The sequence below is a fragment of the Gimesia algae genome (assembly GCF_007746795.1).
In the GTDB taxonomy this organism is placed as follows: domain Bacteria; phylum Planctomycetota; class Planctomycetia; order Planctomycetales; family Planctomycetaceae; genus Gimesia; species Gimesia algae.
On sequence record NZ_CP036343.1, the window covers coordinates 1,289,216 to 1,346,886 of the forward strand.

General features: G+C 50.2%; 45 protein-coding genes (1 of these 45 cut by a window edge). 27 read left to right on the forward strand and 18 right to left on the reverse strand.

What is annotated here, in order from left to right:
- Positions 1 to 946: the final stretch of a hypothetical protein gene (locus Pan161_RS04815; protein WP_145224536.1), read on the forward strand. 2,609 nt of this gene lie to the left of the window's left edge; the window shows 946 of its 3,555 coding nt (coding positions 2,610-3,555); the start codon falls outside the window, past its left edge; it ends in the stop codon at positions 944 to 946.
- Between the two features lie 29 nt (positions 947 to 975).
- Here the strand turns inward: Pan161_RS04815 and Pan161_RS04820 are convergent, their stop codons facing one another.
- Complete coding sequence (locus Pan161_RS04820; protein ID WP_145224538.1) at positions 976 to 4,311, reverse strand: DEAD/DEAH box helicase; 3,336 nt, start codon at positions 4,309 to 4,311, stop codon at positions 976 to 978.
- Positions 4,312 to 4,796: 485 nt separating this feature from the next.
- On the opposite strand from Pan161_RS04820, the gene Pan161_RS04825 reads away from it, so the two are divergent.
- From Pan161_RS04825 to Pan161_RS04845, 5 genes are all read left to right on the forward strand, one after another.
- Positions 4,797 to 6,041 (forward strand): lactate racemase domain-containing protein, encoded by a 1,245-nt coding sequence (locus Pan161_RS04825; RefSeq protein WP_145224540.1) that lies wholly within the window; start codon positions 4,797 to 4,799, stop codon positions 6,039 to 6,041.
- Between the two features lie 75 nt (positions 6,042 to 6,116).
- Entirely contained in the window at positions 6,117 to 6,920 is an 804-nt protein-coding gene (locus Pan161_RS04830) for an inositol monophosphatase family protein (RefSeq protein ID WP_145224542.1), read from the forward strand.
- Between the two features lie 771 nt (positions 6,921 to 7,691).
- The gene (locus Pan161_RS04835; RefSeq protein ID WP_145224544.1) at positions 7,692 to 8,411 is read left to right on the forward strand and encodes a metal-dependent hydrolase; all 720 of its coding nucleotides are present in this window, start codon (positions 7,692 to 7,694) and stop codon (positions 8,409 to 8,411) included.
- A 296-nt stretch (positions 8,412 to 8,707) separates the two neighbouring features.
- Positions 8,708 to 9,556, forward strand: coding sequence for a carbon-nitrogen hydrolase family protein (locus tag Pan161_RS04840; protein WP_145224546.1), 849 nt, complete (start codon positions 8,708 to 8,710; stop codon positions 9,554 to 9,556).
- A gap of 292 nt (positions 9,557 to 9,848) precedes the next feature.
- Positions 9,849 to 12,278, forward strand: coding sequence for a YfhO family protein (locus Pan161_RS04845; RefSeq protein WP_145224548.1), 2,430 nt, complete (start codon positions 9,849 to 9,851; stop codon positions 12,276 to 12,278).
- 70 nt (positions 12,279 to 12,348) lie between these two features.
- Here Pan161_RS04845 and Pan161_RS04850 read toward each other — a convergent pair whose 3' ends face one another.
- Positions 12,349 to 14,070: a hypothetical protein gene (locus tag Pan161_RS04850; protein ID WP_145224550.1), complete on the reverse strand. Its 1,722-nt coding sequence runs from the start codon at positions 14,068 to 14,070 to the stop codon at positions 12,349 to 12,351.
- Positions 14,071 to 14,320: 250 nt separating this feature from the next.
- Here Pan161_RS04850 and Pan161_RS04855 point away from each other — a divergent pair, with 250 nt between their 5' ends.
- Positions 14,321 to 15,052 carry a class I SAM-dependent methyltransferase gene (locus tag Pan161_RS04855; RefSeq protein ID WP_197995697.1) on the forward strand — a complete coding sequence of 244 codons (732 nt, stop codon included), beginning with the start codon at positions 14,321 to 14,323 and terminating at the stop codon, positions 15,050 to 15,052.
- A complete protein-coding gene (locus tag Pan161_RS04860) occupies positions 15,049 to 16,119 on the forward strand; it encodes a glycosyltransferase family 2 protein (RefSeq protein WP_145224554.1) in 1,071 nt (356 codons plus the stop codon). Before Pan161_RS04855 ends, Pan161_RS04860 begins: the two co-directional genes overlap by 4 nt.
- 121 nt (positions 16,120 to 16,240) lie before the next feature.
- Here the strand turns inward: Pan161_RS04860 and Pan161_RS04865 are convergent, their stop codons facing one another.
- Positions 16,241 to 17,590, reverse strand: coding sequence for a hypothetical protein (locus Pan161_RS04865; protein WP_145224556.1), 1,350 nt, complete (start codon positions 17,588 to 17,590; stop codon positions 16,241 to 16,243).
- A gap of 445 nt (positions 17,591 to 18,035) precedes the next feature.
- Here Pan161_RS04865 and Pan161_RS04870 point away from each other — a divergent pair, with 445 nt between their 5' ends.
- The 3 genes from Pan161_RS04870 to Pan161_RS04880 all read left to right on the forward strand — a co-directional run bounded on the left by Pan161_RS04870 (position 18,036) and on the right by Pan161_RS04880 (position 22,293).
- On the forward strand, positions 18,036 to 21,059 hold the full coding sequence (locus Pan161_RS04870; protein WP_197995698.1) for a PQQ-binding-like beta-propeller repeat protein: 3,024 nt from the start codon (positions 18,036 to 18,038) through the stop codon (positions 21,057 to 21,059).
- A 178-nt stretch (positions 21,060 to 21,237) separates the two neighbouring features.
- The gene (locus Pan161_RS04875) at positions 21,238 to 21,771 is read left to right on the forward strand and encodes a hypothetical protein (protein ID WP_145224560.1); all 534 of its coding nucleotides are present in this window, start codon (positions 21,238 to 21,240) and stop codon (positions 21,769 to 21,771) included.
- Positions 21,772 to 21,882: 111 nt separating this feature from the next.
- Positions 21,883 to 22,293, forward strand: a complete 411-nt coding sequence (locus Pan161_RS04880) for a hypothetical protein (protein ID WP_145224562.1) — start codon at positions 21,883 to 21,885, stop codon at positions 22,291 to 22,293.
- Between the two features lie 146 nt (positions 22,294 to 22,439).
- On the opposite strand, the gene Pan161_RS04885 is transcribed toward Pan161_RS04880, so the two are convergent.
- Complete coding sequence (locus Pan161_RS04885; RefSeq protein ID WP_145224564.1) at positions 22,440 to 22,667, reverse strand: hypothetical protein; 228 nt, start codon at positions 22,665 to 22,667, stop codon at positions 22,440 to 22,442.
- An 81-nt stretch (positions 22,668 to 22,748) separates the two neighbouring features.
- Here Pan161_RS04885 and Pan161_RS04890 point away from each other — a divergent pair, with 81 nt between their 5' ends.
- Positions 22,749 to 22,955 carry a Sec-independent protein translocase subunit TatA/TatB gene (locus Pan161_RS04890; RefSeq protein WP_145224566.1) on the forward strand — a complete coding sequence of 69 codons (207 nt, stop codon included), beginning with the start codon at positions 22,749 to 22,751 and terminating at the stop codon, positions 22,953 to 22,955.
- 112 nt (positions 22,956 to 23,067) lie between these two features.
- Positions 23,068 to 23,394: a Sec-independent protein translocase subunit TatA/TatB gene (locus tag Pan161_RS04895; RefSeq protein WP_197995699.1), complete on the forward strand. Its 327-nt coding sequence runs from the start codon at positions 23,068 to 23,070 to the stop codon at positions 23,392 to 23,394.
- 34 nt (positions 23,395 to 23,428) lie between these two features.
- On the opposite strand, the gene Pan161_RS04900 is transcribed toward Pan161_RS04895, so the two are convergent.
- The 3 genes from Pan161_RS04900 to Pan161_RS04910 all read right to left on the reverse strand — a co-directional run bounded on the left by Pan161_RS04900 (position 23,429) and on the right by Pan161_RS04910 (position 26,678).
- The gene (locus Pan161_RS04900; protein ID WP_145224568.1) at positions 23,429 to 25,069 is read right to left on the reverse strand and encodes a hypothetical protein; all 1,641 of its coding nucleotides are present in this window, start codon (positions 25,067 to 25,069) and stop codon (positions 23,429 to 23,431) included.
- Positions 25,070 to 25,497: 428 nt separating this feature from the next.
- The gene (locus Pan161_RS04905) at positions 25,498 to 26,145 is read right to left on the reverse strand and encodes a bifunctional 4-hydroxy-2-oxoglutarate aldolase/2-dehydro-3-deoxy-phosphogluconate aldolase (protein ID WP_145224570.1); all 648 of its coding nucleotides are present in this window, start codon (positions 26,143 to 26,145) and stop codon (positions 25,498 to 25,500) included.
- Between the two features lie 47 nt (positions 26,146 to 26,192).
- Positions 26,193 to 26,678 (reverse strand): hypothetical protein, encoded by a 486-nt coding sequence (locus Pan161_RS04910; RefSeq protein ID WP_145224573.1) that lies wholly within the window; start codon positions 26,676 to 26,678, stop codon positions 26,193 to 26,195.
- An 800-nt stretch (positions 26,679 to 27,478) separates the two neighbouring features.
- On the opposite strand from Pan161_RS04910, the gene Pan161_RS04915 reads away from it, so the two are divergent.
- From Pan161_RS04915 to Pan161_RS04935, 5 genes are all read left to right on the forward strand, one after another.
- Positions 27,479 to 27,832 (forward strand): hypothetical protein, encoded by a 354-nt coding sequence (locus Pan161_RS04915; protein ID WP_145224574.1) that lies wholly within the window; start codon positions 27,479 to 27,481, stop codon positions 27,830 to 27,832.
- A gap of 200 nt (positions 27,833 to 28,032) precedes the next feature.
- Positions 28,033 to 29,319 carry an ATP-dependent Clp protease ATP-binding subunit ClpX gene (gene clpX, locus Pan161_RS04920; protein ID WP_145224576.1) on the forward strand — a complete coding sequence of 429 codons (1,287 nt, stop codon included), beginning with the start codon at positions 28,033 to 28,035 and terminating at the stop codon, positions 29,317 to 29,319.
- A 97-nt stretch (positions 29,320 to 29,416) separates the two neighbouring features.
- Positions 29,417 to 29,959, forward strand: coding sequence for an FHA domain-containing protein (locus Pan161_RS04925; protein ID WP_145224578.1), 543 nt, complete (start codon positions 29,417 to 29,419; stop codon positions 29,957 to 29,959).
- A 32-nt stretch (positions 29,960 to 29,991) separates the two neighbouring features.
- Positions 29,992 to 30,378: a DUF4440 domain-containing protein gene (locus Pan161_RS04930; RefSeq protein ID WP_145224580.1), complete on the forward strand. Its 387-nt coding sequence runs from the start codon at positions 29,992 to 29,994 to the stop codon at positions 30,376 to 30,378.
- A 19-nt stretch (positions 30,379 to 30,397) separates the two neighbouring features.
- Positions 30,398 to 30,772 carry a hypothetical protein gene (locus Pan161_RS04935; protein ID WP_145224581.1) on the forward strand — a complete coding sequence of 125 codons (375 nt, stop codon included), beginning with the start codon at positions 30,398 to 30,400 and terminating at the stop codon, positions 30,770 to 30,772.
- Between the two features lie 205 nt (positions 30,773 to 30,977).
- Here Pan161_RS04935 and Pan161_RS04940 read toward each other — a convergent pair whose 3' ends face one another.
- The 6 genes from Pan161_RS04940 to Pan161_RS04965 form a co-directional block, all read right to left on the reverse strand.
- Complete coding sequence (locus tag Pan161_RS04940) at positions 30,978 to 32,774, reverse strand: aspartate kinase (protein ID WP_145224583.1); 1,797 nt, start codon at positions 32,772 to 32,774, stop codon at positions 30,978 to 30,980.
- Between the two features lie 284 nt (positions 32,775 to 33,058).
- The gene (murG, locus tag Pan161_RS04945; protein ID WP_145224585.1) at positions 33,059 to 34,216 is read right to left on the reverse strand and encodes an undecaprenyldiphospho-muramoylpentapeptide beta-N-acetylglucosaminyltransferase; all 1,158 of its coding nucleotides are present in this window, start codon (positions 34,214 to 34,216) and stop codon (positions 33,059 to 33,061) included.
- A gap of 86 nt (positions 34,217 to 34,302) precedes the next feature.
- The gene (locus Pan161_RS04950) at positions 34,303 to 35,748 is read right to left on the reverse strand and encodes an FtsW/RodA/SpoVE family cell cycle protein (protein ID WP_145224587.1); all 1,446 of its coding nucleotides are present in this window, start codon (positions 35,746 to 35,748) and stop codon (positions 34,303 to 34,305) included.
- A 221-nt stretch (positions 35,749 to 35,969) separates the two neighbouring features.
- Positions 35,970 to 37,076, reverse strand: a complete 1,107-nt coding sequence (gene mraY, locus Pan161_RS04955) for a phospho-N-acetylmuramoyl-pentapeptide-transferase (RefSeq protein ID WP_197995700.1) — start codon at positions 37,074 to 37,076, stop codon at positions 35,970 to 35,972.
- A 371-nt stretch (positions 37,077 to 37,447) separates the two neighbouring features.
- Positions 37,448 to 38,860, reverse strand: a complete 1,413-nt coding sequence (locus tag Pan161_RS04960) for a UDP-N-acetylmuramoyl-tripeptide--D-alanyl-D-alanine ligase (protein WP_145224589.1) — start codon at positions 38,858 to 38,860, stop codon at positions 37,448 to 37,450.
- Between the two features lie 51 nt (positions 38,861 to 38,911).
- Positions 38,912 to 40,474, reverse strand: a complete 1,563-nt coding sequence (locus Pan161_RS04965; protein ID WP_145224591.1) for a UDP-N-acetylmuramoyl-L-alanyl-D-glutamate--2,6-diaminopimelate ligase — start codon at positions 40,472 to 40,474, stop codon at positions 38,912 to 38,914.
- Positions 40,475 to 41,168: 694 nt separating this feature from the next.
- Here Pan161_RS04965 and Pan161_RS04970 point away from each other — a divergent pair.
- From Pan161_RS04970 to Pan161_RS04995, 6 genes are all read left to right on the forward strand, one after another.
- Positions 41,169 to 42,158 carry a DUF1559 domain-containing protein gene (locus Pan161_RS04970; protein ID WP_145224593.1) on the forward strand — a complete coding sequence of 330 codons (990 nt, stop codon included), beginning with the start codon at positions 41,169 to 41,171 and terminating at the stop codon, positions 42,156 to 42,158.
- Positions 42,159 to 42,364: 206 nt separating this feature from the next.
- Entirely contained in the window at positions 42,365 to 42,805 is a 441-nt protein-coding gene (locus Pan161_RS04975) for a hypothetical protein (protein ID WP_145224595.1), read from the forward strand.
- Positions 42,806 to 42,854: 49 nt separating this feature from the next.
- A complete protein-coding gene (locus Pan161_RS04980) occupies positions 42,855 to 44,243 on the forward strand; it encodes a PhoPQ-activated pathogenicity-related family protein (RefSeq protein WP_145224597.1) in 1,389 nt (462 codons plus the stop codon).
- A gap of 171 nt (positions 44,244 to 44,414) precedes the next feature.
- Positions 44,415 to 44,729 carry a hypothetical protein gene (locus tag Pan161_RS04985; protein WP_145224599.1) on the forward strand — a complete coding sequence of 105 codons (315 nt, stop codon included), beginning with the start codon at positions 44,415 to 44,417 and terminating at the stop codon, positions 44,727 to 44,729.
- A gap of 351 nt (positions 44,730 to 45,080) precedes the next feature.
- On the forward strand, positions 45,081 to 45,632 hold the full coding sequence (rimI, locus tag Pan161_RS04990; RefSeq protein WP_145224601.1) for a ribosomal protein S18-alanine N-acetyltransferase: 552 nt from the start codon (positions 45,081 to 45,083) through the stop codon (positions 45,630 to 45,632).
- A gap of 12 nt (positions 45,633 to 45,644) precedes the next feature.
- Positions 45,645 to 48,263, forward strand: coding sequence for an excinuclease ABC subunit UvrA (locus tag Pan161_RS04995; protein ID WP_145224603.1), 2,619 nt, complete (start codon positions 45,645 to 45,647; stop codon positions 48,261 to 48,263).
- Between the two features lie 16 nt (positions 48,264 to 48,279).
- On the opposite strand, the gene uvrB is transcribed toward Pan161_RS04995, so the two are convergent.
- The 4 genes from uvrB to Pan161_RS05015 form a co-directional block, all read right to left on the reverse strand.
- Positions 48,280 to 50,325: an excinuclease ABC subunit UvrB gene (gene uvrB, locus Pan161_RS05000; RefSeq protein WP_145224605.1), complete on the reverse strand. Its 2,046-nt coding sequence runs from the start codon at positions 50,323 to 50,325 to the stop codon at positions 48,280 to 48,282.
- Positions 50,326 to 50,496: 171 nt separating this feature from the next.
- Positions 50,497 to 51,360, reverse strand: coding sequence for a segregation and condensation protein A (locus tag Pan161_RS05005; protein WP_145224607.1), 864 nt, complete (start codon positions 51,358 to 51,360; stop codon positions 50,497 to 50,499).
- A 325-nt stretch (positions 51,361 to 51,685) separates the two neighbouring features.
- Positions 51,686 to 52,450, reverse strand: coding sequence for a gamma-glutamyl-gamma-aminobutyrate hydrolase family protein (locus Pan161_RS05010; protein ID WP_232103626.1), 765 nt, complete (start codon positions 52,448 to 52,450; stop codon positions 51,686 to 51,688).
- A 530-nt stretch (positions 52,451 to 52,980) separates the two neighbouring features.
- The gene (locus tag Pan161_RS05015; RefSeq protein WP_145224611.1) at positions 52,981 to 54,303 is read right to left on the reverse strand and encodes an MFS transporter; all 1,323 of its coding nucleotides are present in this window, start codon (positions 54,301 to 54,303) and stop codon (positions 52,981 to 52,983) included.
- Positions 54,304 to 54,394: 91 nt separating this feature from the next.
- Between Pan161_RS05015 and tsaE the strand changes: the two genes are divergently transcribed.
- From tsaE to Pan161_RS05030, 3 genes are all read left to right on the forward strand, one after another.
- The gene (gene tsaE / locus Pan161_RS05020) at positions 54,395 to 54,877 is read left to right on the forward strand and encodes a tRNA (adenosine(37)-N6)-threonylcarbamoyltransferase complex ATPase subunit type 1 TsaE (RefSeq protein ID WP_145224613.1); all 483 of its coding nucleotides are present in this window, start codon (positions 54,395 to 54,397) and stop codon (positions 54,875 to 54,877) included.
- Positions 54,878 to 54,925: 48 nt separating this feature from the next.
- Positions 54,926 to 55,930 carry an NAD-dependent epimerase/dehydratase family protein gene (locus Pan161_RS05025; protein WP_145224615.1) on the forward strand — a complete coding sequence of 335 codons (1,005 nt, stop codon included), beginning with the start codon at positions 54,926 to 54,928 and terminating at the stop codon, positions 55,928 to 55,930.
- A gap of 103 nt (positions 55,931 to 56,033) precedes the next feature.
- Positions 56,034 to 56,324, forward strand: coding sequence for a hypothetical protein (locus Pan161_RS05030; RefSeq protein WP_145224617.1), 291 nt, complete (start codon positions 56,034 to 56,036; stop codon positions 56,322 to 56,324).
- 40 nt (positions 56,325 to 56,364) lie between these two features.
- On the opposite strand, the gene Pan161_RS05035 is transcribed toward Pan161_RS05030, so the two are convergent.
- Positions 56,365 to 57,585: an alpha/beta hydrolase gene (locus Pan161_RS05035; RefSeq protein ID WP_145224619.1), complete on the reverse strand. Its 1,221-nt coding sequence runs from the start codon at positions 57,583 to 57,585 to the stop codon at positions 56,365 to 56,367.
- Positions 57,586 to 57,671: the final 86 nt, after the last annotated feature.

The following is a 57,671-nucleotide window of genomic DNA, read 5'->3' on the forward strand; positions in this document are numbered from 1 at the left end:
ACCTTCATCTAATCCTGATTCGAAACAGAAGCCAGATCAGCCTGATGGTTCCAATGAACCTCCTCAAGACAAAGGTCGCCCCACAGATCAGAAATCAAAACAACCACAGAATGGTGAAAAAGGCAACAGCTCTCAAAATGACCAGGGACAGAAGGGAAGCCAGCAACCGGGGAAAGGTGATTCATCCGGACAGAAAGGCAATCAGGAACAGAATTCAAAGAACCAACCTGCTGACTCAAAGCAGTCTAAGAATAAGCCAGACTCGAATAGCAAATCCAATGAAAAATCTTCGGGGCAGAACAAATCGGGCCAGAACAAATCAGGAGAGAGTAAATCTGGTAAAAAAAGCGGCAATCAACCGGGCGGAAATAAAAGCGGTTCACCGGGGAAAGGACAATCCAAGTCAAAAGGAGGGCAAAGTGCTGGTTCCAGTTCCGGTCAACGTGCGGGAGACCCACAGGGCAGTGGCTCGACCAAGGGAGGCCAGTCTGCAGCAGCGGATGACCAGGATTCCGGCAACGCTTCCCCACCTGGACTGCCTGAGGCGGAAGACGCTAATCTGGAATACGGAAAAGAAGCGGCCAACCTGGTCCTGAAGCGAATCAAAGATGAGCTGAAACGTAAAGAGGTTAATCAGGAATTGCTCAAAGAACTGGGCTGGACCAAAGAAGAGATGCAGCAGTTTTCTGAGCGATTACAGAAACAGCTGCAGACTCCCGAGCAGGAATTACAGTCGCCTGCATCACTGGCCCGTAAACGTCAGTTTGAAGAAATGTTAAAATCCCTCAAACCCGCGAATCGGGCAGCACAGCGCGAACGAACCAGTACCAGAAAACAGAACACAGACAGTATTGGCCCCCGTCGCCTGCCAGTCCCCGAAGAATACCGGGAAGCATACGAAGCCTTTACGCGTGGGTTAGCTGAGAAGAAAACCTCAGATAAGTAAATCACAACCGACTGTAAACTGTTTCTCACTTATGACAGCAGCAATTCCAGATCGTCGCTGGAAAGGTTCTTGAGGACACTCTGGTTTTCTTCCAGGATCGCATCCGCCAGTTCCCGCTTCTGCTGCTGCAACTCGGTAATCTTCTCTTCGACCGTATTGCGGCAGATCAGCTTGTAGGCAAACACGCGTTTGGTCTGGCCGACCCGATGTGCCCGGTCGATCGCCTGTGTTTCCACAGCCGGGTTCCACCACGGATCCAGAATGAACACATAGTCGGCAGCTGTCAGGTTCAACCCCAAACCTCCCGCTTTCAAACTGATCAGAAAAACGCCACAGTCTTTGTCAGACTGGAACCGTTCCACACGTTCCTTACGGTCCCGCGTCTGTCCATCCAGATATTCATAGACAATATTCTTCTGATCCAGGTGTTCCTGCACAATCGACAGCATACTGGTAAACTGCGAGAAGACGAGTGCTTTATGACCTTCATCAATCAGCTCTTCCAGATGCGGTATCAGAACATCCATTTTCGCTGAGGCATCCAGAGCCCGGCCACGATCCAGCAGGGCAGGGTGACAGGCAGCCTGTCGCAGACGAAGCAGCGCCTCAAGCACATGAATTTTCGTCTTACCCATTCCTTTGGTTTCCACCATTCCCAGAATGGAGTCCCGGTAGTGTTGTCGCAGCTCGTCATACAGGTTGGTCTGTTCTTTACCCATATCGCAGTACAGGGTCTGCTCGACTTTTTCAGGCAGCTCGTTGGCAACCTGTTCTTTCGTCCTTCTCAAAATGAAGGGGCGTAATGCGTTGCCCAGCAGAACACGGGCATTTTTATCCTCGATATCATTGGTATAGGCCTTGAAGACAGAGCTGCGTCCCAGCATCCCCGGATTCAGGAACTCAAAGATCGACCAGAGATCTCCCAGATGATTTTCAACAGGAGTACCACTGAGTGCAAGACGATGGCGGGCCTGTACCAGGCGCGAAGCTTTAGCAACCTGCGAACCGGAGTTTTTGATCATCTGGGCTTCATCCAGCACAGCGTAATCAAATTGAATGTCTTTGATCTGCGTAATATCACGCCGCATCGTACCGTAAGTCGTCAGTACCAGATCATAATCGGTTATCTGCTCAATCAGCTTACTGCGATCACCGCCAGCATACTCGACCACTTTTAGCTCAGGCGTGAACTTGGCAGCTTCCTGTATCCAGTTAAACATGAGCGATTTCGGTACGACAGCCAGCGAAGGAAGATGCTCGTCCCGAGCTCTTTTCCGTCGTAAAAGCAGCGCCAGGAGTTGAACAGTTTTTCCCAAACCCATGTCATCAGCCAGGCAGCCACCAAAATGGAAGTCCTGCAGGAACTGCAACCAGCCCAGGCCTTCCAGCTGATATTTACGCAAGTCTCCTTTAAATCCATCGGGCTCTTTATCGATTGAGATTCCTGAGAAGGAGTGAATCTTTTCGCGGATTTCATCGAACTTGGCGTCGGTCTCTACATATTCCTGAGAATTGAGCAGAGCATCGAGCAGCGCTACCTGGTTGGGTGCAAACCGCAGATGATCTTCATCAGTGACTGCAATCCCAGCCAGAATTCCGTATTGTTCAATCCATTCTTCCGGCAGGATTCCCAGAGACCCATCATCGAGTCGAATCGAAGAATCACCACGTGCCAACGCAGACAGCAACTCGGGGAACCGCACCGTCTGACCTTCAAAGTCGATGTCCGCATGCAGTTCAAACCAGTCAATACCTGATTCCACTTTAAACATCATGTTGGCAGGCTGATGAACCTGTTTGCCATCGGCGCGAACCGCCCAACCTTCTTTGATCAGTTCACGAACCGCTCCTCCCAGATCGCGTGCAGAGATCTCAACATCCCGCCCTTGAATCCGCCGGTCAAGCAGTCTGCGAAAACCGCTGTCTTGCAGCAGGGTCCAGGCTTTGGATTCCATCTCACGATTTCTGAGAATACAGCGTTTTTCTCCCCGGTCCACGATCGCCCATTGAGTGCTCGAGCCGGATACCAGATGATCCAGATAGTTGAAGTGAATTTCACCATACAGGCGATCCTGCTGCCAGCGTTTTTTCTGCGGCGAATGAATCAGCAGTTCCGGCTGGGGATCACAGGTTACCTCTTCCAGATGCAGTTCTTCAGGAAGTTCCAGGCGTGGAAGTACCGGCATATCCAGTAGACGATCAACCAGTTCCTGCTGCTCGCCATCTTCCACTTCAATCGTTTCATTCAGTTGAATCATTTTGATCCAGGGAAAGGCATCATAGTCTTCCAGGGGTGTTATTTTATCATTCGTCAGCACCAGCCCCCCCGCGACGATGAGTCGCGCAGAGGAGATCTGCAGAATCTCATCGTCCCGTTTCAGATGACCGTGCAGCTTCCAGTTGGATTTTTTCCGGTCTCGCTCTACTCCCATGCAGAATTCCCAGGTTTGCTCGCCATTCCATTTCAGGGAATCAACATCGTCGGGCTGACGGTCCAGATAGCGTACATGACCCGTACCACACATCAATGGCAGGATCAGTTCACACAGTTCATACGGAATGCGATAACGAAACGCAGCGACCTGAGTTTCCGTCTGTTGCGCCCGCCAGTTGGTCCGTTCAGGCGTCCCGCCGGACAGGTAAGCCAGAATTCGTCGATCGTCTTCGTGTTCGACTTCCTGGAGCTGACCCGCCTTCAGCTTGAGAGGTTTTAACTTGCCCCATTGCCCATTCGCACGTCGCTGACGTTGAGATGTCTGAACCACCAGTTGCCCGGATTCCAGACTTTCCTCAATGTCGATTTCATAAAAGATCTCTCGTTCCTGTTGTGTGGTTTTCGAGAGAACGGGAGTCAAAGCAAACTCATTTTTAAGCTCGACCAGTCGCGCTTCCCAGTCACGCAAACGCGGTTTTGATGAAACAGCGGTCGACTGACTGCTGCTACCTGAACCCGATTTCGTTTTCCGGGAACGTCCGCCACCCATTTCAAATTCATCGGGCATCGAAAATTCGAAATCATCCGCATCCTCATCAAAGGAGAGAGGGGCACTTTCGATGATAAACGGCGGAATGTAGCCGGGTTTGACCGCACCAGCGAGATAACCCGCTTCATCCACGGCCAAGATAGCGGCCCACAGATGCTTGCAGACATTGAACTTCTGAAACTGATCACAAGTGCAATAAGTTTTCAGGTTTCCATCATCGCGCGACAGTTGCGTCTGGTACTCGACACCATCCCGGACCACAGCAAAAATATGATCGGCGGTAATCCGGGTCAGTTCGACCCGTTCCGCTTCAATATACGCTGCACCACGGAATCGGATATCGGCACGAAATTGATTTTCCAACAATTCTGCCAACGTCATGGACGGCCTCCTGCCTGATCCCAAAACGCGTTTCGCATTATTGAGACACTTCCAGATATTTTCATAAGTCAGTCCTGAATTGAACCTGGACCAACGCTAGTATCGGTCGGAACACAAACATTTTAATCGCATGCTCTCAATAAAGCCTGTTGAAGAATCGGGCCTGATAACCCTCAAACTCTATTCAGAGCGCATCTTACGAGGTTACTAGATCACCGTTGCTTTTGACCAGTCTTATGGCGGGTTTTCTTCCGAATTTTTGACTTCCACGAAAAAAGAATGTGAACATTCCGTTATCTCAAAGAGTCTGCCAAGTTCGGTCCCTTGAGACTGGTCCAGCCATAAAAAGTGTGATATACGACTCCCAAAGCCTGCTGAGTCGATTCACTTTTTTGAAAAATAATTTATAGTATCTGTTTTCACCATCAGTCCGGCTCAGAACTGCAAGCATGAGATCTGGGCTTTTCTGAAAGCAATATGCGACTATGGAAAATCTCCATCAAACTCTTACCGAGCAGGAAGTCATTCAGTGGTTTGAATCCAACCTGCCTGTTGAAGACTATCGAAACAAGAGTATTCTGCTGATCGTGCCCGATGCGACCCGCACGGCTCCGTTACCCCTGTTGTTTTCGACCTTCCATCGAATTCTCAGTCCGGTAGCAAAACGGATTGACGTCCTCGTTGCTCTTGGGACGCATCCTCCCATGCCTGAAAAAGACATTTGCCGCCTGTTGGGTATCTCCGAGGCAGCCAGGCAGTCGGAATACAGGGATGTAGGACTTTACAACCATGAATGGGACCAACCTGACAAGCTTACACAAATCGGGACTCTCACGAAAGAGCAGACTTCTTTAATCTCAGCAGGACTCCTGGAAATGGAAGTCCCGGTCACCATCAATGCTCGTATCAAAGACTATGATATCCTGCAGATTATGGGCCCCGTCTTTCCTCACGAAGTCGTGGGCTTTTCCGGTGGCAGCAAGTACTTTTTCCCCGGTATTTCTGGTCCGGATCTTTTGAACTTCTTCCACTGGCTGGGTGCATTAATCACCAATGTCGGAATTATCGGCGTCAAACAGACCCCGGTACGTGATGTGGTGAATCTGTCTGCTGCGATGATTCCGAACGAAAAACGTTGTATCACCTTTGTCGTGGCACCAGACAGCTCATTATATGGCCTGTTTTACGGTTCTCCTGAAGTAGCCTGGGAATCCGCGGCTGATCTTTCAGGCCAGATTCATATCAAACGCATGCCGAAACCATTCAAACAGGTTTTGTCTTGTGCACCTTTGATGTACGATGAACTCTGGGTCGCTGGAAAATGCATGTACAAGCTGGAACCGGTAGTCGCCGATGACGGAGAGCTTATTATTTATGCTCCCCACATGAAAGGAATTTCAATCACACATGGCAAGCTGATTGAACAGGTCGGCTATCATGTCAGAGACTATTTCACCAAGCAATGGGACCAGTTTAAAGACTTCCCCTGGGGGATTCTGGCACATTCGACTCACGTGCGGGGTACAGGTACATTCGAAAACGGGATTGAACGTCCGCGAGTTCGTGTCACGCTGGCATCGCAGATTCCTCCGGAACTGTGTGAGAAAATCAATCTCGGCTACAGAGATCCTGACACGATCGATATCGAATCATTTGCGAACCGGGAAGAGGAAGGGATTCTACTTGTCAGAAAAGCAGGAGAGCACCTCTACCGTCTCGAAGATGAATAGACCGAATACCAGGGGAACTAAAATTCTCAATCGATCGATAATCATAAACACTCAAGAAATATTTGAAACAAAACCATGAATACACATTCTGAGAAATTCGAATTAAAAGCACGTCTGGAACTGGCCTTAGCGGCGTCTGAAAAAGCCAGCGAGCTGATCATGCTGCATTACCAGTCTCCCGAACTGAAGGTCGATCGAAAATCCGATGACTCTCCCGTGACGATCGCCGACCGAGGCGCAGAAGAAATACTGCGAGAAGAAATCACCCTGGCGTTTCCTGAGGACAGCATCATGGGTGAAGAACTGCCTCCTGTTGAAGGGACAAACGAGTTCAAATGGATTCTCGACCCCATTGATGGCACCAAGCCTTACACGCAGGGAGTCCCCTTGTTTGGAACACTTATGGGCCTGGAAGAAAATGGGAAACTCGTTCTCGGCGTCTGTCGATTCCCTGCGTTGAACGAAGTGGTTTACGCCATCAAAGGAGAAGGCGCCTGGTGGAAAATTCGTGACCAGGAACCACGTCGCGCCAGAGTATCTGATAAATCTCAACTCTCCGAAGCAGTCTTCTGTACCACCACCATGACCCGCTGGGAAACGATTGGCAAACAGAAGTCGTACGAATACCTCTGTCGTAACTCCTACCTCGCCCGCGGCTGGGGAGACTGTTACGGTCATATGCTGGTCGCCACCGGTCGCGCCGAAGTCATGGTCGACCCTACCCTCAGCCCCTGGGATGCAGCCGCTCTGCTCCCCATCCTGGAAGAAGCCGGAGGACACTGGATCGACTTCGACGGGAACCCGTCCATCTACACTGGAAATGGCCTGGCAGTGAATGCGGCGTTGAAAGACGAAGTTCTGAAGATCATCGCTCAATAAAAAACAGTCCGCTCCGTCGCTGTTCTGTTTAGAAACGTGTCCGAATATCGTACTGTTTGTCGTTTGGGAGCGTTTCAGCCAGTGATGAATCCAACTTCGTAATCCAGCAGCATGGACTGAAAATATTCGACTTGACGCCGCTGCGCCGCGAAACATGATAAACGCTAAATTGAGTCGCGCGCGTGGCCAGTTTACAGTGCACTGAAACACGCTCCACTTGTTCCGACTCTGCACTACAATTAACCCGGTTTTTTCCAGATTTCCACTGCCTGAAACCGCACCAGTTACCAATGTATGTCTGCGGGTCGCCGCACTTCGCAGGCCTTCACCCCAAAACCGCCCCGGATTCGCACCAGGTCGTCCCCCTGTCAACAAGTATCGCCACCCGATTTTGTTCAGATGCCCTTGACGCAACCGTGCCACTCCACAAAATAGTCCACCATAACGGAAGCTGAAAAAACAGACCATCAAATTACATCCTGTTAAACAGAGAATGCGATCTCTCGGTCGAATATTGATCATCCGATAGGGCCAGATGAGTTCTGTATCAACAGAGAAGATAAATACGCATCGTCAATTTTACACGATCTCACCAGATCATCCGCAGATGAACAACCTGAACCAGATCAGGTTCCAGCAGTCGATTCCCCCTCAAAACCAGTGATTTGAACTCCCATTGATCGATTCCCCCCAAGTTTGCTACGATTGCTCCTGCAAGGACTTAGCTTCATACATTCCGGAATCATACCGTAACATTCAGGGAAGGATACGATGGCCGGTTACACGGAACATATCAGCGTCAGTGGCTTTCTGGGAATCGGCTACGGTACCATCGCCAGTCTGTTCATGGGATTCACACCCACACAGGGTATTCTGGCCGGCGTACTGACCTGGGTCGGTGGCATGCTGCCTGACCTGGATTCCGAAACAGGCCGTCCCATCAAAGAGCTGTTTTCCCTGACCGCGGCAGTCGCTTCCTTCGTTGCCATGCGCTGTATGATTCACAAAGGGGCCGATCCAGACAACGCCATCCTGATGGCAGTCGTCACCTATGCCGCTGTGCGCTACGGTGCTGCCTCCATCCTCAGTAAATTCGCCGTACATCGTGGCATGTTCCACAGCATCCCGGCGCTGATCATTGCTGGGGAAACAGTCTTTCTGGCCTATTTTAGTGATTCTTACACCGTCAAATTTCTGATGGCCGGCGGAATTTCACTGGGCTTTCTGTCACACCTGGTTCTGGATGAAGTCTACAGCGTAGAACGTAAAGGAGTGACTATTCGACTGAAGAAATCTTCAGGCAGCGCGCTCAAATGGTTCGGGAAAGGCCTGTTTGGTAACGCAGTCGCCTACGCGATTCTGTTGACGATGACCTATATTTCCCTTGTCGATTCAGGTGTGCTCATTCCACCTCAACAGACTGCTCCAATTGAAAATATTGACGCCCCGGTCAAACAGGCGTCTCCCTTCAGAACGACAGAACGCCTCTGATCCAGTTTCACACTTAACAAATACAATGGAAACATGAGGCGCAGGCTCCTATAATCAGTATTCTGCCTGGAATGGGATATTCAATCATTCAGAATTCTAGAGCACGTCACATTTAACCATAGCGTCTCTCAATCTATTATACTCGGCCCAAATGGCCCTGGAGACGCTACAGTAAAACTGGACACAGTCTAGAGCACATCACATTTAACCATAGCGTCTCTCAATCTGTTATACTCGGCTCAAATAGCCCGGGAGACGTTACAGTAAAACTGGACACAGTCTGAGGACCGCACTCAATGAAAATCGCCGGCGTGCAAATGGATGTATCTCTCATGGACAAAGAGGGAAATCTCAGCCGTATCATCGAGAAAATCAAAGAGACCGCTGCTGCAGGCGCCAGCCTTACCGTATTTCCTGAATGTGCGCTGACCGGTTACTGTTTTGCCAGCCTCGAAGAAGCCTTGCCTTATGCAGAATCAATTCCGGGTCCCACGACTGACAGACTGCAGGAAGTCTGTCGAGAACTGAATCATTCCGTCGTCATCGGGATGCTGGAGCAGGCAGAGCAGGGCATCTATAACGCGGCAGTCCTGATTACGCCACAGGGGGTCCTGGGCAGCTATCGCAAAATTCATTTGCCCTACCTGGGAGTCGACCGCTTCGCGTTACCCGGCGACCGCGATTTCACAGTGCATTCACACCCCGAAGCGAATATTGGACTCAATATCTGTTACGACAGTGCCTTTCCGGAATCCTCGCGTATCATGACGATCCAGGGTGCCGATCTGATCATCCTGCCGACGAACTGGCCTTCCGGCGCGGAACACGTTGCCGAACATGCCATCAATACACGATCAATGGAAAACGGCATCTACTACTGCGCCATCAACCGCATCGGATCGGAACGTGGTTTTGAGTTTATTGGCAAGAGCCGTATTACAGGTACAGCAGGCGAAACCATCGCCACATCCACAGGAACCGATCCGGAAATTCTCTACGCGACCATTGATCCGGCCCGGGCCCGCAATAAACGGGTCGACCGTGTCCCCGACAAGCATGTGATTCACCGCCTGGCGGATCGACGTCCCGAAATGTACGAAAAAATCACAGAACCACATGGACTGCAGCCCCCCAACCGTGACTGATAAGACCACTGAAGAAAGTGGCAGCCAGGCACCCGTTGATTTGCATCGGAGCTGGAGCCCGGCAATTTATTCCATGCCCTGAACTGGTTGGCATGATCTGTGCTCTTAAATGCGCTGCTGATAGTTAACAGCGACAGACGCTCGCATACTGAACTTTTTTCCCGAATCGACCTTCCCGTTGAGGAAACTGTTTCTGTTCGCAATCGTTTTGTCCTGCGATGTATCGGATTCTTTACAACGCCCTTGTCTTTCTGATGATTTCTCCACATCTGGCTGAAATGAAACGTAACGCATGAAATCCGGACTGTTTCAAAATCTGATTGCAGCTTTGGTCCTGCTGGTAGTGACAGGAGTCTGTTTCCAAACCCTGTTGAGTCATCCGGATGATGTACTGGTCGGGATCCAGAATCACGGCTATAACGACACTACCAGTCAGTTCATTGCCTTCAAAAGTTATCAGAAAATCTGTTGGGAGCAGTTTCAGCAGCTCCCCTACTGGAACCCGTACTCTCTGCTCGGCATGCCCTGGCTGGGAACTCCGCAGTCGTCTCTGTTCTATCCTGGTAACTGGCTCTTCTTTTTTGTGAATGCAGTGACGGCCATCAGCTGGTCAATGGTGTTGCATCACTGGTGGGCCGGCCTGGGTGCCTATCTACTGGGACGTAAATATCAGCTGAGTTTTTTCAGCGCGCTCCTGTCCGGAATCGTCTTTCTTGCCGCTCCCTATTTTGTGGCAAAAACGGGAGAAGGTCATTTCACTTCAATCACACAGATCGCCTGGTTCCCGTGGATCCTGTATGGCTATCAACTTCTGCGGGAAGGCAGCAGAAAAGCAGTTCCTCTCCTGGCAATTCTGATCTCGCTCTCCTTTTTCTGTGGCCATGTACAGGAACTGTATTATCTGTTGTTGTTCCTGAGCGGCGCACTGACGATTGAATGCCTGGTGGATCTCATGCTGCAGAAACGCCAGGTACCGCCCGATCCGCAGGAACCGGCAGCAGATCTCCCTGGCAGTCAATCAACAACAAATACTCCCGGTACCAGATTCAAAAACTGGATTTTAGTCAGCCTGTTTGTGACAGGGCTGGTCGCTATCGATCTAATCCCCGTTTTTATCTATACCAAGCAGGCGGTTCGCGCCAGTGGTATTGATATGGCTGCCTTATATAAGGGGAGCCTGAACCTATACAGCCTACTGCAGTTAATCGATCCCTTTGTCTGGGGAGGCCCGGATCAGTACTACGGTACCGGGTTCTTTTACTGGGAAGCCGTCTGTTCGTTCGGGTGCCTGCCACTCCTGCTGGCTTTGTGGGGGGCATGTATTTTCTGTCGCAATCGTAATGTGATTCGGCTCACTCTCTTCTGCCTGGCGGCCTTGCTGCTCGCCTTTGGTCCCCATCTACCATTTTATACGCTCTGCTATCAACTGATCCCCGGATTCTCCATGTTTCGACTGCCGGCCCGTCTGCTCTGGATCTGTTCACTGGCAGTCGCCCTGTTGGCCGGCTTCGGATGTGAAACCCTGATCCGATTGTCCGAGAGTGAACGCAAGAAAATATATCGCCTTATAATCGGAGTCTTTTTTGCTGTTGCTCTGCTGGGAATGGGTTATCAGTTCGTGCGTTCAAACGGCATCATCGCATTCAACATGGGCACAGAACAGACTTTTAGAATCCAGCTGGCCTGGCTGTTTACCGCCATCTCCGCTGGTTTTATATCACTTTTCCTAGCCAGCTTTACTCGAAAGACTGCCATCGCAGGTACGTTGTTTCTCGGTCTGATTTGCACATGGGAACTCTGTGCTCATTCGCATCAGATCCTGCAGACAGTCCCGCAGAACTCGTTCAGAGGCGAAACAAAACTGATTACGTTTCTCAAAAAGAATCTGGGCCAGCACCGCGTGCTTGTGAACCAGAGGCTGCTCAGCGATCGTGAAGCCTGGCAGCATCAAATCATGAAAATCCAGGGGTATGAACCTGTTCCTCTCGTGCGACTCGGATTGCTGGCCGCTGCTGCTTTTCCGCAACCGGATGCCGCTCCGATGATGGCGGGCTTCGAATCACCAGATCTCTTAATCGCCAGAAAGCCGCTCCTGGATCTGATGAGTATTAAATACGTCATCCTGCAGACAGATCAGGAGCCGGAAATCGAGGGCTGGAAAGCCATCGAACGAGGCATGCTGCCTGAGGAATTCGTCATGAGAAATACGCAGACTCAGCAGTTACCTTACCTGATACTGGAAAACCTGAACCCACTCCCCAGAGCCTATATCACGGGAAGCGTGTCTCAATTCGACCCGAATCAACCGAGTCAGAAAATTGTGGCGGCGATTTCTAAAGTCCAGCCACGCAATGAGGTGCTGTTGCAGCAGGATGTACTGCCGCGAGGTGACCGGCAGACTTTTACCGCTGCTCACATCAGTAACGTAACTCCGAATCAATTGACTATCGAGGCCAGCCTGACTGCGCCCGGTTATCTGGTCGTCTCAGATATCTATTACCCGGGCTGGACCGCGCGAATCGACAACCAGGAACTACCTGTCCTGCCCGCTGATTACTCATTGCGAGCGATTCCTCTCCCTGCAGGCAAACATCAGGTTGAGCTGTCTTTCATGCCACCCGGTTTTCAAATCGGGCGGCTCATTTCCCTGACGACGCTTATGTTGCTGCTGGTCCAGTTGCTGAGTGCGTTTCGAAAGCCACGCAGTAAACAGATAACGTAATTTATTACTGATTCTTCAAAATGCTCTCTCATTTCTCGGATGCGGAAGCAGAGCCAGTCTGCGCTTTCTGTCACTTCTGCTGTCGGGCAATTTCTCTTACCTGCTCCTCTGTGGGAATATATCCGCTGGCGGGAAAACGACCTAAGGGCCGTTGTACCTGATGTACCAGATATCGTCCTGCCCGAAAGACGACTGGCTGAGACCAGGGATAAGCGCCTTTGAGACTCACCGGATAAGCAGGGGGCGTTAACTGATTTGAATTCGGTGATTTTGCCAAAGCCGTTTTACGGTCAAATCCGCTCTCCAGCAAATCGGTGACAATCAATTTCTGCGGGCTGGTTTTGACTGACTCCATGAGTTCCCGACGATGTTTCGGACAGAATATCAGGATCGAATCAAAAAATACATATCGGGTCGCAGGTTCAACTGCAAGCTCGGGATACAGGTAAACCAGAGTACTGTTGTAGCAATGCAACTCACGATCTTTTAAATTCTGTTTTTCCAGAAATGCTTTGACAGCGGCCAGATCATCCCAGTCGACCTGAACCATTAAGGCCAGCTCCGATTTGAGCTGCAGATTACTTTGATTCAAGACACAGGTTGGCCAGAGTTGAATTCGTTCCGGTTTAAAATTGGGAAACGATAGTACAGCCATAACGGTGAATAAGAAAACCCCCATTTTCCAGGCCAGATTCAGAGACTGCGCCTGAGCTCGACTTCCCAGATAAACGCCAATCACGGCTATCGCCAGCAGGTGAGAGGGGGGATGCACATAATCAAACAGATGCTGAAATGCGTATGACTGAAACAGCCACCCCAGGTACATCAACGATAACAGCAGCGTATCTCGTTGCCCCGTTTCCAATGTTGATTTGCTTTGTTTATGTATTTTCCAGCATTGCCAGACCGTTGAGAATGAGAGAGGAACGGCAATCAGATGCAGCAGACACCAGGGATAAAACCGGAACAGAAACTGCGCAAACCGTAGTGGGTTCCAACCCGCCTTTCGCGCTGCCACATACTCTGGATTCCATTCGGTAAACGTTTCATAAAACCAGGGCCAGGCACCTGTCTGCCATAACCAGGTAATACCAATCGCTCCCAGGGTCAATCCCCCCAGTAATAAGCCAGAAAAATCAATTAGCATTTTGCGTGGCTGTCTGATTAAGAACAGAGATCCAATCCAGACACACAATGCGGGTACGGCGACAAAGGGCTTGATCCAGAACGCCGTTGCCCAGCACAGGCCTTCCAGAAACCCCCAGCCCCAGACAACCAGTACTGAAGTCTTATGTGAGAGAGACTCAGCTTCCAGTATTCGATCAGTCTGCTTGCGACGTAACCAGAGTGCCACCAGAGCAGGAAACAGGATTAACGTATCGCGCTGGAAGTGACACCATTCTGTAAGTGAAAAATAGAACGCAAACAGCGTGATACCCATCCAGAGCATGGCGGTGATTGAAAACTGATTCCTGCAATTCCAGAACATGAGAAGCAATATACTGCCACCGAGAATGAGTAAGTCTACTACTCGCAACGCATCCGAACTCATTCCCACTAAAGGCCTTACCAGCATATGAAGCCAGACAATTCCTGGTAGATTGGTTTCAAACACATCCTGATACAGGGTGCCGCCACTCAAGGCAGTCTGTGCCTGCAGGTCATACAGCACAACATCGGTTGCCAAAGGCATTCTTATAAACAATGGTACACACAACATCAAAAATAGAGTAAAGACGATGACTGCGATCCATGTATAGACTGTAACCCGTTTGGCTGCCTGAATCTCCACTCTTTTTACTCCACACATTTACACATTGAATGTAATAAATCTCAAACTCAACCACACACTATAGACAGAATAAGCAATACAGGTAAAATAAATATGTTTCAATTCAATCAATTTCTACCATTTCAGCGATAATCCTGAAGAGTTGTCCTGATTGCACTGGTATCCTGAGCCTTTGCATGCCTGTTCTGCTCATTTTCTCAGTCATTCGGCCATTTAATTCCATCGCCATTTAAGATAAAGATCAATCATTGTGGACCCGGGACATCTTACTGAATTAATTGAGCTGGAAGATCATTATTGGTGGCATGTCGCCAAGCGGAAGCTGGTGACGGAAATCCTGACCAATGAATTCGCGCCTCCCGGATTAATTATTGAAGGGGGGATTGGTTCCGCTCGAAATCTACTTGAGTTCAATCGAATGGGCTATGAAGTAACCGGCTTTGATCTGATGCAGGACTCTGTCGATTATGGTCGTTCCCGTGGGCTAAACAATCTCTCCGTGCATGAGCTGAGCCAGCCCTGGCCCGTAACTCCTGCTTCTGCCAAAGCGGTCATCTTGCTTGATGTGATGGAACATATGCAGGACCCGGTTCAGTTACTGAAAAATGCGGCTGAAGGACTGGCGGATGATGGAGGTATCATTATTACCGTTCCCGCATATCCCGTTCTGTTTTCCAACTGGGATCGAAAACTGGGGCATTACTGCCGTTATACGAAAAAACATTTTCGTCAAAACGCGAAAGAGGCTGGCCTCAAGGTCAAATGGGTGACTCACTGGAATTCGTTTACACTGCCCGCCGCCATCCTCAGCAGGGGAGCCGAGCGGGTATTGAAACGAGAGCAGGATGATACGCCTCGCTTTACACGTATTCCCTCGGTCTTAAATCGTTGTCTCTTGTCCTGTGCCGGAGTCGAACGCAAACTGATCCATGCGACAGGGGTCCCTTTTGGACTTTCACTGATAGGGGTATTAGTCAAATGAATCAGTCAGTCCCACAAAGTGACTCCACCGAAAGAAAAGCAATCAACGAGCTTCTGATCTCGGTAGTTCTACCTGTTTTTAACGAGCAGAATGTATTACCTCAGTTGCTACAGTCAGTAGAAGAATCTCTTCAGTCCCTTGGCTGCTGCTACGAGATCATCTTTGTCAACGATGGTTCTACAGATCAAAGTGGCCCGATTCTGAACGATCTGGCGGAACTGAATTCCCGGATTAAGGTCCTGCATTTTGCCAAAAATTTCGGGCACCAGGCCGCCGTACAGGCCGGTTTATTACATTCGACTGGTGATGCGATCGTCATTATGGATTCGGATATGCAGGACAGCCCGACCGCCATTATTGACTTTGTGGAAGCCTGGCAGGCCGGCTTTGATGTGGTCTATGCCATTCGCACCGAACGCAAAGAAAATGTACTGAAACGCTGGGCTTTTTCTACATTTCACAAAACATTAAATCTGATCGCGAATTCGCACATCCCCAGAGATGCCGGAAATTTCGGATTGATCGACCGCAAAGTCGCCATTCAGATTGCCAGACTGATCGACCGTGATCGCTATTTTCCAGGCTTACGTTCCTGGGTGGGATTTCGGCAAACCGGTGTCACCGTGGAACGATTAGCACGTTATGATAATACGCCACGTGTTTCGTTCATTCATCTTTGTCGGTTGGCCAAAACCGCAATCTTTTCCTTCTCGTTCCTGCCTTTGACCATTTTTTACCTGATCGCAGCTCTTTCCGCTGTTGTATGTACGCTGGTCGTCGGCTTTGTTCTTTATCACAAGCTGTTTACCGGACTGGCAATCCCTGGCTGGGCTTCTGTCACCATTACCGCTTCATCTTTCGGTGCCCTCAACGCCTTGGGAATTGGCATCCTGGGTGAATATGTCACGCGTATTTATGACCAGGTCAGAGCCCGTCCCATGTTTATCGTCAACACGAAAACTAATTTTGATTTTCCTGACAATGAAGCGCCCCTCCTTGCGAGCAAGCAGGAGGAAAGACCGACATCGGCAGCCAATCAGGACCAGGAACTCTCTCAGCAACCCTGAAACTGGCCAGCACGACTACGGGTCCATCAAGCCTGTATTGACAGGTGGTCAATGTCAGGCGAGCACGCAACGAGCGTGCGGATCTTTTCGACCAACGTGCCATTTCAGGTCTGATAAGACACTACTGTGATGTATGCCTGACGATGCTCCCCGAATCCTGGAAACGGGAAACCGGCTTTTCATTGGTCTGCTGATTGCGATCCACGTCGGTACTTTGTGTGGTATGCAACAGGCGGGGCCTGAAGACAACCATCAACAGCATTGGCAGATACCAGAGCAGATAGACGCTTCCCTGTTGCGGATACCAGAGCAGGGTGGCAATGATGATCGCCGTTGTATGAGACATTAAGTGGCCCAGATTTTTTCGGCGGGGCCAGATCGTCAGACAGACGATCAGGAGTACAAAAACCACAAACACAGGGATCCGATAGGCCGAATCATACGCACTCCAGAAACCGGGGATCTGCTGACCTCCCTGAAATTTGATCACTGACCAGTCGATGGAACCAATGGTTTGCTGGGTAAATGAAAACCGGTCGACCGAAGTCAACATCAGGCTTCCCACCAGCACAACGCCTACCACACTACCTGAGAGTACAAAACGTTTCAGGCCGTTCTTCCGGTAATAACTGGCCCACAACGGTAAAAGAAAGACTGGAAAAAACATCGCCCCACAGGCCAGACCCATAAAGATACCCGAAAGAATCGGTTGTTTATATGTTACAAACGCCCAGACCAGCAATGCCGCCGGTAAGACATGGTTCGCCTTACTGACATCATAGGCGGTACAGGGCAGCAGGAGGTACAACAGCGCCATCGCCAGCCCGACCTGTGTATCCGCAAAATGAACTTTCCCCATGATGATCAGCCCCACGATCACAAATGCATGTGCCAGGATCGCCATGATCCGCGCTGCCAGCGTGGAATGATCCAGGGGAGGACTGGCACTCGTCACAGGATTAGAACCCTGGACCACTGCATTCGAGAGAGGAACGACGGGCGCAGCCAGCAGTCGGGCTGTGGGACCAGCCTCGGGATGTGTTTTTTGCTGGGCCGCGCTCACATCCTGCATACTCAGTAGTCTGTCTGCCTGTTGGACGGTCTGGATCGTTTCCGGCGCAGGATTTTCCGTAAAGACGCGCACGATAAAAAAGGCAAAGATCGAGATACAGAGAAACGCCATCCCAAAACTGTTGAGATTCTGCTCTCCCCGGGGCCGTCTCTGAAAGAAACAGTCGACACACATGCGAATGACGAACAGCCCCGTGCCTGCGAACAGCCAGATGTTTCCCAATACCGGTCTGTCACTTAAAAACAGCAATCCCGGTGAGATGGAAAGCAGCAGTACCAGATCCAGATTGCGCAGCGATAGTATCCGGTCAAATCGGAAAAAGACCGCCAGAGAGAGCAACAGGGAAAGATAAAACCATGTTGCCTCACTTACATAATAATCAGGTAAGATATGGTTCATACAAGAATACCGCCAGTGATGAGAATTTATCACCAGTCGAATTATTGAGTTTGAGCTTCAAACAGGTCCCCTTGTCATCACTCAAACAGGTACCAGCACGTGCTCCGAACTCAATTCTGGAGTCTCGGTCAAAGTGCGGGGTCGATAAATCAGTACCTATTGTTCACAGATTTTTAATTTTAACCAGCCGATAATACGATTTTTCTCAATATCATCCGGATTTCACTCGTAGAAACCCCCATCCGTACACAGTCCGTACAGTACCTTGGGCATCAAAGAACAGATTCCGTCCTCTCTGTCAGCCGCAGTCCCCCTAAGACAGTCCGGGCAGAGACCGGAAATTATGCTTCGACACATAAATAACCTTTGAAATATAATTTCAAACCTGACATCATGATACGGCGAACGTCTCCGATTCTTTTTCATCACGCCACGGAGGATGAGCATGCCGCATCTGAAATACCATTGGTTTTTCACAGTCACGTCGATCTGGATCGTACTTGGAGCAAGTCTGCCTGCTGCGGAAAAGGCAGAATCGAAGCGGGATATTTCAAAGACAGCAGCAGCCTGTCTATCCAGGTTGCCAGCTTCCTCAGGCATTTGCGTGGTCCTGGGGCTGCCCGCAGACAAGCAGGCGCCGTTTTTAAATGAAGTGCTTCAAAATTCAGAGTTCCAGATTTTTTTCCAGTCAGACTCGCTTTCTGAAGTTAACAAGGTCAGACAGCTGGCCGAAAAAAAAGGTTTTCTGGGCAACCGAATTTTTGTGGAACACGGCCCGATTCAGTCGCTCGCGCTGGCCAGTAATCTGGCTGACGTCATCTTTGTCGAACCAACGGCAGAGCAACTGGTATCTCAAACAGAACTGCTGCGGGTTTTACGCCCTGAAGGGATCGCTTACCGCGCCGGCTCAGAATTGAAAAAACCGATTCCAGCCGGAAATGATTACTGGAACCATCCCTATCATCGCCCGGATAACAATCCCCAGTCGACCGACCAGAATGCACGCGCTCCCTACCGGACCCAGTTTCTGGCCGATCCCAAGTTTTCGCCCATGCCGGAAGTTTCCGTCGCTGCAGGAGGCAAAGTCTTCAAGGCGTTTGGACATATCGCGCATAAACAAAACCAGAATGCCATCCTGAATACCCTGATGTGTATTAACGCCTTTAATGGCACGATCCTCTGGAAGCGTCCGTTGCCCGCAGGCTTCATGATTCACCGCAATACCATGATCGGCACCGACGACGCGTTGTATATGGCAGACAACGAGTCCTGCAAGATCATTGACAGTGAAACCGGGGAAATTCGCAACGAAATCAAAATCGACAAAAAACTGGCGGATGGCCCTGTCTGGAAATGGATGGGCATGCAGGACGGAGTTCTTTATGCCCTGATTGGCAACGAAGAAATCAAAGTCGATACGCAAAAATCAGCGCGGCGGGGACTGGGGCACTGGCCTTGGGGTATGTGGAAAGGGCATGACTATTCCGACCCCAAGCAGGCCTTTGGATTTGGGCGGACGTTTGTGGCAATCAGTCTGGCAGACCAGAAAGTTCTCTGGCATTTCCAGGAAAAAGATTATATCGACAGCCGTGGCGTCTGTATGAAAAACAATCGCCTCTTTTATTACTGCCCGGACAAATTCCTGGGATGCCTCAACACCGAAACAGGAAAACAGCTCTGGAAAAACAGTGACAAAAAATTACTGGCGTCCATCGGCTCCAATCAGAAAGCCCAGCATTATGTCACCGGCTACGCCACCACGACCTATCTGAAATGCAGCGATGAGTATCTGTTCTTCGCGGGACCACAACGCCTGCATCTCGTTTCCGCATCCGCCGCGGATGGCTACATGTTGTGGGAAAAAGAACATGGGAACCTGCAATTAGTTTTACGTAATGATGGCATTTATGCAGCCGGTCCTAAAGAGACGGGAATGAAACTGGATTACGCCACCGGAGAAAAGCTGGCGTCTTTACCCACACGGCGTGCCTGCACGCGCGCCACCGGCAGCGTCGACAGTATTTTCTTTCGTACACGCGGCGGTACCGTCCGACTGGAAACAGCCACCGATACCGCACAACATATCGCGCCCATGCGGCCTCCCTGTCAGGACGGCGTCATCGTTTCCAACGGCCTGCTTTACTGGGGCCCCTGGATGTGCGGCTGTGAACTGTCCCTTTACGGTCACATCTGCCTGGGACCCGAGAAAAATTCTACGGCTTCCGCACAAAAGATTCCGCCGCGTCGAACCATCTCTTCAAATCAGCTCGAATCAGTCGAACCGCTGCCCGATCATTCCACAGCCTGGCCTGCATTTCGTGGAGATCAATATCAGTCTTCGTCAACCGAAATCCCCATTCCGAAAAAAAACCATGCTGCCTGGTCAACCCAGGTCACCAGATTGGCGCTGCTGACGGCTCCTGTGATTGCAGCAAACAGGATCTTTGTCGCTGATCGGAGTGGTGTGATCTATGCCTATGACATGCAGGGAAAACTAATCTGGAAACAATTTACGGGAGGTGCAATCTATTATCCTCCCACAGTCAGCAATGACCGCGTGTATGCAGGTTCTGCCGATGGTCGAGTCTACGCGTTTGCCGCGAAGACGGGGCAGCCCCTGTGGTCATTTCGCGTCGCACCGGAACAACGCTGGATCCCCGTTTATGGGAAGCTGATCTCAACCTGGCCTGTCGCCGGAGGCGTCGTCATCCATAACGATACGCTCTATGCCGCTGCCGGAATTGCTCACTTCGATGGCACGCACCTGGTTGCCCTGGATCCTGTCACAGGCAAACTCAAACAGGAAAACAATACCTCCGGCGTCTTATCACCCACCGTCAACAGTGGAATCAGCCTGCAGGGCAGCCTGTATATCGATGAAGGGGAACTCTGCTTTCTGGCAGGAGGCGTCTATGAAATTGCCCGTTATGACCTGCAGACGTTAAAATGTCTGAATACGCCCCGCACTGAAGTACAATCGCAGTACCGGACCGCGTTCTATCCTTACTATCCGGAATACGGAAAATACCTCTCGATCGAACATACACTGGCGGACCGCCGGGAACTGGTGCACGATGCCAGTTATGAGGGAAGTGTATTTACGAATCTCACTCTGAAAGAAGCATTACCCCCGGGAGCTCCCAAAGAGAAAAAAGAGGTCGCTCGCTGGTTGAGCATGCGGGCCCGACGCACAGGCCAGGCATTCAAACGCAAGAACATCTGGGAAGATCAGCAGCAGCGTCGGTTTACCAGCTTTATTGTATCTCCGAAAGTGCTGCTGACCGCCGGCCACCCTGATGAGCAGCCGGAGGCCCCTTTTCTGACGGCCATCGACATCGCGCAGGGAACCGATCTCTGGTCGCATGCCTTGCCCGCATTGGCAGTGAAGGGGGGCACGGCGATCAACGCCGATGGCAGTATTGTCGTCGCTCTGGAGAATGGTCAGATCCTCTGTTTTCGGGCAGATTAAAAACGGAATCGTTTCAATCCGGGAGCATGACTTTCGGTCTCGCGGGAAATCCGTTAATTTAGCCTGAAACACAGGTAACACTAAAAATTCGCATATCATTTCCTATTAGCGGAATAGCGAAGTGTTCCTGATTTCCCGATCGTGCCAGTATCGCCTCATACTCAGAAGTTAGACTCTCATGACTGCGACCGTAAAACTATATCTGCCTCACCAGACTACCGATCAATTGAACTGGCCGACCGACAATACAACGATCCGCCCGGGGCAACTCGAACAGACTTCACCTGCCTCCCTGTCGCGGACAGAACTGGTTTCTCTCTTTGAAAGTGCAACAGAAGACTATCTCGGTTTTGTCGATGCCCCTCGGTTGAGTCAGGCTGACCTGGACCAGCTACAGAACTTCGATCCGAGTCAGTTTCGCAAAGGGGTCTGTCTGCTGCCATTCTCTGGTTCTGAGCAGATGATTCAGGCATATCAGACACTGCCTCCACTGGCGGCCGCTTCAGCGATGAATCCACTTTCTCATGCCGGCATCCTGATTCGTAAAACAGACTTTCTCAGCCTGAACAATCTACCGGGCTCTCCGGAACCGATCTGGCAGACATTGATTCTACTGGCAAAACAAAAAGCCCCCTTTCAACTGATTGAAACAGAAAATCCTCTCACACTGGAAAGCAATTTTCCCAGCACTCTCCCGGCATTAGCACCCTAACTGCCCGGATCAGACAGAAAATGGCTGCTGGACCTGTTACGCGGTTATGATCCCCAGCAGGACCTGCTCTCCATCAAATCTGCTGCAGACGCAACGGCGCTCAAAGCCGGCTTGCTCTGCCTGCACGATTATCTCGACGAAAGCCATGAATACTCACAATCCGTTCAAAACCAGGGAAGACACCAGGCGGGCGACTACTGGCATCATATCATGCACCGCCGCGAACCCGACTATTCGAATGCAAAGTACTGGAGCAGGGTCGTCGGCTACCATCCGTTACACGATGAGCTGCCCGCAGCAGTTGAACCACTGTTTGAACGGTATGCAGCGCTCTCTCATGTCGCTTCCTGGAAAGAGAGATTAGTCCCAAATAAACGCTGGCTGCTAAATGCCTTTGTCGATTGCTGTCAGGAGTGTGAAACCACGGGTGATCCGGAACTGAATGCCTTTGCGCAACAGGTCCAATGGCTGGAAATGCTACTGTTATTACAGAAAACATCTCTAGATGCTGTAAGCGTTTAAGTCAAAAGTGAAGTTTCGGACCTCTCTCAGGTTTTAGTCCCGCCACAAATCACTTTTACAGGTATCATTGTCGGGCAGAATCGGAATTCACCCGAATTGGAACGTTAAATTCTGTTGACAGCCGCGTTTGCGAGGTTATGATTTAATTACTTACCGCTCAATCCTCCTGCGACTCCTGCGGGCAAACCGAGTGGATATCCATCCATGGGATCTCCTCCGAGAACTGTTTTCGCAGGTGCCATCATACAGGAATGACAACCTCCCGACTGGTCTTTTCCTTTACACCAGCAGAGCATACCTGACAGTGCATACCTGATTGAAACATCCCATTTACGCTGGTGTTCATTTTCGGTGAAGTCTTCTTCTGTTACCATTTCACCGAACGAACCTGAATTACTCCATTGTAATGTAATCGTCTACTCGACTGATTCATAGAAGTTAACGGGACTCACAGTATGTTTGGCTTTCCAGGCTGGCTTGAAATCACCATCATCTTAGGGATCATTCTGCTCCTGTTTGGTAAGCGATTACCCGGAGTGATGAATTCACTGGGAAGAAGTATCGTCGAATTTAAAAAGGGCTCACAAGAGGGTGCCGATGACGAGGAGGATTCATCCCGTATTCCGTCGCAGGACTCGAAACAGGATAAACCACCAGGCTAATCTGTCGCCCGGTTTGAACCGTTTTGCTCTCATCCACAGGATACCAGGCTCAGAGGGAACCAGCATCGGTTGATCAGCCCTCTACACCTTAGTCATAAAAAGAGGTACTAAAATGTTACAGACAATCACACACATCACACCTGTCCCTGCTTTTCTGGGCATGCCCGGCGGCTATGAAATGATCATTGTCGGCATCATCGCTCTGCTGCTGTTTGGTAAGCGTTTACCAGAAGTCGCACGCAGCCTGGGTAAAGGAATTGTCGAATTCAAAAAGGGCGTCAGTGGCATTGAAGACGATGTGAATCAGGCATCCTATTCACATTCACAGCCTGAAACACCACGTCCCACACCCTCTGAACGATCTGATGAATTCACGGCTCCCAAGTTTGAAGTTCCCAGCTCTGAACCCAAGACAGAAGAAAAATCAGAACAGGCCTGAGCTGTCTGCCATTATTAATTGTCTCAGCTCAGACTTAATAGGGAGCAGCTTTGCTCAACACTTCCACATCAACGATTCTTCCGGATGGCTTGGTCAAATCCAGGATAATCGGCTGTGGTGTGACCTCCTGTGAAACATTGCCTGCAGCATCGCGGGCAATCACCTGGAGATAAAACTTCGAAGGATTGCCTGGTCGAACAGACCAGGTAAACCGCCCCCCATCTTCCTGCCAGCCAACGATGGGCTCCCAGGGGCCCCCCGGTTGTGTTGAAAAATTGATGGCAATCGGTTTCTCAGCGGGATTCTGATCACTCATGGCCCAGGAGATCGTCACCTTATTGGCTTCTCCACCCAGTCCCTGAACAACCGGATTCAATTTCAGAGCAGGTGCCGTCCGGTCAACCACAATCACCACATCGGGCTTCTCACCAGACTTGGGTAATGCATCAGCCAGGCCAACGCCACTTCGCACTCGTAAGGAAAAACCGTAGATACCATCATGGGGTACTTCGACATGGAAGGGACTCTTTTTGTCCGGGTCTTCGCCATATTTATACCACTTCTGGCCATTATCCTCTGTGATATAGAGCTCTACAGCGCCAACACCTGAAGGCCCGACTTCATCAACTTCGAATCCAATCTGGAATTGACTCCCATTCAACACCTGCTTGCGTTCAGCAGCCCAGTTTTGTGTAGGCGACTGTGGATAGCGATTTTTAGCGTAATTCGGACGCTTCTCCGGATCATCGGTAACAAAATGATTCTTGACCTGCCCCTGACCGGATTGCATTCCCGGATTGTCCTGTTCCAATCGCTTTTGTTGAGGAAAGACGCTGGGCAGCTGACGATTTGCCAGCGGTGTCTGCGAGTCAATACTATGAGGTTGTGCGGCCTGGGGAGTCGTGTTGTCACCAGAATAAGGTGCCAGAGTCCCCGGCTCGGTTCGTGTCAAATTATTGTCAGGCATCGTTCCCTGAGCAATGGGCTGATTAAAGTCGGGAAGATCCTGTTTGGGTTTGGGAATCGTGCGACTGGCGGCGGCTACGACCCGAAGCTGTTTCTGGCTGCTGCCTGTATTATCAGCGCGGTCTTTAATCACGCCCCGCACTGCGACCACACCACCTTGCGAAATGGACCAGGTTGTCTGACCTTTCCCGTGAGGAGCGACGATCACCCGCTGCCAGTTCTGGCTCCCATTCTGGGCATATTCCAGAACCAGTTTGGTCGGATCCAGGTTCTTGTCTTCTGCATTCCAGATCAGTTGAACTTTGCCCGGAGAAATCTGCCGCAGATCCAGATCCAGTTGCGGAGGCGTCGTATCAATCACGACCCGTAAACCAGGTTCAAACACCCGTCCGGACGGATGCAGCTGGTTTTGGGAATCCAGTGTCCGAACCGAGAACCAGTACTCTCCATCCTGTGTTGCTTCAAAGGGAAATTTGCGCGTCGAAGGTGAAACGGACTGCTGATGATTCCAGGTCACACCACGGTCTGTGGAAACATAAAGCCTGATTTCCCGCGCGCCAAGCCGATCAATTTCAGCCTGATCGTAATGGTAGGGAATGCGAAACTGGGTTTTACTGGTATATACGGGAGCCGAAGTAGCAGCCGATGCGGAATTCGATTGAAATCCCCAAAACAAGCAACTGACTACCAGTAATGTAAATAGTCTCATGCCAATGCACCTCCCTGCCTGAAGAACACTTTCTCTTGTGATCCCGGCCTGGAGTCCCTCCTGAGATGGTGTGAATTTTACTAACAGTCAATTCACCGGATACAAAACATGTACCAAGATCCCTGGCAGTCTCTCGAGACTTATCTTAAATGAATCAAACGCTGCACAGGGGAATACGCGCACTGGTAAACCGAAGATTGACTATCTACGCATATCGTCAATTCGGTTCGTATGACTTGAGACGATCTTTCGGGTTAAAACAGAAGCGCAACAAGAGAAAACGCGAGGAATTATAGAGCGAATCGCATTTAACCATAGCGTCTCTCAATCCAGGATATTCGCCCCGCATGACCCCCGGAGAGGCGACAATCAAACTGGACACAGGCTAACGATCGATGAAAGAAAGCGCTCGGCTACAGACGTGACCTTCACCCTTTGCGCAGCTCTGCAATTTTACCCATATACTCAGCGGTCAGCTTCTGAATGCCATCCAGATCACCCGATTCAACCATTTGCTTTGTGACCAGTGAACTTCCCAGTCCCACAGCACAGGCGCCCGCTTTCAGATAAGCGGGCAGGGTTTCCAGGTCAACGCCTCCGGTTGGCATCAATGGAATCTGGGGCAGGGGACCATGCAGCGCTTTCAAATAAGCGGGGCCACCCACAAAGGCAGGAAAGACTTTAATAATATCCGCGCCCGCTTCCCAGGCCGTTAATACTTCTGTCGGAGTAAAGGCCCCCGTCATGATCAGCTTGTCATACCGGTTACACAATTCGATGACATCGGTATTCACGGTGGGAGTCACAATGAACTCCGCACCGGCAAGAATTGCCGCACGGGCGGTTTCCGTATCCAGCACGGTTCCGGCCCCTAACAGAATCTTATCTCCCAGTTCCCGTTTTACCTGGGCCAGAATGTCGAGTACTCCCGGCACGGTAAACGTGACTTCGATCACATCCAGTCCGCCAGCATAAATCGCTTTGGATACATCAACCAGTAACTCTCCAGACGGGGCACGAATGATTGCGACAGCACCACGATCAAGAACCTGCGTTAAATCCGAATGACGACTCATCTGCTGTTTACCTTAACTAGGGGGGATTTGTGAGGGGAAAATACTGATCAGCCTTGAAATGAAAACTGCTCGGCAAATTCCAGGATCCAAAGGTCCATCAGTTCCTGAAAAGACTGCATATCAGCTTCCGCGATAAACTGATAATGAGATCGGTTATAGATTTCCTTGTTTCGAATCGTGGCTTTCGCAACCAGTTCGACGATATGAGTTTCCGTGAAGGGCCTGACAATCATTTCCAGGCGGCTGTAGAGCGTCCGCGCCTGTTTCCCGGAATTCAGGCTGACATCATCACGTGTAATTTTCGAACCCCAGCCGTCTTCCCCCATCAGGGTATTGAACTGAAATCCGGGAAAATGATCGGCCAGTTTTTTCAGGCAGCTGTCGATGTGATCGGTCAGTTCCAGGCGATATTTCAAATGAAGATTCCGAAACTCCTCCTCAGACATTTTTTTTCCGACTTCCTGCCGTATTTCTTCATCTTTGGCGGCACGCCCTTTATTGATGGCATGCTGAAGACGTTTCTCAAAGTCCATTCATAATCCTCAAATTCTATCGGTCTGTATAAAAACCCCGGCTTGACGTTCTGCCAGCCGAGTCTGCAATTGCAATTGATGACTGATTTAAAAAGTCGATCATAAAAGTGAATCGTTCAGGATGCAATGCTAGACTGTGTCCAGTTTTACTGTCGCGTCTCCAGGTCCATTGGGAGTGAGTATCATAGATCAAGAGACGCTATGGTTAAATGTGATGCGATCGAGAGTTCTGCTGACACGACGGGCAGTTTTCCTCTGTTTCGATTACGCTAAAACAATGGTCTGAATTCCAGAATCATACTATGATCCCATGGGAGTGGAAATCAGTCAAATCACAAATCGCATTATACTTACGGTAAGTTCGACAATGTAATTCTTACGCTTCAGCCTGAATTCCTCGGGGACTGGCAGAATTCGGAGCTGAACAACGATCAGAGCTGGAAAAATCTGATTGTTTTGCCTGCCCCTGATTCAACCACACGATTTGCACTGAAAAAGCAGGGTATTTCGTGACTGAACAGCGTATGAGCCTTGAGACACTCCCTTATTCCCAGCAATCCTATTTCTGTTTCTTGTCGTAAATTGACCATTTTTGGCGCATGAAATGCTGATTCTCGCCTATACTGGATACTGACCTGAGATTCGATAAGACTTGTCTCGTTCAGACTTGTCCCTAATAATAAACGACAGTCTGCTCATTTAAGCATGGGGACCCCAGTCGCAGGCCATTGAACCTGCATGGGATTTTGCAGTTAGTATTTAGGATAGGCAGGAAGACTTTGCTCACTGCCGGAATTGAAGTGATTTTTTATTTTTTAACTCTGGGAAAACAGGCTGATAAACAAAAGCTGTTCAAGGATCTCCTGGGCGATCATCTCGTTGAATGGATCCTGGCAGTCTTGATTGTCAGTTTTTTGATTTGGCTGATCGTATGGGTCGTAGGACGTTTTCGGGAAAATGAGGATCGTCATGTGGATGCCCGTGAATTACTTATGCAATTCGCAGAAATGCGGCGAGAAGGTGACCTTTCCGACGACGAATTCCGATCCATCAAAAAGCGACTCGTTGCTCCAGCCAAACAGGGTCTGGATAAGGACGCCGTTGACGCAAATTCTGATCAGGCTGACATTAACAATCAGTCAGACCAGGTATAGCTGTCAGCGGCTCTTCTTAATGCAAAAAGAAATTGATCACTTTTTTTTCCGATAACTGCCTCTTTGTAATCAATATCGATTCTTATCAGGAATCCATTTCAAAAGTTATTTTTACCTATCGAGTGATTTGCACGGAGGCAGAATCAAAACTCACTGGACGTTGATCGCCATAATTTAGTTGACACCGTTGAAGGGAAGCTATGCCCACCGGACGAGATATCACCTCTGGAAAACGTAATTCTTCTGGGAAGAAAAACGCGAACTGTTCTTTCTGCAGAAAAAGCTATCGTGAAGTGGGGCCCCTGGTAGAGGGACCCGACAACGCGTATATCTGTGGCGAATGTATTGAAGTTTGCCAGTCCATTCTGGAACAGGAGCATCGACGCAGAGGAACCACCAAAAAACTGTTTAAGAATGTTCCCACTCCACGGGAAATTGTAACACACCTGAATGAGTACGTGATTGGTCAGGAACGGGCCAAAAAAGTGATGGCGGTTGCCGTTCACAATCACTACAAACGACTGATGCACTCTGAGGAAGAGGGCTCGGACGTTGAACTGGATAAATCAAACATCATGCTGATTGGTCCTACCGGATCTGGTAAGACTCTGCTGGCAAAAAGCCTGGCTCGCTACCTGCAGGTCCCTTTTGCCATCGGGGATGCCACCACGTTAACCGAAGCCGGTTATGTGGGTGAAGATGTGGAAAACCTGTTACTCAAACTGTTACATGCAGCCGATTTCGATGTCGAAGCAGCCCAACGCGGCATTTTATTCATCGACGAAATTGACAAGATTGGCAAAACCAGCCAGAACGTCTCCATTACCCGGGATGTTTCCGGAGAAGGCGTTCAGCAGGCCTTGCTGAAAATGCTGGAAGGGACCGTAGCCAATGTGCCGCCGCAAGGGGGACGCAAGCATCCCGAACAGCAGTATATTCAGCTCGACACCAGCAACATCCTCTTTATCTGTGGCGGTACCTTTGTGGGACTGGAAGATATTGTCGGGAAACGACTGGGCCGAAAAACAATCGGCTTCGGGCAGAATAACCAGCAGAAGAAAGTACAGGAACAGTCTAAAAATGACCTGCTGGCACAGGCATCCGTTGATGACGTGCTGGAATTCGGTCTGATTCCGGAACTGCTGGGACGACTGCCCGTACTCTCTTCCCTTTGCCAGCTCGGCGAAGGAGACCTCGTACGTGTTCTGACCGAACCCAAGAATTCTCTGGTCAGACAGTTTCAGAAGTTCTTTGAAATGGAAAAGGCCGAACTCGAATTCACAGATGGTGCGCTGCACGAAATCGCCCGCATCGCTCAGAAGAAAAATACGGGAGCGCGTGGGTTACGCAGTGTTATCGAACAGGCCATGTTTGATATCATGTACGAACTTCCCGAACAGGAAGCCGGCAAGAAATATGTTGTCACTCCGGAAATCATCCAGGGTACTGAACATCTTTTCCCGAACGATGACTCTGCAGCCGCATAGACTTGCGACAGCAGGAGTCCTATAATAAATTCGATGATCCACAAATCTCCCGCCGAAGCCTTCCTTCGGCGGGTTTTCTTACGTGTATGGTAGAGTCATGAAAATTCGTTTGAGTGTGCAAAGTACGTCCCCCAAAGCTAAAATCATGACCCTCACAAAAACGACTTTGATCGGAAGATCAGCTGACTGTGATATCAAGCTGAAATCCGACCTGGTCAGTCGCCACCACTGTAAAATCGTCCTGACCGGGTCAGTGGCCCTGGTCCATGACCTGGGCAGCTCAAATGGCACGTTCATTGATGGCCAGAGACTGACTCCGAAACGGGACACCAAGCTCATCCCCGGTTGCCTGCTGTCGATTGCAGACGTTAATTTTCGAGTCGACTACGATCCGCAGCAGTTTGTCGATGTCGGCTCGACGATCAATCTCAAAACCCTGGAAGGGATCTTACCGGAGAATACCCTGACTGCAGTCTCTGATGATATTCGATCTTTGGACATTCCATTGCCTGAGAATCAGACGAAATCGAGCGAAACGGCAACCATTGATGAGTATGTACCAGAACTGAATACTTCACAAAATAAAAAGACCATTCAATTTCCAGAGATTGAACTAACGGATAAAATGGATCAGAAGTAAACTCCATTGATCCATTTCTGAAAGACGTAATCATGGCTGATAACGACGTACAAGAGTTGTTAAAACTCAGTAAACAACTACTTGATTCGATCGACCATAAAGACTGGAACACCTATACCAGTCTCTGTGATGAAGAACTGACCGCCTTTGAACCAGAAGCCAGAGGCCACCTGATTACAGGGATGGATTTCCATCGTTTTTATTTTAACATGAATCCCACAGGCAGGCCTCGACAGTCGACCATCAGTTCCCCCATGGTCTCCATTATGGGAGAAGTTGCCCTCATCACTTATGTCCGCGTTGTGCAGGCAATCGATGAACATGGGCATGATTCCAGTGCCGCCTGTGAAGAAACCCGTATCTGGCAGAAACAGGATGGAGAATGGCAGCACGTGCATTTCCATCGTTCCATAATCTGAAAATACCTGAAAATCCATTATGCCAAACCCAGCCTCCCAGGTACTCGTCCTCTGCTCGGACATCATGTTTTCGAGTCAGATTACTGGAGCCGCCAGACAATTGGAGTACTCCTTCTGTACGGTTCTCAGCACACGTCAGGCAGCAGCACAAGTGGACGATTCACTCCGCCAGGTCCTGCTAGTAGACTTGAATCAGCCTTCATTAAACTGGGACCAGTTGAAAACGATCCATCAGGAGCATCCCGCTCTGATCAGCATCGCCTTTGGCCCGCATGTGGATGTCGAAAAACTCGCAGCAGCGCGGGCGGCAGGCTGTACCGAAGTGATGCCTCGGAGCAGATTCTCAGCACAGCTTTCTCAGATCCTGGAGTCTGCATTAACTGAGGAAGCGTGAGGTAATTTAGAGCGCATCACAGATAACCATAACGTCTCTCAAACTATTATACTCGGTCCAAAGGCCTTGGAGACGCTACCGTAAAACTGGACACAGTCTAGTGGAGTGTCATTTTTAAAATTTGAGTTGATAGATATCACGAGAGTACGACAACGGAGCACGTAAACAACACCTCCCAACCCTCAATTTGTAGCTTGACAAAGCACTAGCCCAGGTGGAATTTCTGCAACAGTCCGCGGTAAGCCGGTTCCCCCTGTTCATGATCCACGACGGCACTGATCCGGGTTTCGCTGGTGTTGATCATCTGAATGTTGATGCCCAGTTCGGCCAGGGCACTAAACATGGACTGTCCTACACCCGTATGGCTGCGTAAACCAATCCCGACGACCGACAACTTGGCAATTTCTGCCTCGTGACTCAACTCGGCTTCGCCCCATTCTTCCAGCAGGGGTGTCACCAGTCCCAGACTTTTTTCCAGAGAAGTCCGTGGAACCGTGAATGACAGATGCGCCTGCTCGTCTTCTCCCATGTTCTGTACAATCATATCGACCGAGACACCCCCTTCGGCAACAACTGAGAACAGTCGCGAACAGATGCCGGGATTATCAGGCAGATTTCTGACAGTGACGCGGGACTGGCTCTGATCCAGTAATACTTCGCTGACCACAATGTCCTCCATGTGAGACAGCTGATTAATAATATCCTGCTCCAGTGAGGTCAGTTCCTGAGCTGACTCGCCCGTCTGCTTGCCATTAGACAGCTTTTCATTGGTCGCAAACGCATAACTGGAGAGCTGATCCAGTTCGAAGCCATCATGAATCACCTGGACCGCTTTTTCACACTGATCGCGGTTGACGAGCACCGTCAGCTTAATTTCACTCGTCGTAATCATGCCGACATTGATATCGGCTTCAGCCAGAATGGCAAACATGCGGCTGGCCACTCCATAATTGTTTCGCATTCCGCAGCCCACAATCGAAACCTTGGATAGATTGGTGCCATGTTGAATTTTTCCGGCTCCGATTGCCTCGATGGCTTCAGTAGCAGCCGTCAATGTTTCCGCCAGATCGGACTGGGGAACGGTAAAGGAAACGCGTGCCAGACCCGCTGTTCCCACATCCTGTACGATCATGTCCAGGCAGATCTTTCGCTCCGCCATCCGTGTGAAGATACTCCCCATAATTCCCGGTTCGTCAGGGATATCAGTCAGACTCACACGTACTTCATCGCGTACAAAAGCCACCCCGGTAACAACGGGGGCATCTGCCAGAGGTTGGACTGCAATCAGTGTTCCTTCACCATCGGAAAATGAGGGACGTACTTTCAAAGGCACCTTGTACTTTTTCGCGAATTCAATGGACCGGGAATGCATGACACCTGCCCCCAGGCTGGCCAGTTCGAGCATTTCATCATAGGAAATGCTGTCAATTTTGTGTGCTTCCGGAACAATGCGGGGATCGGTGGTAAACACACCTTCCACGTCTGTATAAATTTCACACATGTCCGCATCCAGTACGGCAGCCAGTGCCGTCGCTGTCGTATCACTGCCTCCACGTCCCAGCGTTGTGATATTCCAGTCTTTATCCCGCCCCTGAAATCCCGCAGCGATCACAATTTTGCCTGCATTCAAAGCAGATCGCATCCGCTCGGTGGAGATCGAAATAATCCGGGCCTTGGTATGAGAAGAATCGGTAACGACGCCAATCTGAGATCCTGTCAGACTGATCGCTTCGACTCCCAGCTTATGCAAGGCCATCGCCATCAAAGCCACTGATTCCTGTTCTCCCGTCGAGAGCAGCATGTCCATCTCGCGCGGAGTAGGGTGGTCCGTAATTTCCGCTGCCAGCCCGACCAGTTCGTCTGTTTTTTTGCCTCGCGCACTGACGACCATCACAACCTGATGCCCTGCCTGCTGCGTTTCGGTTGCCCGACGGGCTGCAGCGACGATCTTGCTGGTATCTGCTACACTCGTTCCACCAAACTTCTGGACAATGAGCGACACTTCTTCTCTCCGTTTCTCTGCAAATGATATGGTCAATCTACTGATCTCACTGATCGGCGGTCGCATCAATCCTTTGCGGCTGACGAATCGATTCCTGTTTAGTCAGTGAATCAGTGAATGGGAAAAGGTAACAAATCGGCTCTGGTTCGTGAATCATCAGACTTTGAGGTTTCATTAAAACCAGAAAAAGCAGCCGGAAAAAAAGCACATTCCCGTCAGTTGCACTGTCAAACGACATTTCGACGGAACCACAAAGTGGTCGTACATACACCTGCCGATACAATTCAACCACGGATCAAGGCAATAATTTCATCAGTCACCTGGCGGGCCGCTTCCGGAAAAGCGAGTTGCCGCATGCTGGTCGCCATTTGATTTCGTTGTTCCTCATCGAACCTCAACTTGAAAAACGCTTCCTTCAAAAGACTTGCCGTTTGTTGAGGATCGGGACTCTGCTCTACAACCACGGCAGCACCAGACTGTTCAAAATACTGGGCATTCAGTAACTGATGCTCATTCACTGACCCCGGATAGGGAATGAGAATCGTGGGGCACCCTGCACAGGCCAGTTCTGCGAGAGTCGTTGCCCCCGCACGGGAAATGACGAGGTTGGCACGGGCATACCAGTCTGAAAGATCATCGAAGAAGGGCTGAACCGTCACTTTCAAACCAGGAATGACATCCACGAGCCCTGCGTAAACCTTTTCTACACGAGAGAAATCTTTTTCCCCAGCCTGATGGACGATCCGAATCGTTTCGTGAAGCTGATCCTGAGACAGTTTAAGCATGTCAATCACAGCAGAATTCACCGAGACAGCCCCCTGGCTGCCTCCCAGCACCAGGATCACGAACTCGTCATCTTCACTGCTTGAAGTGGTATCCGTCGCTGATTCAGCCAGTTTCCGGATCTCCGTTCGCACCGGATTACCTGTCACTATAACACGCGGCTTCTGACCTGCATCAACCTGGGTACTGTTCCAGATCGTACCGGGAAAGGAACTGCAGATCACGTCGGCTCGCCCCAGTAAAAAGTGATTGGCTTTCCCACAGACAATATTCTGTTCCAACAGCACGATGGGCAGCCTTAAGCGGGAAGCTTCCAGAATGACAGGCACACTCGCCATACCTCCCAGCCCAATCACCAGCGCAGGCTTAGTCTCCCTTAAAAAGGATCGCCCCTTCCAATAAGCCCGGGAATGATTCACGATAAAGCGAAATGGGTTCCGGAACATCGCTTTCAATGGATAGGTGGGCAGGTCGATATGCTGGTATCCGGACCGAGCAATGATCTGTTGCTCGATAGACCGGTTGGTCCCCACAAAACTGATTTGACAGCCCCCACGCGAAACCAGTTCCGCTGCGACCGCCATGCCGGGAAGTAAATGGCCACCAGTGCCACCACCTGCAAAAACAATCGATTTGCCGTTGAGAATCGAATGGGACATAATGTAACGGAATTACCTGCCGAGAGTGAATGGATCAAACGGATACGCGTCCTCACAGCATAGAAACATCCCTCCTCAAATCCCAGCTAAGATTTCTCTTCTGATTCGAGATCTTCTTCATCCTCGCACTCTTCATCCTCGCACTCTTCATCTTCGCACTCTTCATCTTCGCACTCTTCATCCTCGCACTCTTCATCTTCGCACTCTTCATCTTCGCACTCTTCATCTTCGCACTCTTCATCCTCGCACTCTTCATCCTCGCACTCTTCATCCTCGCACTCTTCATCCTCGCACTCTTCATCCTCGCACTCTTCCGGAGAATCCACCTCCAACGGTGTCTTCTCCTCAGCCAGAGCGACCACTTCATTCAAGAGTGGCTCATCATTCTGATCGAGCTCCGGATCAATCACGAGATCCTCATCTGCCGCTGACCGTGTCAGGCTGATAATCATTCCCAGCGACAGCAGGCTGACCATCAGGTTCGTACCGCCATAACTGATTAAGGGATGCGAAATCCCTTTGGGAGGCACCATGGCGGTCACCACGGCCACATTAAGAATGGCCTGAAACACCAGCTGCAGCAGTAATGTCAGACTGACCACATAGGCATAGGAATTCTGTTTCTGCGATCGAATAATGTTCAATCCTGCCAGAAACAGACCCACCCATAACCCGACAATCGCGAGAGTGCCAATTAACCCCAGTTCTTCACCGGCGACGGAAAACACAAAATCAGTATTCGCTTCCGGGAGAAAGCTTAATTTTTGCGCCCCTTTTCCCAGTCCGGATCCGGAAATACCGCCTGTCCCCAAAGCCATCAGAGACTGTTTCAACTGATAGGGGGCAGATTCCCAGTTGGTCCAGGTATCGAGGAATCCGCTGATCCGTTTCAATTGATAAGGACGTAAAGCGACCAGCATCACCACCGCAGGCAAGGCACACAACAGACCGATGACAAAGTTTCGAATCGGCCATCCCCCCAGAAAGAGAGCAATCATGACGCCCCCTGCCAGAAACAGGGTTGTGCCCAGATCGGGTTGTTTAATCACCAGGGGGATAATAATCGCCAGCGGAATCAGTAACGGTACGGTTCCTCTGAACCAGTGTTTGACAGAAGAGCGACGCTGCACCATCAACCGCACCGTCAGCAGCGGGAGCGCAATTTTTGCCAGCTCCGAAGGCTGCAGGGAAACTGAACCAAACCGCAACCAGCGCTGCGCACCATTCACCCGTGTTCCGATGCCCGGAATCAACACCAGAATCAGCAACACAACAGTACCCCAGAAAAGCAGGGGAGCACGGTCATACCAGAACCGGGCCGGGAGATACGAAGCGCTCGATGCCACACAAGCCGCGATCGCCAGAAAAATCAAGTGTTTCGATAAATAAACCTGCTCGAATTCGGTCGGCCAGGATGTGATGCTGGCGCTATGTACCATCAACACTCCGATCCCGAGCAGCGCACAGGCCATCGAAATGAACAGACTGCGATCGTGCTCCGGCTGAGAATCGATTGGCAATGATGACTTCATCGATAAACCCGCATTGATAATGAAGAATACATATCTATGAAATCGACTTCAAAAAGGATCCGCCCTGAACGGTAAGCCCTATGCGAAATCACGATTTAGAAACAATCAGCGCGGATACGAACCAGCTGACAAAACCGCGCTAACAGGCCTTTTCCCAGCTCTGCTATTTCCACTGATCAACAGAAACGGCACGAACGGAATTCCAGCCGCAACCATTCAACTCAAGTAGCAATCTTCAGACTGGAGATCGCTATGATGGCCAGTAAGGCGGAGCAGATCCAGAAGCGGACCACAATCTTCATCTCATGCTGGCCTTTGAACAGAAAATGATTATGCAGCGGACTGCAGGCCAGCACGCGCACTCCGGTCCGGCGGTACCAGAACACCTGAATGATCACGCTTAAAGTTTCCACAACGAACACGCCACCGGCAATGACCAGTAAAGCTTCCTGACGGATCACCAGCGAGGAAAACCCCAGCAGCGCGCCCAGAGGCAACGAGCCCGTATCCCCCATGAAAACCTGGGCGGGATAACAGTTAAACCATAAGAAGCCCAGTACAGCGCCCACAGTCGCTCCCAGCAGAATACTCAACTCACCCGCCCCCGGGATGAAGGGCACCTGCAGATATTCCGCCATCACTTTGTGTCCTGCCAGATAGGTCAATCCGGCGAAGGCAGATCCGGCAAACACCATACAACCACTGGCCAGACCATCCAGACCATCTGTCAGGTTCACCGCATTCGAACTGCCCGTCATCACAAACATCGACCAGGGAATAAAGAACAGTCCCAGGGAACAGACCATGCGGGTCACAGGCATGATCAAATCCAGCCCGGCAGGCACGCTGTGATGATTGAAGTACAAAGCGGTCCCGATCACAGTCGAAAAAATCAGTTGAACGACGAGTTTCTGACGAGGCTTTAATCCGTTCCGGGTGGTGCTGAGTTTGATCCAGTCATCGTAGGCACCCAGCAGCGCAAAACCGGCAGCCGTCAACAAGCCCAACTGGACATAGCGATTCGAGAGATCAGCCCAGAGCAGACCTGAGATCAGAATGGCACCCACAATGAAGATGCCTCCCATTGTGGGAGTCGCATTCTTGGAGGCATGAATTTCATTCAGCTTTTCGGAATCACTGTCGACCCGTTCGCGAAAGCGTTTCTCCAGCCAGCGGATTGCCAGCGGTCCCAGCAAAATCGCGATCAGGAAGGAGGACAGACTGGCCAATGCCATCCGCGCCGTCAGAAACACGCGGGAGTCACCCGTCGAAAGTACTTCGAGTTGCTCCAGGAGAGGAGAAAATGTCTTCACCAGCCAGATGATCATGCAGTAATTTACTCGCAACTAGAGCGCATCACATTTAACTATAGCGTCTCTCGATCTATTATACTCGGTCCAAATAGACCTGGAGACGCTACAGTAAAACTGGACACAGTCTAACAATCTGAACCAGATCAGTTTTCCTGTTTCGCCTCAAAAGTTCAGAGACCGTGAGACCATTTCAGTCTCGTTCTAACGCTACAAAATAGAAGGTCCGGACGCCGAGACCCCAATCCCGACGTCCGGAAATGATTTCACCATAATACAGCAGAGGAGTGATCGACCCAAGTAATCACAATTTCCGACGCTGATTTGTCCGCCGAAGCGGACGCGCTCTGGATTCCCGCAAACCCGAAGCATATGGTGAAATCACAAGTTTAGACACATGATATTTTCGTCGCTCCTGTTGTTTCCCTGTCTGAAACAATCTGCTGAAGATGCAACATCAAACGCTCCATCCGCATCCCGCGAGATCCTTTCACTAACACAACGTCTCCCGGCTCAAGGTGATCTGTCACATCCTGTGCCAGCAGTTCCACATCAGCAGCAGTGGTAATTTGATTTTCAGACATCCCGGCAGACCTGGCTCCCTGCGCCACCGACTCTGCCTGTCCGCCACAGACAAACAGAAGATCAACGCCTGATTCGGAAACCAGCGTCCCCATCTCCCGGTGATAATGTTCTGTTTCCGGCCCCAACTCCAGCATATCTCCCATGACCATGATGCGTTTACCTGTACCGGCATAGTCGCGCAACACCTGGCACGCCGCTCGCATGGAGTCAGGACTGGCATTATAGGTATCATCAATCACCGTCCAGTCGCCTATCTGTGTTCGATGACAGCGTCCCGGGACAGTAGAATAGTTCCGCAGACTCTCAGACACATCGCTTTCAGAGATTCCCCATTCCCGGGCCACAGCAATCGCTGCCAATGCAGCATTGATGAAATGTCGCCCCACGACCGGCAACAGATACTGCTGACAATTCACCCGAAACGAAAGTCCCTGCTGGTCCTGCTCAATCGAGACAGCCTGTAAATCATTATTTTCTGCCAGCCCCACCCGCACTGTTCTGGCAATGGTTCGGGAAGCCAGATAGTCGGCAAACGAGTCATCGCCACAGACGACAGCCAGGCCCGCTGCGGGCAACTGCTCGAACAAGGCCCCTTTAGTTTCAGCCGTCTGTTGCAGTGTTCCAAAATGCGCCAGATGGGAGTGACCGATGCCGGTAATCACACCCATTTGAGGTTTTACAACCTCAGCCAGTTCTCGAATTTCTCCCACATGCGATGCGGCCAGCTCCAGAACCGCAAACTGATGAGACGTTTCGATCCCGGCGATACTTAATGGCACGCCGAACTCATTATTGAAGTTTGCAGGGCTTTGAACCCCTGACAGACTGGATGACAATGCGGTATAAATCATCGACCGTGTTGTTGTTTTTCCGACACTGCCTGTGACACCAATTACCTGCGCCGCCTGCTGCTCCCGGTACCAGCGGGCGAACTGCAGCAACGCGTGATTAACATCTTCGACCTCAAGCAGTACCTGTGAACCGGGATCTGTCACTTCCCCTCGTTTCACAACACAGGCTGCTGCCCCTCGCGCCAGAGCCTGGTTGACAAACAGATGCCCATCCAGCCGCTGCCCCTGAATGGCAAAGAACAGATCATTCACTTGCGTAGTGCGCGAATCAATCGAAATCCCGGCAACGTCAGCCAGTTCGTGAAGCGGGCGTGTTGCCCCCCTCTGAATCACCTGGCTAATTTTGTTGATTGAGATACGATCCATTAGTCTTTTGCATTTTCTAAAACAGGGAAAAAATAACTGCTGACAATTCTGTTATGCGGGCACCTTCTGTGAGTTTTCGATGCGTTGATTTCTATTTCGGAAGAAATTTTCTACCACCAGCCGATCACTGAAGGGAATGACCTGATCGCCGATAATCTGTTCGCTTTCATGACCTTTGCCGGCGATGAGCACCAGATCACCAGCACGGGCCTCTGCCAGGGCATAATGAATGGCTTCCCGTCGATCAATAATCTGCTCAGGGGAAATACCTCTGATCCGGCACCCCTCGGCAATCGCTCTGATAATCTGCGCTGGATCTTCACTGCGGGGATTATCACTGGTAATGATGACGCGATCAGCTTCACATCCAGCCAGCCCCAGGAGACTGCGTTTTGCTGTATCACGATCTCCGCCGGCACCAAACACACAAAATACACGTTGAGAACAGAGTCGCTTAGCGGAACGTATGACATGGCTCAAGGCATCATCTGTATGAGCATAATCAATGAGCACTGTGAAAGACTGCCCACAGGCCACTCTTTCCATTCTACCAGGCACCGTCGCAAGCTGTTCGATTCCCACTGCAATTTCAGATAAAGAGACTCCCAGGCTGAGACAGGCAGCGGCAGCCGCCAGACAATTGGAAATATTATGCGTTCCGATCAGCGAAGTTCTCACCGGGACAGTCTCCCCGTTGTGCTGAACCTCAAACTCCGCACCCTCCGTTGATTCCTGTAGATTTCGGGCTACCACATCAGCCTCTTCCTCCAAGGCATACGTCAACAGCGTCTGAGAGGTTTTCACTTCGCCTGCAATAGAACGACAGGTAGGATCATCCCAGTTCAGGATCACTGTGCCTTCCTGTTTCACGTGCTGAATCAATCGAGCTTTGCAGGCAGCATAATTTTCAAAGTTCTGATGGTAGTCAAAATGATCCTGCGTCACGTTCGTGACCACACCCACGGACAGATCTGTTCCAGCCAGACGACTCTGGTCGAGCGCGTGACTGGAAACTTCCATCACCGCATGTGTGGCTTTTCTGCAAACCATTTCAGCCAGCAATTGAGAAAGCTCATTCGCATCCGGCGTGGTAAGTGATGCAGGCCGAGAGGAAATGCTGTCGTGATATTCGACCGTACCGGAAAGTCCCGTTCTCCTGCCGGAGTTCTGCAGGATCGATCGAATCAGCCAACTGACAGTGGTTTTCCCATTGGTCCCCGTTACTCCTACTGTTTCCAGATGCCGTGTGGGACGCCCCGCCAACTCAGAACAAAGCAGGGCATACACCTTACGCACATCCGGTACAATACATTGTGGCACCCGCAACCCGGTCAATGGGCGTTCCGTTAAAATTGCTTTCGCACCTTTTTGAATCGCTTCGGGAATATATCCTTCTGCACATTCTTTGGTACCGCTCACGACGGCAAACAAATCACCTGACTGACAACAGCGACTGTCTGAGTGTACCGAAGTTACACAAACGTCAGCACAATCAACAAAGCTTGCAGAGGGAATCAGTGATCGAAGACTGATGGCAATCGTCCCAGGTGACAAGCTGATTGACGAAGATGACATGGATGTGAGGTAAGAACCATGCATTCCAGGAAAAACCATTAGGTTAAAGAATAGATGACGGTAGGAAACTTGATCGACGTGATAACGTGGTGAATAAACCCGGGAAGCCCGAACAGGCAAAGGAATGTGAAATGGATTTGTTCAGAATTTGTAATGTCTTAAGGTGGGGAGCATTCTCGTAATTCTTTGATTCAGGTCAACCCAGGAAATCCAAAAAAACAGATCTACAGAAGCCACCTTGTAATTATTACACAAACCACACCACAGAAGCCACTTCGGCACGCGACTCAATCCGCCACCTTGCTCAACCATCAGCGAAAGAATCCTTCAAAGAGTCAATCAAAACGGAAAACCTAAATCTCACCGGCGGCCAGGGCAATCATCTAAGACCGATTCCATCCAGGTATTCACTCCAATTTCACTCCATTATTACCAGAAATTAAAATTGGTATTTTTACCTATTTAATACACAATCCTATGGATTCCCTAAAACAGCCGCGGTATCCTGATAGTAGCTCAGTTGTTAAACGTAACATCTCTAATACGACTTGAGTTAAGAAAACCTGCGGCCTGTCTGGCTAGTGGTTTTAAAAATTCAAAGCAGCAAACTCTTGCTCAAAATTTGGAACTTCTACAAAAGGAGTTAATTCACTTTACCTGTCAAACGGAGAAGTATTCTTACGCTAATTATCCCATCTCAGCCAACTTATTCCGATGTATTAAAGGAGAGAAGATGAAATTGAACTCGCGCCTCAAAAAAGGCTTCACTCTGATCGAATTACTTGTTGTCATCGCTATCATTGCCATACTGATCGCACTATTGCTTCCCGCCGTTCAACAGGCCAGGGAAGCGGCCCGACGCTCCACCTGCAAGAACAATCTGAAGCAGCTTGGGCTGGCCTTTCACAATTACCACGATACACACAACTGCTTTCCGTTTGCGTGGTTTGTTGATTCCTCAAATCCTACCAACCCCAAAGCGGGCGTCTACGGCATCATGCTGCTGCCTAACCTTGACCAGGCAAATCTCTATAACCAGTGGAATTCATCCTACCCTGCGTTTAATGAACTGGCAGCCATCCCGGCAGTCGCACAGAACTTGACCGTGATCGCTACACCACTGCCAGTCTTTATGTGCCCCTCGGCACCTGAAGCGACGAAACATGACTATGACCTCGCCACCGCCGGTTTCCCTCTCACCTATACCGCAGCCCGCTCCGATTATTGTCCGGCACTGGGTGTGCGTGGTAACTATTCGACGATTGCTTACACCGGTCATCCTGCTGCCAGTAGTCGATCCGGCATGTTGAATAATGTGCCAGGCGATACGATTACCAGAATGCGTGATATTCTGGATGGATCTTCCAACACAATACTATTAGGAGAGAGAGTAGGCGGAACAAATATCTATAGCGGCACAACCAAGAATTCGGCATTATCATCTGCCTATGGCCCCACTAACGGTGGAGGCTGGGGAGATCTCTTAAACGGCGAGCACTGGTACCAGGGTTCACTTCGCGACGGAACAGATGGCGGCGGAGGTGGCCCCTGTGCGATAAACTGCACAAATGGACGCAGCGCGGGCTTTTTAAGCTTTCACGTGGGTGGTGCTCATTTCCTGCTGGGTGATGGATCAGTTCGCTTTATCAGTGCCAACATTGGTGCATATACCCTGGCAAGTCTGACTACCAGAGCAGGTGGTGAAACGCTCGGTGAATTTTAGAGCGCATCACATTTAACCATAGCGTCTCTCAATCTATTATATTCGATCCTAATAGCTCTGGAGAGACGCTACAGTTAAACGGGACACAGTCCATTGCATTTATCTTCATTCATCAGAAAATCTTCCAGCTGAAGCAGGCACAATCGCTCCGGGAGGAAGATAAAATTCTACTTGCTTCTCACCCTCTATTTTCCTGAGATCAATCCATGAAACTATTGAATCTTCTATGTTTCACTCTGCTCCCCATGACATCCTTTAGCTGTGGTAGTGCAGAAGAACCCTATACCAAAGAGACTTTCCCCGTGACAGGAAAAGTCACCGTTGATGGTAAAGAACCGGGCTCCCCCATCAAAGTCATGTGTCACAAACAAGATGAAATTGATACCGAACATCCGACGATTTCAGGATGCCAGACAGCCAATGATGGGAGCTTCGAAATCGCAACCTACACTACGGGTGATGGGATGCCTGAAGGTAAATATGCCCTGACGTTCCTCTGGGGAAAAATGGACGTCATCTCGCGAAGTTATGGAGGTCCTGACAAGCTGAAAAAACGCTACAGTAAACCTGAAAAATCGGAAATCACATTCACCGTTGAGCCAGGAAAACCAGTGGACCTGGGAGTCATTGAACTCACCACCAAATAACCTTCCAGGCTTTCAAACTGATTATCCAATTTGGCCCCCGAAAACGGTCATGCCTTCAACCCGGGGACAGTATTCAATTCTTTCTACTTACGATAACTGGAATCAGACCATGTTGCCACGCATCTTCACTTCACTCATCCTGGCCATCAGCTGCACCACCTTGTCTGCTGCAGAAAATACGAATATCCCGGCACGCCCTACAACAGCCAGCCAGATTCCTGACGCGTTTTTCAAATACATTGAACGCGAGGAACCAGCTTATAAGTGGGAAATCCATGATTCCTTCTCCTACGAAGGTGTCACCGCGTATCCGGTAGAACTGACTTCCCAGACCTGGCAGGGGATGACCTGGAAACACTGGCTCTATATTTTCGAACCGGAAATCGTGAAAATTAACAGTAAAGTGCTGTTGTTTGTGACGGGCGGCAGCAATGGCGGCCAGCCCAGTGAAAAACGCTTAAAACCCGCCTTCCTGCTGGCCAAAACCACCGGCGCCCGGGTCGCATTGCTCACCCAGGTCCCCAACCAGCCACTATTTAATGGGAAGAAAGAAGACGACCTGATTACCGAAACCTGGCTGCGCTATTTGAAAACGGGAGATGAAAACTGGCCACTTCTGTTCCCGATGGCTAAAAGTGCCGTCAAAGCCATGGACGCCATCCAGGAAATCGCCAGGGAAAAAAGAAATGTGGTCATCGACGGTTTTGTGATCACCGGAGCCTCAAAACGTGGCTGGACCAGTTGGCTTACCCCTGTTGTTGATAAACGGATTATCGCAACCGCTCCCATTGTGATTGACACACTCAATTTTCGCGATCAGATGAAACATCAGATCAATACCTGGGGGAAATACAGCGAACAGATTATTGATTACACGAGTAAAGGACTGATCGTGGAAGGCGAAGAATCGGAACGGGAAAAGAACCTGCGCCTGATGATGGACCCGTACACATATCGCCAGCAGCTTAAACTACCCAAGCTATTAATCAACGGCACCAATGACCCTTATTGGGTGGTCGATGCCATGCGTTTTTACTGGTCTGATCTGGTGGGTCCCAAATATATTCTCCAGGTCCCTAATGCCGGTCACGATCTGGGTGAGGGAGTAGAATACGCCCTGCAGACGCTGGCCGCTTTCTTCGTGCACGCCGCGACAGGTAAAGAACTCCCGAAATTGGACTGGGATAACTCGATAGACTTTGAACTGAAACTGACCAGTTCCAGTAAACCTAACCACGTACGACTATGGACTGCTCAGTCTGAAAACAAAGACTTTCGAAATTCAAAATGGACTTCTAGCGAGATTTCTGGAAACGAAAATGTATATCTAGCAAAAATAAGCAAACCAGGAAAAGGGCACGTCGCCTATTACCTGGAAGCCATCTACACCATCAATAATATCCCTTATTCTCTTTGTACAATCACTACGTCAAAATGACACAATCGCAAGCTACACGGGTATACTTGATCCTCATCTTTACAATTTAGAAAGAATTTTGTTTTTCATCTATAAGTTTCAAATTTGAATGTTAAGATAGCGTTTAACAGGACAACTCCGCCAAAACCTGGAAGGATGGACCGAACCCACTGGTGGTAAAGGAACGATAAAATGAAAAACGAAATGCTCGCCCACGAAACAAACCGTATCCCAACAAAGACAGCCGCACGATCTGCTTCCATGCAATTCAATGCCCCCCATTCCCTGGAATGTGAAATTCAGCATGCTCTCACTGAAGATGCTGAAGTTTGCCTGAACTCGCTGGTTGTTCATCGCACCAAAAAAGGAGTCTGCCTGAAAGGCGTTCTGGAATTTGACGGCGAATGCCCGGATATTACCAAACGCATCCAAGCCTTGACCGGAATCGAAGAGGTCATCAATCACCTGCTTATCAAACGAAGGATGCCTCTCCCCAAAAAAGGTTGAGAGATTTCAAGCGTTTGTTTGCCCTGAATCAGAGCATGTTAGACTCAGTCTGACACTGCGTTTATATCTTTGGGGATGGCGCGGTACCGCCAGCTTTCACTGACAATTTTGGTAAAAAAACAAAAATTCGTCTGTGCGCCGATTTCGACTTCTGATAACTTTCGCGAATCAACCTCGCGGTTCGAGGCGTCCTAATCCTAGATTCACATCCGCAATCATGATCACCTGTTTCGACGCCCAATCCAAACCTTACCGATTCACTTAACTCCGGACTGATGCAGAATTTCAGGATGAAAATAGCAACAGCCCCCGGCACTTATTGAAGCACTTATCAGTAGCAGGAAGGCGACTATGAGTCTCAATCAACCCCCCAATCAGGACGTGATGGTTCAAATTCGCTGGCTGATCCGCCGGGATATGCCAGAAGTTCTTCGTATTGAAGAAGAAAGCTTTGAATACACCTGGTCTGAAGAGTATTTTCTCAGTTGCCTGAGACAACGAAACTGCATCGGCATGGTCGCCGAGCATAATCATCAGATCGTCGGTTTCATGATTTACGAACTCCATAAATCGATGATTCAGGTACTCAACTTTGCCGTCGCCCCCGAATTTCGGCAGCAGGGCATCGGACGACAGATGGTACAACGCGTAGTTGATAAACTGTCTCAGCAGCGCCGTCGGGAGATCGCTCTGGAAGTTCGGGAAACGAACCTGCCAGCCCAGCTCTTCTTCCGTAAAATGGATTTCCGTGCAGTTTCCGTTTTGCGAAACTACTTCGAAGATGCGGGCGAAGATGCCTACGTCCTGCAATACCGACTGGAGCGTTCTGAACAGGATTTTGCCCCCGGCCTTTCCCCCAAAAGCCGGATCAGCAATTATCTGGACGCGTCTGACGCTGCCTGAAATTGACAGCACATGACCACACACCTGCCAGATGAGACTGCTTCCCCTCTTCCTTCGTCAGTCATTCAGGTGCGTGGAGTTCGGGTTCATAACCTGAAAAATATCGACCTTGATATTCCCCTGAATCAACTGATTGCGGTCTGCGGTGTCAGCGGTTCAGGCAAGACCAGCCTGGCCTTCGACACCCTCTACGCGGAAGGACAGAGACGGTATCTGGAAACCCTCTCTCCCTCTGCGCGACAGTATCTGAATCAGCTTCCCAAACCGGATGCGGACCAGATCACCCAAATCCCCCCGGCAATTGCCCTCAGGCAGAATACCAGCCAGCGTCACTTTACCTCCAGAGGCCGGGAATCAACCGCTGGTATTGAATCAGGAATCCAGCACTACCTGCGACTTCTATTTACCGCTTCCGGCCAGATTTTCTGTCCAGACTGCCAGATTCCGATCTCTCCGCAGTCACCAGAAAGCGTGCTGGCATTGATAAAAACCTTACCTGCTGGCATACGTTATCAGATCTGTTATCCAGTCACGACGGGAGAGCAATCGTTATCGGAAATCATACAGGAGCTGAAACAGCAGGGGCTCAATCGCGTGATCCTGCATCACGAAGAGTACCAGCTCGCAGACGACCTGACCGTACCGTTGTCTGAATTCGATACCGAACAAAATGAAATCCTGGTTGTACTCGATCGCCTCACGACCAGGTCAATCGACGACCAGCGCATTCTCGAGAGTCTGGAATTCGCCTTCACTGAATCTTCAGGTCAGGCAACCCTGATAGTGATGGAACCTCTCTCAGAACAGACAACCGGAACTCCCTTTCAAATCGGTCAGCAGCAATCTTTTCGATTTGACTTTTCAACCGACCTGTTCTGCCCGCAATGCCGGCGGGAATTTGCGCAACCAGAGCCACAGCTCTTCAATTTTTTCAGCCCCAGCGGCGCGTGTTCCCATTGCGGGGGATCAGGAATTATTACTGAATCATCCAGCATAAGTTCTGCAGAATCCTGCCCCCACTGCCAGGGCAGCCGCCTGAATCCGTCTGCGTTAGCTGTCTTTATCCATGAACTGAATATCCACCAGCTCGGTCTACTCCCGATCCAGCAGATCACTGCCTGGCTGAAACAATTTAAGGAAGGACTGGGTTCAACAGAAGCTCAACCACTGGCCCCTGTGTTACGTGAGATCGGGGAACGACTCTCTCTGCTGAACGAACTGGGATTAGGCTATCTGACTTTGAATCGAACACGTTCCACACTCTCCAGTGGTGAAATTCAGAGAACGGCTCTCACTTCCCTGTTATCATCCAATCTGGTCAACACCCTTTATGTACTGGATGAACCTTCCTCAGGACTACACCCCGCCGACAGCCATCGTGTCATTTCCGTGCTACAAAAATTACGACAGTTGAACAACACACTGCTCATTGTCGAACATGATGCTGCCTTTATTCGCGCTGCAGAGCAGATCATTGAACTGGGTCCGGAAGCAGGCAAGGCAGGGGGAGAAGTCGTCTTTTCTGGTTCTCTGGAAGCGCTGATGTCCTGCGACAGATCGCCCACCAGCCGATTCCTGAATGCAGCAGAAATCGGGTCTCTGAAATCAGAACCCGACCGTCAAGCTTCAGAATGGATCACGCTGACTGACGCAACGCAAAATAATTTGCAGAGCATCACCGTGAAATTTCCCCTGCGACAACTCTGTGTTGTGACCGGAATCAGTGGCAGTGGGAAAAGCAGCCTGATCGAGCAGACCCTGTTTCCCCTGCTCGCTGCACAACTTTCTGAGACCCAATTCAGTCCGATTGATTATGGCTGCCAGTCACTGTCTGGCGCTGATCAGATCGATGAAGTCATCCTGCTGGACCACTCTCTGACGGGACAGAATCCGCGCAGTATCCCGGCAACGTACCTGAATCTGTTTGACGAAATCCGGTCCATTTTCGCCACAACGCCTGATGCCCGACTGCGGAATCTTTCCCCGGGACATTTCAGTTTTAACAGTAAGTCAGGGGGCCGCTGTCCGGTTTGCAAAGGAACCGGTAAAATCGAAATTGACCTGCAGTTTCTCGCAGATTTGACCATGGACTGCCAGGAATGTCACGGCAAACGTTATCAGCGGGAGCTGCTGGAGATCAAATATCGCAAACTGAATATCGCAGAAGTTTTGGAACTGACAGTAGACGAAGCATTTCCGTTTTTTCGAGGCCAGCCGGCATTACAAAGGAAATTAAAACAACTGAAAGATGTCGGCCTGGGATATCTGCCACTGGGTCAACCCCTCCCGACACTTTCGGGAGGGGAATGCCAGCGTTTAAAACTGGCCGCTTACCTGAATACCAGCAGTCGCAATAAAACGCTGTTCCTCATGAATGAACCGACGCGTGGCCTGCATCCTCTGGATATTCAATATGTGTTAAACTGCTTCAATTACCTGCTGACAGCCGGCCATTCGATCATTTTGAATGAACATAACCTGGATCTGATTCGTGCTGCAGATCATATTATTGACCTGGGACCAGAGGCAGGAGCAGAAGGAGGTCACATCGTAGTGACGGGCACGCCTGCTGAAGTCGCTGCCCATCCAACATCTTACACCGGCCAGGCACTCAACCAGAAATTTTCCTAATCTCGAACAGGCGTGATTACCGTCTTTTCCGCTGGCGTTTCCCTTTTTTACCGGAGCGCGAAGAGGTCTTCTGAGCCTGGCCTCCTGTTTTTCCCCGCTGATTTTTCAGATCATCAATCCGATCTCGCAACAATGCGGCACGTTCGAACTCCAGCTTCTCGGCGGCCTCCAGCATTTCCTGCTCCAGTTCCCCCAGGAACTCCTGAGTGATGTATTCCGACTCATCCTTGAACCCCACGGATTCCCGCACAAACTGACGTGCTTCGATCTCTTCTTCAATCCCCCGCTTAATTGCTTTTTTGATCGAAGCGGGAGTAATCCCATGTTCCCGGTTGTACTCCTCCTGAATCGCACGACGTCGCTCGGTCTCATCCATGGCATTCTGCATACTGGGAGTGACACGATCCGCATACAGAATCACTTCCGCATTCACATGGCGGGCAGACCGACCGATCGTCTGAATCAGACTGGTCTCGCTTCGCAGAAAGCCCTCTTTGTCCGCATCCAGAATCGCCACCAGTGAGACCTCGGGAATATCCAGGCCTTCCCGCAATAAATTGATCCCCACAACCACATCATATTTTTGCTCACGCAGTCCGCGCAGGATTTCTACGCGCTCAAACGCATCCAGCTCCGAATGCAGCCAGGCACAACGAATCCCTTCTTCCTGGAAATAGGATGACAGGTCTTCCGCCAGTCGCTTGGTTAATGTCGTCACCAGCACCCGTTCGTTGACCGCAACCCGCTTGAGAATCTCCTCTTTAAGATGAGGCACCTGCCCCCGCGCGGGTTCAATTCGAATGACAGGATCAATCAACCCTGTGGGGCGAATGACCTGTTCCACCACTTCCCCCTCGACGCGTTCCAATTCCCAGTCACCAGGGGTTGCAGAGACGAAGACCGTTTGTTTTCGTCGGGCATTCCATTCGTCAAACGTCAATGGCCGATTATCCAGCGCCATCGGCAGGCGAAATCCGTGATCGACCAGATTCGTTTTTCGAGAGCGGTCACCAGCAAACATCGCCTTGACCTGGGAACAGGTCACATGGGATTCATCCACAAACAGCAGATAGTCTTCCGGAAAGAAATCCAGCAGCGTATCGGGAGGAGACCCCGGTTTTCTTCCCGCCAATGCGCGACTGTAATTTTCGATCCCCGGACAAAAACCCACCTCTTCGAGCAACTCCATGTCATAGCGGGTCCGCGCACTCAATCGTTGCGACTCCAGCAGTTTCCCTTCGCTCTGCAGTACCTGAATGCGTTCATCCAGCTCTGTCTGAATCTCCTGAATCGCCGACTCGATTCGTTCCTGGGGGAGGACAAAGTGCTTAGCCGGATAAATATAGGCTTCTTTGACGGTCCGCAGCACTTCTCCCGTAAGTGGATCAATGATCGCCAGGTTTTCAATTTCATCGCCCCAGAACTCAATCCGGAAGGCAAACTCTTCATACGCGGGCCAGCATTCCACCACATCGCCTCGCACGCGGAATTTGGCCCGCGATAATTCCACATTATTGCGGTCGTACTGGATATCGATCAGTTTTCGCAGCATTTCATCTCGATCGATTTCTTCTCCCACACGCAGTGGAATCATCATCTCCAGATAATCTTTGGGAGACCCCAGGCCGTAGATGCAGCTTACGCTCGCTACCACAATCACATCACGACGGCTGACCAGCGCACTGGTCGCCAGCAATCGCAGACGATCGATCTCATCATTGATGGACGCGTCCTTTTCGATGTAAATATCGCGCTGTGGGATATAGGCTTCCGGCTGGTAATAATCGTAATAGCTGACGAAGTAGCTGACTGCATTATCCGGAAAGAATTCCTTGAACTCGGAATAGAGTTGTGCTGCCAGCGTTTTATTATGTGAGAGCACCAGTGCAGGGCGGCCTAACTCGGCAATCACGTTGGCCATGGTAAAGGTTTTACCAGAACCGGTGACCCCCAACAGGACCTGATCCGATTTGCCTGCTTTGATCCCCTTGACCAGCCCTTCAATGGCTGCCGGTTGATCGCCCGAGGGCTGAAATTCACTCTTCAGTTGAAACACAGACATGGTCGCTTACAGTCTCCAGATTCTGACCCTGCAGCAATACTGGCCGGGCACTCAGATGGGAAATAGACTCTCAGCCTGTATTGTAGAGAGTCAACCTGCCTTTAAGAAAGGGACTGGCTGTACTGCAGCGAAAGAAGTGAGACTCTGGAAAAACGACACTTTGAAAACGGATTACGCTTCCGACTCCGGTTCGTCGTCGGCAGGTGACTCCAACTGTGCGGGAGTTTCAGGAGCAGATTCTGCAGGTTCGGTTTCTAACTCAATCGCCTGTTGATCCGAAGCAGTTTCTGTGGCTTCCGATGTATCGTCCAGGGGAGGCATCACCCAGATTTCGCCATGTTCGACAGGCTGTTCTGCCCGGAAATGGTGATGTCTCAGCAATTCCAGAATGGCCAGAAAGATACCAATAATCCGACTCCGCAGCTTTTCTCCTTCAAAAAAGCTGCTGAACGTAACCGACTGCTCAACACGAACGCGGGCACCGATTCGTTCCACGTAAGTAGAAATCGGGGTATCATCGTAGGTAATACTGGAATGCTCTTCCACTTCTTTGCGTTTGACCACACGTGCCAGCGCACTGACCAGGTCCCAGAGTTCGACCTCTTTGATCAGATCTTCTGAAGGATCTTTACCCGACTTGGGACGCTCATCAGAGAGTCGGGGATAATGCTCCTGCCATTCTGCGGCCTGTTCTTCCAGCGCATTGGCAGCATCTTTGAATTTTTTATATTCCAACAGCTGCTGAATCAGATCACTGCGGGGATCATCAATGACCTCGGCGATCTCTTCTTCTTCCGCTCGTGGCAAAACCATGCGACTTTTTATCTCAGCCAAAGTACTGGCCATCAGGATAAAATCACCAACCAGATCCAGATCGATCAGTTCCAGCACATTCAGAAATTCATTGAAGGAAGCCGTAATGGAAGCGACAGGCAGGTCGAGAATGTCCAGTTCATTCCGCCGAATCAGGTATAACAGCAGATCTAATGGACCACTGTATACACTGAGGTCGACTTTATATTGGGCAGTCGTCATAGGGTCTTTTCGGGCTCAGTCGTGGAAAACGTTCGCTGCGATTAGCGTTAAACCGTTTTCTTAATACGGGTTACAGAATTCCTTCGAAGCAGGATCGAATCTAATTCGTCGTCAGTTCCCGCAAATTTCGAGTTGGATACTATCGTTATCGTCAGAATAACCGGTACAAGTTCAAATTTTCCGACTGCCTGACCGTTAAAGAAAAAAATCGGCAAGTCGTAATGACTTGCCGATTTCGATTTCATCGTATCACGATGACACAAAGCTGAAGCGACTCCTGGCTACCCTCAAAAGACAGGAACGCCGCCGGTAAACCATCTGTGGGTTAAGCAGCTTTGCGGACAGGCATTTGCAGAATTTGTGGTTCGGGTTCTTCACAAGCAGACAGGAAGTTTTCGAAGACCTGCATATCCAGAGCGGAAGCGGAATGATTCTGGGGATGCCATTGCACACCGACACAGAACCAGTCTTCATCAGGAACTTCAATGGCTTCAATCACACCATCAGGAGCGGTTGCCGAAACAGTAAACATTTTCGACACATATTTGACAGACATGTGATGCTGGCTGTTCACACGAATTTCGCCAGGACCGTACATTTTGTCAACGCGGGTACCAGGTTCGATATTGATAATATGACGCAGGTTAGCTTCCACACCGTCACGGTGATACATGGCACCGGGTACATCTTCGGTAACATGCTGATGCAATGTGCCACCACTGATGACGTTCATCAGTTGCATTCCTGATCCAATCGCCAGCAGAGGCATTTTCATTTCCATCGCCATCGTACAGACACGACGATCAAAGTCTTCGCGGCGTAAAGGCATGGCGCGGGAAGCGGGGTGTTTTTCAAATCCCAGTCGGATTGGATCCAGGTCTAACGCACACCCGGAAAGAATCAGGCCATCCAGTTGTTCCAGAAACTGTTTCAGGTCATCGTCATCAGCCAGGGGAGGCATCATGACGGGAATACCACCAGCGTCTGTCACGGAATCATAGTAACCGGTAAAGAACCAGCTTAAAGCCTGAGACTCTTTTTGCTCGGGGCGAAAGTCTCCAGTAATTCCAATCAAGGGTTTTTTAGACATCGAATCCATCCTTCACTTCAGTGCACTTCCTGTGCGGTCAAAAAACGTATGGGGTGATAACGGGAATTCCCCAAATGAGCAGATGGAAGGAAGCGGTTTGCGTAGAGATTCGCATTCGAAGTGCGTTCGAGCGGATGAAAATCCCCCCTGATCGAACGAAATGAAATAGAATCCATTCTCTTTTAGCGGTCCGTTCCTTCGGCCGTCTGCTACTGATTAAATTCAGTAACTTCAATTGATTTGATTTAAACTTTTCAAATCACTTGAGTGAGCGGATCTTAGTACCGCCTCAACATGCTGTCCAGCGAATCGATCATTTTGAGCGAATATTCCTGTCATATTGAGATCGCATACCACATGTTGTGTCGTGAACCTTTCCCGGGTAACGATTCAGCAGTTCCGCTCCCACTTTTTTTAAAAAAAGACTCAAATCCCTCAAAATTCAGCAGCCCAAACAAATTGACAAACGTTTAAAAAGTTTCAATGACTGCGGAACCTCAACTTCTCAGGCGTCGAACACGATTCTTTCATCATATCGTTTTAACGGTTTCAGTCTGTGACGGGAGAACTGATGGCAGGGAAGGCAACAGCATCGCTCCCACAGTTGCCAGTAGCAGACAGGGTATGATCGCATGGAACGCCTGCTGAGGCGCCCCCAGCGCGACAAAATGACTGGTGATTTTCGCTTGAATCATACCACCACCGCCCCAGGCCATTCCCATTGTGATCGCAGACGCCATACCTCCCCCATTGGGAAACAATTGATGTGAATAGGAGACCATTGCGGGACTCGTGCCCCATAATATCAGACCACTGGGAATCAATAACAGCGTCATCAACCACATCGGACATCCATCCCACCCCAGCACCAGCATGATGGGAATGCCCAGCAGGGGGCAGACAATCATGAATAACTTCTCATGTCCGGATTTGAATCGAAATGCCATCAGCAACATCCCGGCACTGGCAGAAAACAGAAAGACGGACTGGATCAGACCGATCTGAAACGCAGATACATTCTGGTCTTTCAGAATGAAGGAAATCAGCTTATCCATCGCCATATTAGGAACCAGTCTGAGCGAGCAGACCATAAACAGAAACAGCGCCAGAGGTACGCGTCCTTCCAACATCTGTGACAGAGACTGCGTCTTTTTATTTCCATCTCGCTTAAACAAAACTGCCGGTGGTTTACCAATCCGGTACAGCAGTAAAATCAGCCCGGAATACAAGGGCGCCAGAATCCAGACGCTCGACAGGCCCCAGGTAGACACAATCGCGCCGCAGATGATCGGCCCGACCGCCAGCCCCATCGCTCCACCAAACATGAAGAGTGACAGACTCCGCGTTCGTCGTTCTGGAATCAGAGAGCCTGCGACTACCGCCGCTTCGGGATGGAAAGAACCAATACCGATCCCTCCCAACAGTAAAGCCACACACAGTAAAAACACGCTGTTCGCCGGCCCGACCAGCGGCATCATCACTGCCCCCAATAGTGGCCCGAGCCACAAAATGGATTTGATCGGGTAACGATCACGGATGTATCCAAATACGGGCTGCGCCAGAGAAGATGCCAGCGCATGAATGGTCAGTACAATGAACAGAGAATTCTCCGTCAGAGAGTGAACCCGTTCCAGTTCCCCCCATAATGGGCCGACGACGATTGCAGAAGAATCAACAATCATGTGGATGAGTGTGAGACAAATCAGACTACGATAAGCGTGGGACATTTTCAGGAAAGCTTCAAGGCAGGAATTCGATTCAGAAGTCAGCAGGTATTCTATCGGGCACTTGACCAGAATGCGAATCGCCCGAGCCGGACAGTCCCGCTGTATTTTTATTTCCTGATTCCGCATTAAACAGTTTGTATTGTGATATTTACGAAAACCAGCTATACCATCAGAATCATTCAGTATTCAAAATCAATCTTTATCGAGAGAATATTCGTTGCAATCTGAAATTGAGTGGACCTTTGAGTCAACCAGTGAACTCGATACACAGCGCCTGGGGAAACAGCTGGCAGAATACCTGACCCCGGGAACGGTGATTGCGTTAAATGGTGAACTGGGAGCAGGTAAAACCCGTCTGGTTCAGGCGATTGCCACTGCACTGGATGTTGATCCGGCTGAAGTAACCAGCCCGACGTTTGTGCTGATTCAGGAATACCAGGGACAGCTTCCCCTGTATCACTTCGACACCTATCGCCTGCGGGATACTGACGAATTTCTCGAACTGGGAGCAGATGACCTGCTTTACTCTGATGGAGTCTGCCTGATCGAATGGGCCGACAAAGTCAGAGAGGTCCTCCCCGGTGATCTACTGCAAATCAATATTGAACACACATCGCAAACGACGCGCACATTTCGGTTTCAAGGGCAGGGGCCACGCTCTCAACAAATTGTAGCCCGACTGCAAACGGAATCATTCTGAAATTAATCAATTCGTGACCGCTCTCCTATCTGAATCAGGAAAAGAAATATGACCGTTCAATCGGAACAAAAACTGCTTGTAACTGGGGGGACAGGTCTGGTTGGCAGCCATGTCATTCAACGGGCACGACAGGCAGGAATACCAACGGTCGCACTGGTTCGCTCGCTCGATCAGGCAAAGTACCTGAAAGAATTCGACGCCGAGCTGATTGAAGGTGATTTAACCGATAAAAAAACTCTGCGTGATGTCCTCAACGGCATTACGATCGTTGTACATACCGCAGCCAAAGTTGGTGACTGGGGGAGTGTTGACGAGTATCGAAAAACCAACGTCACCGGCTTACAGAATCTGCTGACAGCGCTGGAAACGCAATGCCTGATCAAGCATTTGATTCATATCAGTTCGCTGGGAGTCTACGAAGCCCGCGATCATTATGGGACTGACGAAACAGAGGCCCCCCACGCCGCCGGCATTGATGGATATACACTCAGCAAAATTGAATCAGAACAACTGCTGCGGCAGCATTCGATTCCCTATACCATTTTACGCCCCGGTTTCATTTATGGCCCCCGCGACAGGACTGTCCTGCCACGAATTCTGGAACGATTGAAGTCGGGTCGATTCGCCTACCTGGGCAGCCCGGATAAGCTGATGAACAATACCTATGTCGAACATCTGGTCGATGCCATATTCCTGGCTCTGTTCAACGAAGACGCTTTGAGTCAGACATATAATATCACAGATGTCTCATTGGTCAGTAAACGCGAATTTATCTCTACAATCGCGGAACTGGCCGAGTACCAGACTCCCCAAAAGGTCGTTCCGCTGCCCGTCGCCAGAAACCTGGCCCGACTGATGGAAGGTCTCTGGAGATTTCTAGGAAAAAAACAGGCCCCGATCCTGTCACAGGCACGCATCAAATTTCTGGGCCTGAACCTGGATTTCAGTTCTCAGAAAGCGCAACAGGAGCTGAATTACCAGCCACAAAAAACCTTTCAGCAGTCCATGGGTGCCACAATCGAATGGTTTCGAACCCATCATAAATTACCATGATTCATCCTCACTCACGAATTCTGTGTAAAATCCATGCGAATACAGCCGTGCGTGGGAACGCGGCGATTGACCTGCCCCCTGCCTGAAAGTTAGAATAGTATCCATGGAAAGCACAAAACCGCAGTCATCTGATCAATCAGATCATCAACAGCAGCCTGCTCAGAAAGCGTGGTCGTGGCGGCGGTATATTATCACTTCCACAATTCAGGTAACCGTCTTTTTCCTCCTGTATGTACTCTCCATCGGCCCTTTCTTCTGGCAGTGGTACGCTTCATTTAACTCAATGAGTTCGCCTTTTTTCGCTGCGTTCTACACACCACTCCTGTTAGCCTGTGACTTGATTCCTCCCCTGTCTGATGGAGTGAACTGGTATATCAACCTCTGGATCGGTTGATTTACCCTACCAGGACCAAAATAGGCTACTCGCGTGATCCCTACTTTGATTTTAGATCAAGTGCCAGATCATTCTTGCCTGAAAAAATATTAAATTTGATCTGGCCAGTCTGCGTTACCCGTTTGAAATCATCCTGGGTCGGGAACGGTTTAAAATCTCCCATGTTGATCACTTCGATCGAGTTAGTTCCCTGCACAGGACCATACGCTTCGGGAATTGAAAATTTTCCATTTAAAACCCTGCCACAGACGGCAGGCTTATTTTCAGTATGCTCACCTACCGGTTTAAAGGTAATCGTCCCCCAACGCAGGGGGCTCCCATCAACCGTAATCGTCCCTTCAACCGCGCTCCGTTTAGCATCGGTTAAAAACCCCGATGACTTCATCCAGTTGAGCAACAGATCCGGCCAGACAGATAACGCGGGATATCCAGGAGCCAGGCTTACTCCGTGCCGTCCATGCCGAAAGATGTGCATCTCAGCGGGTACGCCCGCTTTATTTAATGCCTGATAAAAGGCAACACTGTTCATCGGAGGTACCACTTTGTCATCACTGGTATGAAACAGAAACGTCGGCGGAGTCTCGGCTGTCACCTGCAGTTCATTCGACATCAATTTGAGCAGTTCCGGATCGGGGCTCTCACCTAAGAGATTTCGCGCGGAACCTTTATGCCCAAAATCCTGAGACATGGTGATCACGGGATAACATAAAATCGCAAAATCAGGGCGGCAACTTATCTGATCGATGGAGTCAGAACTCGCTCTGATTCCTGTATCGAAGTGCGTCGCTGCCGTCGACGCCAGATGACCGCCGGCAGAAAACCCCATCACACCAATCCGCTGTGGATCGACGCCCCATTTCGCAGCATCTTTTCGCACGAAGCGAATTGCCCGCTGGACATCCTGCATCGGAATCGGGTGCGGATACTGACGCCCCAGGCGATAACGCAGGACAAAGGCGCTAATACCGTTGCGATTCAAAAACTGTGCGATCTGATGTCCTTCTGTATCCACGGCCAGACCGCCATATCCACCACCCGGACAGACCACGACTCCCGCCCCTGTTCGCTTGTCTTCAGGCGCCGAATAGATCCAGAGCCCCGGTTGGTCGGCGTCTTCCGTCCCTTTCGCACCAGGAGCGCCTTCCGGCCAGAGCAGGGTTGGCTCTTTTTCGGCAGCATCTACAATAGTCGAAGCACTGAAACAGGCGATCAAAGTCAGGCAGAGACTCAGATTAAAAACAACGCGGCGAGCAAATTTCATGATACTGGATCCTCTGATGGACGTCAGAAATGCAAACGGAATAGATTTGGTCATCATTCACTATCGTACATATCAAAAACCAAAAT

Bases quoted from the DNA above. Each gene is read 5' to 3' on its own strand.
- Pan161_RS04820 (WP_145224538.1), bottom strand. From the start codon at position 4,311: ATGACGTTGGCAGAATTGTTGGAAAATCAATTTCGTGCCGATATCCGA.
- Pan161_RS04825 (WP_145224540.1), top strand. From the start codon at position 4,797: ATGGAAAATCTCCATCAAACTCTTACCGAGCAGGAAGTCATTCAGTGG.
- Pan161_RS04830 (WP_145224542.1), top strand. From the start codon at position 6,117: ATGAATACACATTCTGAGAAATTCGAATTAAAAGCACGTCTGGAACTG.
- Pan161_RS04835 (WP_145224544.1), top strand. From the start codon at position 7,692: ATGGCCGGTTACACGGAACATATCAGCGTCAGTGGCTTTCTGGGAATC.
- Pan161_RS04840 (WP_145224546.1), top strand. From the start codon at position 8,708: ATGAAAATCGCCGGCGTGCAAATGGATGTATCTCTCATGGACAAAGAG.
- Pan161_RS04845 (WP_145224548.1), top strand. From the start codon at position 9,849: ATGAAATCCGGACTGTTTCAAAATCTGATTGCAGCTTTGGTCCTGCTG.
- Pan161_RS04860 (WP_145224554.1), top strand. From the start codon at position 15,049: ATGAATCAGTCAGTCCCACAAAGTGACTCCACCGAAAGAAAAGCAATC.
- Pan161_RS04865 (WP_145224556.1), bottom strand. From the start codon at position 17,590: ATGAACCATATCTTACCTGATTATTATGTAAGTGAGGCAACATGGTTT.
- Pan161_RS04870 (WP_197995698.1), top strand. From the start codon at position 18,036: ATGCCGCATCTGAAATACCATTGGTTTTTCACAGTCACGTCGATCTGG.
- Pan161_RS04875 (WP_145224560.1), top strand. From the start codon at position 21,238: ATGACTGCGACCGTAAAACTATATCTGCCTCACCAGACTACCGATCAA.
- Pan161_RS04885 (WP_145224564.1), bottom strand. From the start codon at position 22,667: ATGGTAACAGAAGAAGACTTCACCGAAAATGAACACCAGCGTAAATGG.
- Pan161_RS04890 (WP_145224566.1), top strand. From the start codon at position 22,749: ATGTTTGGCTTTCCAGGCTGGCTTGAAATCACCATCATCTTAGGGATC.
- Pan161_RS04895 (WP_197995699.1), top strand. From the start codon at position 23,068: ATGTTACAGACAATCACACACATCACACCTGTCCCTGCTTTTCTGGGC.
- Pan161_RS04900 (WP_145224568.1), bottom strand. From the start codon at position 25,069: ATGAGACTATTTACATTACTGGTAGTCAGTTGCTTGTTTTGGGGATTT.
- Pan161_RS04905 (WP_145224570.1), bottom strand. From the start codon at position 26,145: ATGAGTCGTCATTCGGATTTAACGCAGGTTCTTGATCGTGGTGCTGTC.
- Pan161_RS04910 (WP_145224573.1), bottom strand. From the start codon at position 26,678: ATGGACTTTGAGAAACGTCTTCAGCATGCCATCAATAAAGGGCGTGCC.
- clpX (WP_145224576.1), top strand. From the start codon at position 28,033: ATGCCCACCGGACGAGATATCACCTCTGGAAAACGTAATTCTTCTGGG.
- Pan161_RS04925 (WP_145224578.1), top strand. From the start codon at position 29,417: ATGAAAATTCGTTTGAGTGTGCAAAGTACGTCCCCCAAAGCTAAAATC.
- Pan161_RS04930 (WP_145224580.1), top strand. From the start codon at position 29,992: ATGGCTGATAACGACGTACAAGAGTTGTTAAAACTCAGTAAACAACTA.
- Pan161_RS04935 (WP_145224581.1), top strand. From the start codon at position 30,398: ATGCCAAACCCAGCCTCCCAGGTACTCGTCCTCTGCTCGGACATCATG.
- murG (WP_145224585.1), bottom strand. From the start codon at position 34,216: ATGTCCCATTCGATTCTCAACGGCAAATCGATTGTTTTTGCAGGTGGT.
- Pan161_RS04950 (WP_145224587.1), bottom strand. From the start codon at position 35,748: ATGAAGTCATCATTGCCAATCGATTCTCAGCCGGAGCACGATCGCAGT.
- mraY (WP_197995700.1), bottom strand. From the start codon at position 37,076: ATGATCATCTGGCTGGTGAAGACATTTTCTCCTCTCCTGGAGCAACTC.
- Pan161_RS04960 (WP_145224589.1), bottom strand. From the start codon at position 38,860: ATGGATCGTATCTCAATCAACAAAATTAGCCAGGTGATTCAGAGGGGG.
- Pan161_RS04965 (WP_145224591.1), bottom strand. From the start codon at position 40,474: ATGGTTTTTCCTGGAATGCATGGTTCTTACCTCACATCCATGTCATCT.
- Pan161_RS04970 (WP_145224593.1), top strand. From the start codon at position 41,169: ATGAAATTGAACTCGCGCCTCAAAAAAGGCTTCACTCTGATCGAATTA.
- Pan161_RS04975 (WP_145224595.1), top strand. From the start codon at position 42,365: ATGAAACTATTGAATCTTCTATGTTTCACTCTGCTCCCCATGACATCC.
- Pan161_RS04980 (WP_145224597.1), top strand. From the start codon at position 42,855: ATGCCTTCAACCCGGGGACAGTATTCAATTCTTTCTACTTACGATAAC.
- Pan161_RS04985 (WP_145224599.1), top strand. From the start codon at position 44,415: ATGAAAAACGAAATGCTCGCCCACGAAACAAACCGTATCCCAACAAAG.
- rimI (WP_145224601.1), top strand. From the start codon at position 45,081: ATGAGTCTCAATCAACCCCCCAATCAGGACGTGATGGTTCAAATTCGC.
- Pan161_RS04995 (WP_145224603.1), top strand. From the start codon at position 45,645: ATGACCACACACCTGCCAGATGAGACTGCTTCCCCTCTTCCTTCGTCA.
- uvrB (WP_145224605.1), bottom strand. From the start codon at position 50,325: ATGTCTGTGTTTCAACTGAAGAGTGAATTTCAGCCCTCGGGCGATCAA.
- Pan161_RS05005 (WP_145224607.1), bottom strand. From the start codon at position 51,360: ATGACGACTGCCCAATATAAAGTCGACCTCAGTGTATACAGTGGTCCA.
- Pan161_RS05010 (WP_232103626.1), bottom strand. From the start codon at position 52,450: ATGTCTAAAAAACCCTTGATTGGAATTACTGGAGACTTTCGCCCCGAG.
- Pan161_RS05015 (WP_145224611.1), bottom strand. From the start codon at position 54,303: ATGCGGAATCAGGAAATAAAAATACAGCGGGACTGTCCGGCTCGGGCG.
- Pan161_RS05025 (WP_145224615.1), top strand. From the start codon at position 54,926: ATGACCGTTCAATCGGAACAAAAACTGCTTGTAACTGGGGGGACAGGT.
- Pan161_RS05030 (WP_145224617.1), top strand. From the start codon at position 56,034: ATGGAAAGCACAAAACCGCAGTCATCTGATCAATCAGATCATCAACAG.
- Pan161_RS05035 (WP_145224619.1), bottom strand. From the start codon at position 57,585: ATGAAATTTGCTCGCCGCGTTGTTTTTAATCTGAGTCTCTGCCTGACT.